Source organism: Nostoc sp. FACHB-152 (assembly GCF_014697475.1).
Taxonomy (GTDB): Bacteria; Cyanobacteriota; Cyanobacteriia; order Cyanobacteriales; family Nostocaceae; genus Nostoc_B.
The window spans coordinates 173015-225111 of the sequence record NZ_JACJRV010000006.1; the positions used below are offsets into that span (position 1 = coordinate 173015).

The 52097-nt window shown below is 40.7% G+C and carries 42 protein-coding genes and 1 pseudogene (1 of these 43 cut by a window edge); 25 read left to right on the forward strand and 18 right to left on the reverse strand.

Annotated elements, in window-relative coordinates:
- A protein-coding gene (gene glgX, locus H6G76_RS08245) for a glycogen debranching protein GlgX (protein WP_190698222.1) crosses the window boundary here: on the reverse strand, nt 1-1555 show its 5' portion. Its footprint begins 572 nt before the window's first position; 1555 of the gene's 2127 nt are visible here — the first part of the coding sequence; the start codon lies at nt 1553-1555; its stop codon lies beyond the left edge, outside the window.
- A gap of 866 nt (nt 1556-2421) precedes the next feature.
- Between glgX and H6G76_RS36915 the strand changes: the two are divergent.
- The 5 genes and pseudogenes from H6G76_RS36915 to H6G76_RS08275 form a co-directional block, all read left to right on the forward strand.
- Nucleotides 2422-2802: pseudogene (locus H6G76_RS36915) on the forward strand (alpha/beta fold hydrolase); the annotation flags it as partial.
- 11 nt (nt 2803-2813) lie between these two features.
- Nucleotides 2814-3425, forward strand: a complete 612-nt coding sequence (locus tag H6G76_RS08260) for a hypothetical protein (RefSeq protein ID WP_242056347.1) — start codon at nt 2814-2816, stop codon at nt 3423-3425.
- Nucleotides 3426-3451: 26 nt separating this feature from the next.
- The gene (locus tag H6G76_RS08265) at nt 3452-4006 is read left to right on the forward strand and encodes a general stress protein (RefSeq protein ID WP_190698225.1); all 555 of its coding nucleotides are present in this window, start codon (nt 3452-3454) and stop codon (nt 4004-4006) included.
- A 422-nt stretch (nt 4007-4428) separates the two neighbouring features.
- Complete coding sequence (locus H6G76_RS08270; RefSeq protein WP_190698228.1) at nt 4429-5439, forward strand: SDR family oxidoreductase; 1011 nt, start codon at nt 4429-4431, stop codon at nt 5437-5439.
- 104 nt (nt 5440-5543) lie between these two features.
- On the forward strand, nt 5544-6023 hold the full coding sequence (locus H6G76_RS08275) for a DUF4383 domain-containing protein (protein WP_190698231.1): 480 nt from the start codon (nt 5544-5546) through the stop codon (nt 6021-6023).
- Nucleotides 6024-6286: 263 nt separating this feature from the next.
- On the opposite strand, the gene H6G76_RS08280 is transcribed toward H6G76_RS08275, so the two are convergent.
- On the reverse strand, nt 6287-7237 hold the full coding sequence (locus H6G76_RS08280) for a stage II sporulation protein M (protein ID WP_190698233.1): 951 nt from the start codon (nt 7235-7237) through the stop codon (nt 6287-6289).
- Between the two features lie 174 nt (nt 7238-7411).
- Here H6G76_RS08280 and H6G76_RS08285 point away from each other — a divergent pair, with 174 nt between their 5' ends.
- The gene (locus H6G76_RS08285) at nt 7412-8260 is read left to right on the forward strand and encodes a hypothetical protein (protein WP_190698236.1); all 849 of its coding nucleotides are present in this window, start codon (nt 7412-7414) and stop codon (nt 8258-8260) included.
- A 20-nt stretch (nt 8261-8280) separates the two neighbouring features.
- Entirely contained in the window at nt 8281-9063 is a 783-nt protein-coding gene (locus H6G76_RS08290) for an RDD family protein (protein ID WP_190698239.1), read from the forward strand.
- A gap of 87 nt (nt 9064-9150) precedes the next feature.
- Here H6G76_RS08290 and H6G76_RS08295 read toward each other — a convergent pair whose 3' ends face one another.
- From H6G76_RS08295 to H6G76_RS08305, 3 genes are read right to left on the reverse strand one after another with little or no spacing between them, the layout of a single operon-like run.
- Nucleotides 9151-10326, reverse strand: a complete 1176-nt coding sequence (locus H6G76_RS08295; RefSeq protein WP_190698242.1) for an IscS subfamily cysteine desulfurase — start codon at nt 10324-10326, stop codon at nt 9151-9153.
- A 3-nt stretch (nt 10327-10329) separates the two neighbouring features.
- Complete coding sequence (locus tag H6G76_RS08300) at nt 10330-10956, reverse strand: type I restriction endonuclease (RefSeq protein WP_190698245.1); 627 nt, start codon at nt 10954-10956, stop codon at nt 10330-10332.
- Between the two features lie 45 nt (nt 10957-11001).
- On the reverse strand, nt 11002-11721 hold the full coding sequence (locus tag H6G76_RS08305) for a Uma2 family endonuclease (RefSeq protein WP_190698248.1): 720 nt from the start codon (nt 11719-11721) through the stop codon (nt 11002-11004).
- 517 nt (nt 11722-12238) lie between these two features.
- On the opposite strand from H6G76_RS08305, the gene serA reads away from it, so the two are divergent.
- Together serA and prmA are read left to right on the forward strand one after the other, a co-directional pair.
- Nucleotides 12239-13819: a phosphoglycerate dehydrogenase gene (gene serA, locus H6G76_RS08310; protein ID WP_190698251.1), complete on the forward strand. Its 1581-nt coding sequence runs from the start codon at nt 12239-12241 to the stop codon at nt 13817-13819.
- A 341-nt stretch (nt 13820-14160) separates the two neighbouring features.
- Complete coding sequence (prmA, locus tag H6G76_RS08315) at nt 14161-15078, forward strand: 50S ribosomal protein L11 methyltransferase (RefSeq protein WP_190698347.1); 918 nt, start codon at nt 14161-14163, stop codon at nt 15076-15078.
- Between the two features lie 807 nt (nt 15079-15885).
- Here prmA and H6G76_RS08320 read toward each other — a convergent pair.
- Together H6G76_RS08320 and holA are read right to left on the reverse strand one after the other, a co-directional pair.
- Nucleotides 15886-16359, reverse strand: coding sequence for a DUF4168 domain-containing protein (locus tag H6G76_RS08320; RefSeq protein ID WP_190698254.1), 474 nt, complete (start codon nt 16357-16359; stop codon nt 15886-15888).
- 110 nt (nt 16360-16469) lie between these two features.
- Nucleotides 16470-17459, reverse strand: coding sequence for a DNA polymerase III subunit delta (gene holA / locus H6G76_RS08325; RefSeq protein WP_190698257.1), 990 nt, complete (start codon nt 17457-17459; stop codon nt 16470-16472).
- Between the two features lie 147 nt (nt 17460-17606).
- On the opposite strand from holA, the gene H6G76_RS08330 reads away from it, so the two are divergent.
- Nucleotides 17607-18395 (forward strand): DUF1868 domain-containing protein, encoded by a 789-nt coding sequence (locus H6G76_RS08330; protein ID WP_242056348.1) that lies wholly within the window; start codon nt 17607-17609, stop codon nt 18393-18395.
- 136 nt (nt 18396-18531) lie between these two features.
- Here H6G76_RS08330 and H6G76_RS08335 read toward each other — a convergent pair whose 3' ends face one another.
- The 3 genes from H6G76_RS08335 to lepA form a co-directional block, all read right to left on the reverse strand.
- Entirely contained in the window at nt 18532-19557 is a 1026-nt protein-coding gene (locus tag H6G76_RS08335; RefSeq protein ID WP_190698260.1) for a cyanophycinase, read from the reverse strand.
- Between the two features lie 164 nt (nt 19558-19721).
- Complete coding sequence (locus H6G76_RS08340; RefSeq protein WP_190698263.1) at nt 19722-20909, reverse strand: glycosyltransferase family 4 protein; 1188 nt, start codon at nt 20907-20909, stop codon at nt 19722-19724.
- Nucleotides 20910-21280: 371 nt separating this feature from the next.
- Complete coding sequence (gene lepA / locus H6G76_RS08345) at nt 21281-23092, reverse strand: translation elongation factor 4 (protein ID WP_190698266.1); 1812 nt, start codon at nt 23090-23092, stop codon at nt 21281-21283.
- Between the two features lie 547 nt (nt 23093-23639).
- Between lepA and H6G76_RS08350 the strand changes: the two genes are divergently transcribed.
- The 6 genes from H6G76_RS08350 to H6G76_RS08375 all read left to right on the forward strand — a co-directional run bounded on the left by H6G76_RS08350 (nt 23640) and on the right by H6G76_RS08375 (nt 32800).
- Nucleotides 23640-23876: a hypothetical protein gene (locus tag H6G76_RS08350; RefSeq protein ID WP_190698269.1), complete on the forward strand. Its 237-nt coding sequence runs from the start codon at nt 23640-23642 to the stop codon at nt 23874-23876.
- Between the two features lie 159 nt (nt 23877-24035).
- The gene (locus H6G76_RS08355) at nt 24036-25796 is read left to right on the forward strand and encodes an ATP-binding protein (protein ID WP_190698272.1); all 1761 of its coding nucleotides are present in this window, start codon (nt 24036-24038) and stop codon (nt 25794-25796) included.
- A gap of 255 nt (nt 25797-26051) precedes the next feature.
- Nucleotides 26052-26282, forward strand: coding sequence for a NifU family protein (locus H6G76_RS08360; protein WP_062293460.1), 231 nt, complete (start codon nt 26052-26054; stop codon nt 26280-26282).
- A gap of 312 nt (nt 26283-26594) precedes the next feature.
- Nucleotides 26595-28829: a glycoside hydrolase gene (locus tag H6G76_RS08365; protein ID WP_190698273.1), complete on the forward strand. Its 2235-nt coding sequence runs from the start codon at nt 26595-26597 to the stop codon at nt 28827-28829.
- A gap of 259 nt (nt 28830-29088) precedes the next feature.
- Complete coding sequence (locus H6G76_RS08370; protein ID WP_190698276.1) at nt 29089-30174, forward strand: serine/threonine-protein kinase; 1086 nt, start codon at nt 29089-29091, stop codon at nt 30172-30174.
- A 583-nt stretch (nt 30175-30757) separates the two neighbouring features.
- Entirely contained in the window at nt 30758-32800 is a 2043-nt protein-coding gene (locus H6G76_RS08375; protein ID WP_190698353.1) for a serine/threonine-protein kinase, read from the forward strand.
- An 83-nt stretch (nt 32801-32883) separates the two neighbouring features.
- Here the strand turns inward: H6G76_RS08375 and H6G76_RS08380 are convergent, their stop codons facing one another.
- On the reverse strand, nt 32884-35475 hold the full coding sequence (locus H6G76_RS08380) for a CHAT domain-containing protein (RefSeq protein ID WP_190698279.1): 2592 nt from the start codon (nt 35473-35475) through the stop codon (nt 32884-32886).
- Between the two features lie 140 nt (nt 35476-35615).
- Between H6G76_RS08380 and H6G76_RS08385 the strand changes: the two genes are divergently transcribed.
- The 3 genes from H6G76_RS08385 to H6G76_RS08395 all read left to right on the forward strand — a co-directional run bounded on the left by H6G76_RS08385 (nt 35616) and on the right by H6G76_RS08395 (nt 37348).
- Nucleotides 35616-36044: a DUF3110 domain-containing protein gene (locus H6G76_RS08385; RefSeq protein WP_190698282.1), complete on the forward strand. Its 429-nt coding sequence runs from the start codon at nt 35616-35618 to the stop codon at nt 36042-36044.
- Nucleotides 36045-36120: 76 nt separating this feature from the next.
- Nucleotides 36121-37044, forward strand: a complete 924-nt coding sequence (gene murQ / locus H6G76_RS08390) for an N-acetylmuramic acid 6-phosphate etherase (RefSeq protein ID WP_190698285.1) — start codon at nt 36121-36123, stop codon at nt 37042-37044.
- 139 nt (nt 37045-37183) lie between these two features.
- On the forward strand, nt 37184-37348 hold the full coding sequence (locus H6G76_RS08395; protein WP_190698288.1) for a hypothetical protein: 165 nt from the start codon (nt 37184-37186) through the stop codon (nt 37346-37348).
- Nucleotides 37349-37376: 28 nt separating this feature from the next.
- Here H6G76_RS08395 and H6G76_RS08400 read toward each other — a convergent pair whose 3' ends face one another.
- From H6G76_RS08400 to H6G76_RS08415, 4 genes are all read right to left on the reverse strand, one after another.
- A complete protein-coding gene (locus tag H6G76_RS08400) occupies nt 37377-37694 on the reverse strand; it encodes a PEP-CTERM sorting domain-containing protein (protein ID WP_190698290.1) in 318 nt (105 codons plus the stop codon).
- Nucleotides 37695-37890: 196 nt separating this feature from the next.
- Entirely contained in the window at nt 37891-38676 is a 786-nt protein-coding gene (locus H6G76_RS08405; RefSeq protein WP_190698293.1) for an ADP-ribosylglycohydrolase family protein, read from the reverse strand.
- A gap of 5 nt (nt 38677-38681) precedes the next feature.
- On the reverse strand, nt 38682-40907 hold the full coding sequence (locus H6G76_RS08410; protein ID WP_190698296.1) for an FdhF/YdeP family oxidoreductase: 2226 nt from the start codon (nt 40905-40907) through the stop codon (nt 38682-38684).
- A 162-nt stretch (nt 40908-41069) separates the two neighbouring features.
- A complete protein-coding gene (locus H6G76_RS08415; RefSeq protein WP_190698299.1) occupies nt 41070-42698 on the reverse strand; it encodes a DUF655 domain-containing protein in 1629 nt (542 codons plus the stop codon).
- A 204-nt stretch (nt 42699-42902) separates the two neighbouring features.
- Here H6G76_RS08415 and H6G76_RS08420 point away from each other — a divergent pair, with 204 nt between their 5' ends.
- Nucleotides 42903-44120, forward strand: coding sequence for a cysteine desulfurase family protein (locus H6G76_RS08420; RefSeq protein ID WP_190698301.1), 1218 nt, complete (start codon nt 42903-42905; stop codon nt 44118-44120).
- A 51-nt stretch (nt 44121-44171) separates the two neighbouring features.
- Complete coding sequence (locus H6G76_RS08425) at nt 44172-44966, forward strand: peroxiredoxin-like family protein (RefSeq protein ID WP_190698305.1); 795 nt, start codon at nt 44172-44174, stop codon at nt 44964-44966.
- A gap of 51 nt (nt 44967-45017) precedes the next feature.
- On the opposite strand, the gene H6G76_RS08430 is transcribed toward H6G76_RS08425, so the two are convergent.
- The 3 genes from H6G76_RS08430 to H6G76_RS08440 all read right to left on the reverse strand — a co-directional run bounded on the left by H6G76_RS08430 (nt 45018) and on the right by H6G76_RS08440 (nt 48152).
- On the reverse strand, nt 45018-45428 hold the full coding sequence (locus H6G76_RS08430; RefSeq protein ID WP_190698308.1) for a hypothetical protein: 411 nt from the start codon (nt 45426-45428) through the stop codon (nt 45018-45020).
- 55 nt (nt 45429-45483) lie between these two features.
- Nucleotides 45484-46602, reverse strand: a complete 1119-nt coding sequence (locus tag H6G76_RS08435) for a hypothetical protein (RefSeq protein WP_190698311.1) — start codon at nt 46600-46602, stop codon at nt 45484-45486.
- A 323-nt stretch (nt 46603-46925) separates the two neighbouring features.
- Nucleotides 46926-48152: an MFS transporter gene (locus H6G76_RS08440; protein WP_190698314.1), complete on the reverse strand. Its 1227-nt coding sequence runs from the start codon at nt 48150-48152 to the stop codon at nt 46926-46928.
- A gap of 133 nt (nt 48153-48285) precedes the next feature.
- Between H6G76_RS08440 and H6G76_RS08445 the strand changes: the two genes are divergently transcribed.
- The 4 genes from H6G76_RS08445 to H6G76_RS08460 all read left to right on the forward strand — a co-directional run bounded on the left by H6G76_RS08445 (nt 48286) and on the right by H6G76_RS08460 (nt 51834).
- Entirely contained in the window at nt 48286-48642 is a 357-nt protein-coding gene (locus H6G76_RS08445) for an aspartyl/asparaginyl beta-hydroxylase domain-containing protein (protein ID WP_190698317.1), read from the forward strand.
- A gap of 125 nt (nt 48643-48767) precedes the next feature.
- Nucleotides 48768-50102 (forward strand): phenylacetate--CoA ligase family protein, encoded by a 1335-nt coding sequence (locus tag H6G76_RS08450; protein WP_190698319.1) that lies wholly within the window; start codon nt 48768-48770, stop codon nt 50100-50102.
- A 498-nt stretch (nt 50103-50600) separates the two neighbouring features.
- Nucleotides 50601-51200 (forward strand): hypothetical protein, encoded by a 600-nt coding sequence (locus H6G76_RS08455; protein ID WP_190698321.1) that lies wholly within the window; start codon nt 50601-50603, stop codon nt 51198-51200.
- 142 nt (nt 51201-51342) lie between these two features.
- Complete coding sequence (locus tag H6G76_RS08460) at nt 51343-51834, forward strand: TerB family tellurite resistance protein (RefSeq protein ID WP_190698324.1); 492 nt, start codon at nt 51343-51345, stop codon at nt 51832-51834.
- Nucleotides 51835-52097 lie beyond the last annotated feature (263 nt).

Sequence of the window (52097 nt, forward strand, 5' to 3'; positions counted from 1 at the left end):
GCAGCAGAGTGGTTAAAAAGTTTCGCCGTTGACGTTCCCGTAAGCGCAACACGCCGGGATCATCAGTTTCCCCTTCTGCGCCACAATTCCAGGATCGATTATGGCTTTCGCCATCTCGGTTATCTTCGCCATTCGCCTCGTTGTGCTTATCGTTATAGCTGACTAAATCGTTTAGAGTAAAGCCATCGTGGGCGGTAACAAAGTTAATACTTGCATTAGGGCTGCGACCGTTTTGTTGATATAAGTCCGGGCTACCAGTAAAACAGTAAGCAAACTGTCCCAGACTATTATCTGCACCTCGCCAAAAGTCCCGCACTGTATCTCGATATCGGCCATTCCACTCTGTCCAAAGTACAGGGAAATTTCCTACTTGATAACCACCTTCGCCCAAGTCCCAAGGTTCAGCAATTAATTTGACATCTGCCAAAACAGGGTCTTGATGAATAATGTCAAAGAAAGCTGCGAGGCTATCTACTTCGTATAACTCCCGCGCTAATGCCGAAGCCAAATCAAACCGGAAGCCATCTACGTGCATTTCTAATACCCAGTAGCGCAGGCTATCCATAATTAACTTCAAGACTTGGGCATGGCGCACATTTAAAGAGTTACCGCAACCCGTAAAGTCCATATAATAACGAGGGTCATCCTTGACTAAGCGGTAATACACACTATTGTCAATTCCCCTTAGTGATAGCGTTGGCCCTAAATGGTTGCCTTCGCCAGTGTGGTTGTAGACAACATCCAAAATCACCTCAATGCCTGCAAAATGCAAAGCCTTGACCATCTCTTTGAATTCGGTGACTTGTTGCCCTAAGCAACCACTCGCACTATATCCACAATAGGGAGCAAAATAATTAATCGAATCGTAGCCCCAATAATTGGTGAGTCCTTTATCTACTAAATGTCCAGGACGGGATAAAAAATGATGCACAGGCATCAATTCAACAGCTGTAATTCCTAGCTGTTGCAAATATTGAATTGCTGCTGGATGTGCTAAACCAGCATAAGTACCGCGCAATTCTTCAGGAATATCTGGATGCAGTTGAGTGAAGCCTTTGACATGAGTTTCATAAATGATTGTTGTATGCCAAGGAGTCCGCAGTAATTTGTCATCGCCCCAATCAAAAGATTGATCGACAACTACAGACTTAGGCATGATATGAGCATTATCTAAATCAGAAAAAGCTAAGTCTTTTTCCGGCGCATCCCAAGAGTAGCCAAAAACAGACTCATCGTGTTTAAACTCACCATCAATTGCCTTAGCATATGGATCAATCAGTAGTTTGTTGGGGTTAAAGCGATGACCCATTTCTGGAGACCAAGGGCCATGCACTCGATATCCATACTTTTGTCCTGGCCCAATTCCTGGTAAATAACCATGCCAAACAAAATTGTTCTTTTCAGTTAATGGGATGCGAACTTCTTCATTATTTTCATCGAATAAACAAAGTTCTACCCCTGTGGCATTCTCTGAATATAAAGCGAAATTTGTCCCTTTACCATCCCAAGTTGCACCTAAGGGATATACACTCCCCGGCCATAATGCTACATACATAGGTGAAATTCCAAGAATTGATATTGGGTGGAAAACATAAATAGTTTTTATTTTATTGCTTTAAAATTCTTTAAAGAAATTTTAAAGAAATTGAATTTAAAATGAATTTATAGTGAAAACCTTTTGCTTTCTTCCATCAATAGAGTGAGAAATTTTTAAATCGCAAGATAGATGAAAATATCTGAGATATTTAGATGTTTTGTAACTACGGCCAAGAAATTTAATTAACGGATGAATTTTACAAGATTAGCGATCGCCGCGTTCTATAAAATTTATCTATATATATGTAGCTCAGTCTTTAAGAATAAATATAACTTAGCTTCTTCGCTAGAAATTCTAAGCATTATTTGTGATTAAAGAGCAATATATAATTTAACTGCTTTTCAAGCGACATTACCCGAAATAAGGCTTTAAAATTCCATATTTAGCAGTACAGATAGGAGATTCAAACAAATCTATTGCCTATTGCCTGCCCACATAAGCAGTTTGTAAATCAAAGAGAATTGCTATATATAGTAATTTACCCAAATAGTTTAGATTCTGAGCAAATTCTATCTAAAGAGAGTCAGAAAATATTCTTTTGTATGCGAACTTAAAATCAGGACTTAAGCACTCAGATTCCCCAACTAGTTTTTAATCTGGTTAGGGGAATCATCAAAATTTAAAAGCACAAGCTAGGCTGACTTTATGTTGTGAGCTTTAATGCGTAAGTTTAAAATAATCAGTCATAGCTAATTATAAAAGATAAGATTATTTGTTTTTAGCAAAAAAATAGCAAATTATAAAAATACTCTGACAAACCAGGAATTACATAAACAATATAGAGTTTGCCATAAATAAACGCGATCGCTCAAGGAGGAAGACCTATGCCTCGACCAATACACAGTTCCGTCATCGTTATCACAGGCGCATCTAGCGGAATTAGCCGTGCTACAGCCCTAGAGTTTGCTAAACAACGAGCCACATTATTCTTAGCAGCGCGGCGTGAAATGGATGCAGTCGGAATTGAAAAAGCAACTATGCTGGGTAATTCCTTTGGTTGTCAGATTATATCTGAGTTTGCCTTCCGTTATGGCGATCGCCTCGAACGAGCCATCCTCCAAGTCCCAACTGTTGACCGACACGCCCGTACTTTACCGCAGCAGTTATGGCGTTTCTTTCTCAACGCTCCCATAGAAGATCCTTCAGAAACTCTAGTACAGCTTTATGACTACTGGCAAGCTGGTTTAACGCGTATAGTCCGGACTGGGATGCATCCTTGCCAGATGGAGAAACACCGGAAGCCGAATGGGGGTTTGAGGAATCTTTGCGGGAAGATGTAGAAAATTTTGCACGCGATCGCGGTTATCAAGTCCAACGAATCATCTTTAAACAACCAGATGATCTCAGCCCTTTTGTAGCAGGTTTATATCGCTGGTGGTATACACAACGAGGAATTCCTGCTAATCGCTTACTCGTAGAATCGTTTATCTTGCTAGAACCAATGTGGGCTTTGCTTACAGGTTCAGTACCCTTTTGGATGACATTTAATATGGAGCCTTCTCTACAGCGAATTAAAAATTATCTAGAAGAAATTAATCCATATGATGAAATTTATCTGATGCTTTTCTCCCACGGTGTAGAGGCAGTGGGTCTACCAACTATTGAACAATGGAGTCAAGTGTTTAAATACGCACGTCAGCGAGGTAAATTTGTCGGAACTCAAGAAGATTTTCCGAGAAATTTTCCAGCCTTAATTCAATACAACACCGAACTTCAAAGGCTGATATCTGCACGTTATCCTGTCCCTGGGGCATTAGGTTTAGAGCAGCTAGATAAGTTTATTAGCCAAGAAGGCGATCGCTTTCCGGTGCAATGGGAAAAAGCATAAAAGCTAAAGAATATTGGAGGGTGGATATGGTAACTAAAAATACGCAATTAGCATTAGGTGCATTTGCGACAGCTAAAGAATTAGAACAAGCAATTAGTGAATTGAAAGCCGCAAACTTCCCGCTAGATAGAGTTTCAGTAATTGGTAAAAATGTAGAAAAAGGCGATCACATTGATGAAGTTCAAATGAGCGATCGCATCGGTAATCAAAACACCAATACAACATCAGCTATCGGAGACGCACTCTCCGCCACTGGTTGGGGTAGCCTATTAGTTGGTTTGGGTAGTCTGGCAATTCCTAGCAATTTAGGGGCTGTGTTGGCAGTTGGTACTATTGGTGTCGCCATAGCTAGTAGCCTCGGCGGTGTAGCTATCAGTGCAGCATCTACCGAAAATTTGGTGAAAGCAATTACTAAGTTAGGCATTCCCGAAGAACACGCCAGAGTGTATAGCGATCGCCTCCAGCAAAGTTACTATTTGCTCATCCTAGATAGTACAGATGAAGATATTCATCGCGCTGAAGCAATACTGCAAAAACAGGATATTCAAAATTGGGGTGTTTATAACAGGAATGAAGTCTGAAGTCTAAAATAAATGATTTAGTAAACTCTTAAATTGTAGGGTGCGTTATAGCAACGCTTAACGCACCGATAATCGTGATGTGAATGCCTCATACTTGATAGGCTGTTAATTTCAGACTTTATACTTCAAACTTCAAAAACAATTGAGATTAAAGTAAGCCCTATCTTGCGAAAGATGTTGCAAGTAGTTAACGCAGATAAATTTTAGTTAAATACTGTTTCACACTCAACAAGCTCCTCAAGAAAATTCTTAGGAGCTTTATTCCAGCCGATAGATAGTGTGACAAAAATATTTAACTAAATTTGTTAGTTATTTTGCTCAAGATTGAAATTCAGCTAAAAAATTAGTTGATGCTTCATTTTTCTTCTTAATTGAAGACTCATAAATCCAGAAAACCGCAGAATTCAGCATCAAATCGAAATATGCAACTAAAACCAATAAATCAACAAGTAGTTACAGTTGTTGGCGCGTCTAGCGGCATCGGAAGAGAAACTGCACTGCGGTTTGCCAAACGTAGGGCAAAGGTAGTTGTGGCTTCTCGTAGTGAGACAAAACTAAAGTCGTTGGTAGAAGAGATTAAAGGCTTTGGTGGTGATGCAACTTATGTTGTAGCTGATGTGCAAGTATTTGACCAAGTAAAAGCGATCGCCGACAAAACAGTAGAGGTCTATGGCAGGCTTGATACTTGGGTTCATGTGCCAGCTATTGGTCTATTTGCCACTTTCGACAACACTACACCAGAAGAGTTTAAGCACGTCATCGATGTCAATTTGATGGGACAAGTATATGGGGCGATGGCGGCGTTACCTCATCTCAAACGTACAGGAAAAGGCTCGTTAATTCACATCTCTTCAATGGAAGGTAGGCGCTCGCTACCATATCAAAGTGCTTACTCTTGTTCAAAACACGGCGTTGAGGGCTTTATTGAAGGGATGCGCGTTGAGTTGATCCATGAGAAATGGCCTATCAATGTGACGAGTGTTAAGCCAGCAGTCATCAATACCCCCTTCTGGAACAATGGACTGACAAAGCTAGGGGTAAAACCAGCCGGAATTCCACCTTACTACGACCCCAGAATTGTTGCTGATGCAGTTCTCTATGCAGCCGAACATCCAACGCGTGACATTTTAGTTGGAGATGTGGCTAAGTTATTAGATTTAGTGCAAAAAATCTCGCCCTCTTTAGTCGATTCCATATTATTGCTAATTGGCTTTAACTTACAACATTCTTCAGAACCAAAATCTCAAGAAGCACCCAACAATTTCTACACTTCTGTTCCAGAAGACGACAGAGTTGACGGCGATTACTCCAAGTTAGTTATTCCAAGTATTACTGATGCATTAGGTAAAATTCCTATCTTTCAGTGGGGCGCGATCGCCTCTGGAGCGGTATTAACTTTGCTAGCAATGCAAGCCTTTAAACAGCAAGGATGAATAAAAAGTCTGAAGTGAAGCCTGAAATAAGACTTATATTCACTTTTTGAATATGTTCCCTACTCCCTACTCCCCATTCCCCATATATCAGGAGTCAAAATAGTATGGACAATGTTAATACCGGAAAAATGCTAGAGCGTTACTGTGCTTTAGCCATTGGAGTTACCTATTTACTCTTAGGTTTAGCAGGATTTACACCTGCCTTAGTATCTTTACCAGGAAGTAGTGAGTCTTTTGTTTCTCTGGATGCATCTCATAATGCCTATACTGCGGGTTTTGGCTACATTTTTGGTCTATTTCCTACTAACTTCTTACATAACTTTGTACGTTGTGCTGTAGGTTTGTTAGGTATTAGTTCTTTTACAAGTGCTAGCAGCGCGCGTATATTCAATCGTGGCTTTGCTATTGCTTATATCGTATTAGCAATTATGGGATTGTTACCTTTAGCCAAAACATCTTTTGGACTAATGCCCCTATTTGGTAACAATGTTTGGATTAATGCTCTAGCTGCATTCGCGGCCGGGTACTATGGACTAATTATTCCCGCGAAAGTAATGGATAAGAATGTTGCACAAAATCTCTAACCATTCCCAAGTATGAGAAGATAAACTATCAATAAATTAGTTTGAGCAACTAATTTAGCGATCGCACTTGGTAATTATACAAGGCGATCGCTTTCCTAATCATGAAAAAGAGATTAGAGGTTAGACACTAGTAAAATGTATGGTGTGTTATGCCATAGGCTAACGCACACACCTTAAACAATAAAAAATAGTGCGTTGTCGTGTAACGCAACTCACCCTACTGGACTTACTAGTCTCTAGCCTCTAGCCTCTAACCCCTCTTTTTAACGCTTACGACTGCAATAAAGCACTAGAAGTACAAATAACCCTAACCCAGCGATATATTTTATGGGATCTGGCACATCGGGATTCGGAGAAAAAAAGCCTTCAATAGTACCAGCAATAATCAACATTGGTACAATCCCAAAAACTAATTGTGAGGCTTGAGAACCGTAGAATTTTAACGCATCACTGCGGCGATATTTACCAGGAAATAAAATTGCTCTGGCTAATAATAAACCTGCACCACCAGCAAAAAAGATAGCTGGTAATTCTAAAGCACCGTGGGGAAAGACAAAAGCCCAAAAAGGATAAGCCAAATTATTTTGTCCAACTAAAGTACCAACAGCACCAATTAATAAACCGTTGAATACCATTAAATAAGTTGTGTATCCTCCCGCAGTGATTCCGCCAGCAACTGCGCCAAACGATACAGAGATATTATTAATCATAATGCTGCTTGATGCTAAAGGTTCAACCCCAACAATCGAACCCATCCATAATTTATGTTCATCTCGTACCTGAGAAATTAATCGCTGTGGTACTATCAGCGACATAAATGTTGGGTCTTGCCATGCGTACCACCAAGCAACAACAGCCCCCAACAAAAATAAACCCGTAGCTATAGCAATGTAAAGGAATGTTTGCTGTACTACAGAGGGTAATCCCCATTTGTAAAATTCCATAACTCCCCGCCATTCTTGTCGGCGTGAACCTTGATAAATCTGCGTATAAGCCCGCGTTGTTAAAATTTGTAGACTTTGTATCAAAGTATTACCGACTTTTTGGGTACGGGCGCGTGCTAAATCTGCCGCTACTGAACGGTACAAACTAGCTAATTCTCTAATCTCGTTTGCGCGTACCGATTTTAAACCTTTTTTTTCGATTTGTTTTAATAAAACATCCAAACGCTGCCAATTTGGTTCGCGTCGTGCAATCCAACGTTGAAGATTCATAAATTGTGGGAATATTAGCAAATAATCTCAATTCTCTAGAAAGTCAGTGCAGTGACAACCTCAATAACTTATACATTTATTAATTACGAATTACGAATTACGAATTACGAATTGCTATAACCTACCTTAAGATAGCCACAAATTCACACTGTACTTTCAAGGAATTTTGGCATCATGTCTGGAAATATTGGTTCTCCCAGCCCCATGCAACCACTCAGAGTGGGGAATGTGGTTAGTGCTGCGGTGCTACTGTATCGTTCTCATCTAAAAACTTATTTTAAACAAGCGGTAATTGCTCACTTGTGGGTGTTAATTCCTATTTATGGTTGGGCGAAATATGCTGCTATTTCTGGACTTATATCTCGCTTGGCTTTTGGAGAACTAATTTACCAACCCGAAAGTGTCGCAGATGCTAGCAGACATATTAATCCTCGGTTATGGTCATTTTTCAGAGTAGCTTTTCAGGTGGGGCTATCTATATTGGGTGTTTATATACTACTAGCGATCGCAGGTGGTTTTATATCATTCCTTGTAGGGCTGATATTCGTCTTTGCCCTAGGTACTAACGCTGCGGTTGTCGCACCTGTGGTAATAGCACTCATCATGGGGAGTCTTCTGCTGTTAGGGCTGACTTGGTTTTATGCTCGTTGGGTAATTGCCGAAGTACCTTTAGCAGTTGAAGAAAATATCAATGGTGGCGAAAGTGTCGCTAGAAGTTGGGAGTTAACAAAAGCTTCGGCTTGGCGAATTCAAGGTGTAGTTTTAGTTGCTTTCCTGGTCACAATACCAATTGTTGGACTTTTGAACTATGTACCTAGCTTTTATCTTGCCAGCCTAGAACCTGGTTCTGCTATCTACTGGACTGTTTATTTTATATCTATAATCACCAGCTTAATCGGGGGAGTATTAGTGATGCCATTCTGGCAAGCACTCAAAGCTGTTTTATATTTGGACTTGCGTAGTCGGCGCGAGGGTATGGGCTTGCAGTTACGTGAACCTCCTCAAGATTTTCGCTCTTACTAAACCTGAAAATAAAATTTAATATGAGCTTTTTTAACCGCATTCGACTGCAAACTCCAGAAAGTGTAGAAATAGAGTTTACATTAGCAGGCATTGGCAATCGAGCTTTGGCCTTACTTATCGACTACTTTGTATTGGGTCTGACTTTACTTTTATTTGTTATTGTTTGGGCTATTTTTTCAGTTCAGTTGTTTGACTTTCTCAATGACTGGACAAAAAACGCTCAAAATTTTGGACTTTGGTTATTAGCCATTTTTTTTCTCATAGCCTTCATAGTTTACGCGGGTTATTTTGTATTTTTTGAAACCTTATGGCAAGGACAAACCCCAGGCAAACGCTTTGCTAAAATTCGCGTGATTCGAGATGATGGTAGACCTGTTGGGTTAGCACAGGCAACTTTACGTAGTTTACTAAGACCTTTAGACGAATTCTTATATATTGGTGCTATTTTTATTATGTTTAGCCAGCGTGAAAAGCGGCTTGGTGATTGGGCTGCTGGTACAATCGTGATTGATTCTCAAATACCTGCTGCATCGGCAACTTTTACAATTTCAGAACAAGCGAGGTCGCTTTATACAGAATTGCTAGACATTGCCGATTTATCACAATTATTACCCGATGATTTTGCTGTAATTCGAGAATATTTGCAGCGACGTGATGCAATGGAATTTAAGCCAAGAATTGCCTTGGCTGCTAAGTTAACGCAACAGGTTACAGCTATTATTAATTTAGATAAATTGCCAGCAGCTGCGCCTGATGTGTTTTTAGAAGCTGTTTACCTAGCTTATCAGCACAAAGAATTTTAGATATCATAATGGTGCGTTGCGGGGGTTCCCCCCGTTGAAGCAAGTGGCTCCCCTACATTTTATGTTTTTTAGGTTGAGCTACTTACTTCAACGTTTGTGTACTAGGGTTCTCTGCTTGCGTAAACTTTGAATTGTAGCGATCGCAGATTTTGCTACTATATCAATTTCCTCGGCTGTGTTAAACCTTCCAATGCCAAACCTAATCGAGGCGTAAGCTAGTTGCTCGGAATGTCCCAAAGCTGTAAGAACATAAGAAGGTGCGGTAACTGCCGATGAACAAGCAGAACCGGAGGATACCGCCATTACTGGTTGCAGTCCTAGAGACAGTGCAGCACCATCGACTCCCTCAACGCTGATACTCAAGTTTCCTGCTAGTCTTTGGGTGGGATGTCCGTTGAGGTGAATTCCTTCTAGCTGCGATAGTTGTGTCCACAAACTTTGCCTGAGTTGGGTAAGGCGTTCAGTCTCGGTTGCTTGTTCTGCTAAAGCAATTTCTACAGCTTTGCCAAAACCAACTATTTGCGGTGTGTACAAAGTTCCCGAACGCATTCCTCTTTCGTGTCCACCGCCATGCTGCTGGGGTGCAAGTTGAACTCTAGGGTTGCGTCTACGGACATATAATGCACCAATACCCTTGGGGCCGTAAACTTTATGAGCAGTCAGGGACATAATATCGATGTTCATTGCCTGCACATCTAAGGGTATTTTACCAATAGCTTGGGCGGCATCTGTATGGAAAATGATATTGCGATCGCGGCACATTTCCCCAATTTCGGCTATCGGCTGCAACACGCCAATTTCGTTATTAGCCGCCATCACTGATACTAAAATCGTATCGGGACGAAAAGCTTGTTCTAATTGAGTTAAATCAATCAGTCCATCTTGTTTAACTGGCAGAATTGTAATTTCAAAACCCAAAGTTTTCAAATATTTACAAGGGTCTAAAATTGCTTTGTGTTCAGTAGCCACTGTAATAATATGCTGACCTTGTGGAAAATAAGCTTCAGCTATACCTTTAATGGCTAAATTATTTGCTTCAGTCGCACCACTTGTAAAGATAATTTCTTCGGGTGTAGCATTAATTGCTGCTGCTAATATTTCTCGCGTTTGTTTGACAGCCGCTTCTGCTTCCCAACCATAAACATGATTAATACTCGCTGGGTTGCCAAATTTTTCTATGAAATAGGGCAACATTGCTGCTAATACTCTTTCATCTACAGGTGTAGTAGCATGGCAATCAAGATAGATAGGACGATTAGACATAAATTAAGTTAAAACTTGACTTAGTTTTTTTAATATTTGCAGAACTTTGTATAGTTCATTTTCTCGTCTTGATAAAGTAAATTTATCAGACAAAGCATATTTAGGCTTATCTTGCTTTATTAGCTTGATGAATTGAAAATCTTCGCCGTTAGTGACAAATCCAAACACAGGCTTATCTACATTGGGACTACCCAGCATATAAACTAAAGCCTGGGGAATAGCTTCTAAAAGAGATAAGCTGGCTCTTTTAGATTCGATTACCAGCAGCCACAATTGCTTTTGAATAACCAAAACATCGATTCTGCCTCTGATAATTTCTGCTGCATCTTCGACTGTAATTTCTACAGATTCTTCAGTTGCGATCGCAAACGGCTCATGATAAAATCCCGCCAAGTCTAATAGGGGTGATAGCACCACCATTTTGACAGCATTTTCTAAAATTGGTGGACGTTTAACCAAACTTAAGAAATTAGATTTTACCCTATCCAAATATTGTTTATCTAAATTTGTTGCTACCGGTACATCCTCTAACCATTCTGAGAAAAAATTTTCATCTTGTGATATTTCTAAACCAAACTTTTTCTCTAAATCGGCAAATCCAATATTTTGAGCTTGGATAATTTGAACCATATTAATTAACTATGAGCGTAGATTAATTATTCTGCCATCTAATTCTTAATTAAGAGTATCTGGATCTATGCCTAAAGCTCTTAATTGTTCCGCCAATTGTTGAGCGCGTCTTGCTTCTTGTTGCGCTTGTTGTTCTGCCAATTCAGCACGTTTTTGTGCTGCTTTAATTTGTTCTTCTGGGGTGGGATATCTTTTTCCTTCTTCGTCATACCAATAAAGCCATTCTCTGGTTAAGCCGCAGTAATTTCCGCGTTCACAGCCAATTCCTAAGCCGATTTCTGCTAACCAAACAGGATTACCTGATTGTAATTGATATTTACCATTAACCAGCTCATGTACTTCTAAATGGGGTTTGCGGCGACGACGAGAAGAATAAATCACATAGTAAAGTACACCCATAGCCGCGTAGTCATCCAATTTATCGCTGTATTCTTTGCGATAATTTTGAGAAACTACTTCTAACACCAAAATTGGTAGAACATTTTCATCCCACAGCACATAACTAGGACGTAGTTCTTCATCATAGAAGCGTTCTACGCCCAAACTCAAAAACCCATTTGGGACAATTGGTGGTTTATCTGGGTGATAATAAATACCCATATTCACACCAAAGAACCAGTCCATGCGTTCTGACCAAAGTAGCAACAGAATGGCCTTGAGTAACCCTGGTATTAATTCTTGCAGTTCATTATCTACAGGAGTTTCATCAGAGTCTGGTAGTTCTTCCGCAGAAGGTAAGTACCTGGGCAAGTTGTACTCTAACATGGTTGGTTTCCCTATTACGGACGCTTGGCTTTAATCTACGAACCTACCCACGCCAATATCCTCACCAGAATTATAGCGATTTCGGATTAACAGAGAGTAGAGAACAGGCAATAGGCAGCAGGAGAAAAGTTTTATACTTTCCCTATTCCCCATTCCCTACTCCCTATTCCCTTGCATTCACAAGTCGTAAGGATTAATAAATATCTTAGTTTTTTGGCTCTGTTATTGTTTATATTTACCAAAGGGTGTATTAACAGCCACTCGTTTTCAGTGACCAGGAGGCAGCATCAGACAATTTTAGATTTTAGATTGCCCCGTAGATAAATATAGGGTCTTATATCACTAAGGAATTATTGGTTATAACTATCCCATGCTTTAACTGACACTCTAATATCAACACCACAAGGTGGGAAAGCGAAGTTGATATTAAAACGAATATTTTTGCTGAATTGTAGCTGATAAGGACTAAACTAAAAAGTCTTGTGCAGCAAAACCTATAGTTTTAAATGAAGTAATCATGTCCAAGGTTCTCGTATCCGATCCTATTGACCAAGCTGGAATTGACATTCTTTCCCAAGTTGCTACTGTTGATGTCAAAACTGGTTTAAAACCCTCCGAATTAATCGAAATTATTGGTGATTACGATGCCTTAATGATTCGTTCTGGCACAAGAGTGACAGAAGAAATTATTGAGGCTGGCACACATTTAAAAATCATTGGACGTGCTGGTGTCGGGGTAGATAATGTTGATGTGCCGGCTGCTACACGCCGAGGAATTGTTGTAGTTAATTCCCCTGAAGGAAACACGATCGCAGCAGCAGAACACGCACTAGCGATGATGTTGTCTTTGTCTCGTCACATCCCTGACGCTAACGCTTCTGTCAAAAGTGGTGAGTGGGATCGCAAAACTTTTGTAGGTGCAGAAGTTTACAAAAAGACTCTCGGTGTTATTGGTTTAGGGAAAATAGGCACCCATGTTGCCACAGTAGCTAAGGCAATGGGGATGAAATTACTGGCTTATGATCCTTTCATCTCCACTGAAAGAGCCGAACAAATTGGCTGTCAGTTGGTGGATTTAGATTTGCTGATGCAGCAATCTGACTACATTACACTCCACATCCCTAAAACCTCAGAAACTACCCATTTAATTAACGCCACAACTCTGGCAAAAATGAAGCCCACAGCGCGGATTATTAACTGCGCTCGTGGTGGAATTATTGATGAAGCAGCTTTAGCCGCAGCTATTAAAGAAGGTAAAATTGCTGGTGCAGCGTTGGATGTATTTGAGTCGGAACCGTTGGGTGAATCGGAATTGCGATCGCTCGGTAAAGACATCATCCTTACTCCTCACTTGGGAGCCTCCACTACAGAAGCTCAGGTGAATGTCGCAATTGATGTGGCTGAACAAATCCGCGATGTACTTTTGGGACTACCAGCACGTTCCGCAGTTAACATTCCTGGACTCGGCCCCGATATTTTAGAAGAACTCAAACCCTATATGCAACTGGCGGAAACCTTGGGTAACTTGGTAGGTCAGTTAGCTGGCGGTAGAGTCGAAACCCTGACAGTCAGATTACAAGGTGAACTGGCAACCAACAAGAGTCAGCCATTGGTAATCGCAGCCTTAAAAGGTTTACTTTACCAAGCTCTGCGAGAACGAGTAAATTACGTCAACGCCAGTATCGAAGCCAAAGAACGGGGAATTCGCGTCATCGAAACACGAGATGCTTCTGAGCGCGATTATGCTGGTTCCCTGCGTCTAGAAGCCACCGGTAGTTTAGGTACTCACTCAGTGACAGGTGCTTTGTTAGGTGAAAAAGAAATTCACTTAACTGACGTTGATGGCTTCCCCATTAACGTTCCCCCCAGCAAACATATGGTGTTTACCTTACACCGCGATATGCCAGGGATTATCGGTAAACTCGGTTCTCTGCTCGGAAGTTTTAACGTCAACATTGCTAGTATGCAGGTAGGCCGCAAAATCGTCCGTGGTGATGCAGTAATGGCTTTAAGTATTGATGATCCCTTACCCGATGGCATTTTGGCAGAAATTACCAAAGTACCAGGCATTCGGGACGCTTATACAGTCACACTTTAAAAAAGGATGAAGGATGAAGCATATCTTGCACTAACGATTAAAGTCGCAGCTACACAGACAAAGCCTGCGGAGGCAGGCTCAACTTGATTTTGGATTAGTCCGCTTTCGCGGACTTAGTTTGTTTAGCCAAGCCAGTGCGTTCGGTCACCGGACTCCCTCACTGGCGTGCGAATTCCTTCCGTTGGGGCTTGGTGCTTCAGACTTCATCCTAGCCTGCGGCAAGCCCTTTGGGTGACGCTCCTGCGTCGCTAACGCTGCGCTAACAGCAGTTGCTTCAAGTCGGGGAACCCGCCCAACGCACTGCTTCACCGCTTCGCGTCTACATCCTTCACACTTCAGATATGGCAAACACTTGGTGGGAACTACAGATTTTATGTGAACCAGAGCTAGAAGAGTCTATCTTTTGGCGGCTGGAAGATTTTGGTAGCCGGGGGACAGCAAGTGAACGCAAAGGGAATTCTTCTTTAGTTAAGGCTTACTTACCGCAATTTCAAGCACAGTTACTAGACTTGGCTGCATTGGCGTTGCGGTTGCGTCAAGATGCTTTGTGTGTAGGAATGTCTACGCCTAGCTTGCATTGGCAATTAATCGATGAAGAAGATTGGGCAACCAGTTGGAAACAATATTGGCAACCCCAGGAAATAGGCGATCGCTTTTTGATTAACCCTGCATGGCTACCAATGCCAGAAAATACTGAACGTTTAGTAATTCGCCTTGATCCTGGAGTGGCTTTTGGTACAGGAAACCATGCCACAACTCAACTGTGTTTAGAAGCATTAGAAATGCGCTTGAGCGAGGTACCGAAATCGTTTATCGGTAACGAAGAAAGAACGCCAGTAATAATCGCAGATATCGGTTGCGGTTCTGGTATTTTATCCATCGGTGCAGTCTTACTAGGAGCCGAAAAAGTTTATGCTGTGGATAATGATCCCTTAGCAGTGCAATCAACTTTCAGCAATCGCACCCTCAACAACGTGAGCCAGGAACGCTTGATTCCAGCCGAAGGTAGCGTAGATGTTTTGAGCAAAATCATTGAAAAACCAGTAGATGGTATCGTCTGTAATATCTTGGCTGACGTAATTATTCAACTGGTTCCAGAAATAACTGCAATCACTCAACCTAGCACTTGGGCAATCTTTAGCGGTATTTTAATAGAACAATCCAAATCAGTCGCAGATGCGTTAGAAAAACATGGTTGGGTTGTCGCGGCTCTCTGGAAGAAAAAAGAATGGTGCTGTTTAAATGTGCGTCGTTCTTGAATTAAAACAGGTAACAGGTAATAGTGGACAGAGAACAGGCTTGAAAGTCTTTTGTTACATGGCTTTTTGGCGAAAACTTGAACCTCATTCACCTACAATCTGCTGTCATTAAAAACTAGAAGTTGAAAACAATCTAGGAAGATATTCTAAATAGCTTAAATACTAGAGGTGCAAAGAATTGCGCCTCTATCTTTTGGCAGGTTTTTTAATAAGATTATTGTCCCGAACTAGCAATTTTCATGAGTTATATCAATTCGCAATTCGCAATTAAGAAATCTATCTCCAGTAAGACTTTCCTAATTTCCATCTGTTGCCTCATTTTAGAGAATTGGTATTATTTCAAAATGCTGCGATCGCTGAAGTGAAAAAATCCGACATCACACCACGAAAAGCTTAAATCTAGCTTTTTGAGCGTAGTAAATATAGCTATAAAAAATTACAGTTCAACTTTACATTATTATGAACACAGCTAAAATATTCATCTTAGAAAATATGTTTTGCATGGCAGAAACTGAGTAAATCACTAGGTATTATTTAGAAATTCATCCAAAAGAAAGATGATATATTTGCAGTTTAAATTTATAATACACTAGTGATTAGAAAAAGCATTTAAAAACTTTAATTAGCATATTCAGACAGCAGGGAGCAAAAAGAGAAATTAGTGTTTTCCCTAAGCTAATCATATGCAAGTTAAATATGGAATTGCTAACAAGCAAAACCCACATACATGAGGTTTAAACCCTTAATTTTTGTTTGATTCTGTGCAGATTGGTATTTTGATACTCAAATTTTAAACTAGAGCGGAAATTAAGGAGAGTCAGGGGTTTTTTGCAGGCGAATCAATGTATTATAAACTTGCCTTTTTAAGTTATTGTCATTTTGAAGTTCTATAGTAATTGTATTGAATCGGTCAATAGTTAGACCATTTTGTTCAACTTTTTTCTGAGATTCATTACAATAATTTACGGCAATTTCTTTCGGTTTCCGGGGCAGGTTATTAATACTTTTCGGGTCGTTACAAACAATCTGGGGTATTTCTCCTCCCATCAATTTTTTGATTTCATCAAAAGCTTGCTGACGCGATGGTTCCATTGCTAACACCGCTCTAGCATAGTTAACGATTTCATTATTGTTGACTGGTAAATTTTGAGCAGAGGCTTTGGAAGCAAATGTCATACTACCTGATACTAAAGTTGCAGTAGCAATAAATCCGCAAAAGAAAGTTTTAGGCAGTAAATTTACTAAGCGATCTCGGAAAAATAAATCAGCGATTTTTTTCATAATCTCAGTGACACAGGGCTTAATTGTAGGGGTGTGTTATTGGCTTTGAATTATTTTGAGAGTGAGAAGTTCCAGCAAAATTTCCGTGTACTGAAGTTTTATCTGTATTTTCAGTTGCGTCCACATATTTGACAAAGTTCGATTACTTTTGTCTGGAGTACTGATACTTCAGAAACTCCTTGCTTGAGACTAACTTCTAACTCTAGTAGTAGTGGTAGAACCGAAATTAGCTGCTGTACAGACAAAAATTTGACTTCTTGTTGTAAAAAGTAGATACGTTTAGGGTTACTAACCTCAGCCGCTTGAGCGATCGCTTGTGGGTTTCGCTCACCGTTTTCTGTTATGATTTTTACCCATAGCCAAGTACGAAATTGACCAATCAACGTCGCTACTATTCGCAATCCCGGTTCTGCTGCATTGATCAGATCATTCAAAACAGTTAAAGCTTTCACTGTATCTCCTGTTCTAATTGCTGCTGCTAATTGTAAACTATTTTGCGTAGTATTCCTGACTAGTTGAGTTACCGTATCTAAATGTAAAGGTGTTTGGGTATCTATATTATAAAGCCGCAACTTCTCTAACTCATTGTAAAGAAGCCTTGTATCATTACCTACTGATTCTGCTAAAAATTCAGCAGTTCTAGTCGTGAGTTTAACGCCCACAGCTTGGGCTGCTTGATGCACAGCTTGCACAATTAATTCGGTTTTCCAAGGTGGGATGAGAGCAAATTCCCGGAACTCGGTAGCAAATTGCTTCAGTAATTTTGTAGATTTTAAGCGTTCGTCTAATTTATTCCGACTGGTAAGCAATAAATGTGAATTTTCGGGAATTACGGCCAAAGTTCGGGTTAATTCTGCCAAAACATTTTCCGGACATTGTTGGCCTAGGTTGGTATTCATCAGCCAAACCAAACGCCCACCAGCACCAAAAGCTGGAGTCATAGCTTGATTTAAAGCTGAAATCGCCGCATCAGGTTGATCAGGCGCAAAACAAGAATAGTTAAAATCTGTCCAGAGAGGATCCAAAATGCGATCGCGTAACTGAGTGACCGCTTTTTCCATCGCAAAATCATCTTCACCCCAATACACATAGATTGGCATATATAGCAATCCTAAATGAATTACAAACAAATCTAATCCCCACTCCCTATTCCCCTTCCCAAATGCTAAATACTTTTTAAGTCAGTCAGACAAAACCGAGCAATTTTCCCTAAAATCTATCAAGTGAGAACGCGAGGCTATTGAAGATTGGACGACAACTATCAAACTTACCTAAACCGGGTAGCAAGAATGACGCTACCAGAAGCATACAAATCTCAAGTTCAGCATATCCAGGAGTCTTATAAATTCCAGCCCCAAGATGGAACTAGAAAAGCAGCCCCCTTTCCTGGGTATACGCTAATTACCCCTACCGCCGCCGAAGCATCGGACAATTCTGCTTTTTATGAAAAATTAACAACATATCAACAGCAACTTTTGCAGTTGCCTATCAACCATGATTTGATTGTTCCTGTACCACCTGCTAGTTTCCATTTAACTTTGGCAGACTTGATTTGGGATCATGCTTATCTTGATGCTTGCGAAAAAAATCCCAACTTTGACCAAGAATTACGGTCTTGTGTTGCGGAAATCTTTCAGCAATATCAACAATCCATAACACCAGGAACTAACCCAACTTCTTGGCAAATCCTGGGATTGATTGTTATGCCAAGAGCTTTAGGCGTTTGTTTAGTGCCTAAACATCAAGCCTGCTACGAACAGATTATTCAATTTCGCCGCACAATTTATCAAAATCCCAAGCTAATGGCTTTGGGTATTGAACAGCACTATCACTTAACAGCCCACATTACATTAGGCTACTTCGGTGAGATTCCACCTGATTTAGACCGTAATCAACTCAGTGATATGCTTTCGGAATTCAATCAGCAGTGGCTAGAAGATAATTCTGAATTTCTGGCTAATCGTGTCGAATTACGAAAGTTTGATGATATGACGCGCTATTATCGTGAACCAGACTGGCCGAGTTTAGATTTTTAAATTTGCGCCTAGTGGTTCGCTAAGGAAACTTGGCGGGGTAAAGGGCAAGGGGAAAGGGAAAAGATGTTTACTCCTTTAACCTTTAACCTTTCCCCTTTTCCCAGCCCTCACCTAACAATTTTGGGTTGGCAGACTACTAATAAGGATCTGAATTAAACCTCCCCCGCTTCACACTCCTAAAGTAATAACCTCGGCTGGGTGGGTTCTTCAAATCGAAAGTATCGCCACTAGGAACGCGCCAAATTTTATAGTCATGATAAGTTAGCGGCGTTCGGGGTTTGCATACCTCTGGTGGGTGGTCTCCAAGGACAAAATAAGCGGCGTTCCTACCTATCACCTTGGCTACACCGTATTTATCAATAACTACCGATGTCTCCTCACTAATTGCTATGCCTAAAACACGTTTAGCTTTGCCATCTTGAATTTGCCGCGCAATAAAAGCCATAATTCGACCCATACGTTTGCGACTATCGAAGTGGGTATCAATGATAGTCCCGCGCAAATGACCCCATTGAAAAAAGTCGTATGTAAAGGTGATATTTCGATAAGGGTCTTCGAGTATTTCTCTAGTTTCTATGCTGTCTTCACAAGCGCAAGAATCGTAGATATACTCACTATGAATCATGGCACCTGCACTCGTACCCCCAATTCCGCCGCCTCTGGTGTAGACTTCGCGCACTGCATTCTCTAGTTTAGTGTTTTTCCAACTGCGGATGTATTGGCATTGGTCGCCACCAGCAAAGAAAACTACCCCAGCTTTTCTCACCTTTTCGACAACATCATTTCTATTGGCATCATTGCGGTTGCTAACTATCAGAGTCCTGACAGAGTTCACGCCTCTCATACCACAGATAAGGTGATTGTAGTCATCACTACCATAGGTGCGGATTACAACTACATCAACTTTATTAGGGCTGTTACTCCCGCCCCTAACTTGGTCAATCATCCATTGAATAGCCTTCTCAACATCAGGCCCTCCCCCTCCCAAGTTCAACACTGGGCCAGCTAATCGGGGAAGCGGCAGAACAACATCAACAGTGTTGTCAAGGAAGTAGCGTTTCAGGTATGCTGAAAGACGGGTTATTAAACTGGCACCCATCCTGAACAACACAGTTCCCAAATTCTTCCAGAACTTTGCTATATCTGGGAATGCCTTCGTCATACTAACTTTTGTGAGCAAACTGCATTTACTGTTTACTCTCGCATCAGAAGGCTGGAAATTCCCAGCGTACAGGGCTTGTAATGTTTTTTAACGCAAATTAACCCAGAGTAATAGTTTATTCTCTGCGTTTCTCGGCACTATCCTCAGTTTTGCGCTGTATTTAATTACCAATCAACCCGCGATCGCTCCTGTACAACTCGCTGGTAAACTGATTGGGTTTGCTGGGCTAATTTCTTCCAGCAAAAGCGGCGTTGCAAATCCGCATAAGCATTATCTATCAGCCATTGGCGATAACCTGGGTTTTTCAAAACCTCCAAAATTCCCCACGCTAAAGACTCAGGGTTATTTGCCCTGGTAACGATACCTGTTTTGGTATTCTGCACAACTTCCGGAAAACCACCTGTATCAGATACTACTACCGGAACGCGGGAAGCAAAACTTTCTAAAGCCACAATCCCAAAGGGTTCGTAAACGCTAGGAAATACTGCACAGTCAGCGATTGTTTGAAATTTATCTAAGTATTCATCAGATAGAAAACCAGTGAAATAACATTTATGCCAAATACCTAAATCTGCCGCTTGCCGTTTAAGATGATCGGTATTACCACCACCAATAATCACAAATTTAACGTCACCACCCATTTGTTCCAGCACTTTGGGTGCAGCATTCAATAATACTGATACACCTTTTTCGTAAGTCATCCGGCCTACATAGTAAACAATTTTTTCTTGATCATCGGCAAACTGACGACGAAAATCTTGAGAATGAAAATCTTGATGATGCTGTTTCTTTTCGGGGCGGATACCGTTATAAATCACATCGATTTTATCCCAAGGACTGTTGAGGGCGCGTTCTACTTCCCGGCGCATATAGTCGGTACAAACGATAATTCGCCAAGCGTCAAAAGCTAGTGAGTTTTCTTTACCGTGAATGTAGCGTTGGATATCGTTATGAATTCCGTTGTAGCGTCCGTATTCTGTAGCGTGGATTGTTGCAATTAGGGGCAGTTTAAAATTATGCTTGAGAGCGATCGCCGCATCCGCAACTAACCAATCATGGGCATGAATTAAATCAAACGGGCCTTCCTCTACAATTAATTTGCCACCGTGATGTCCCATACTTTGGTTCATATTCACCACCCAGTGGAAAAAGTCATTACCATAAGCTACTGGTACACGATGGACATTTATGCCTTCAACTACTTCATACATCGGTGCTTGACCAAACTCCACGGTAATTAAGTGGATTTCATGTCCCAACTTGGCTAGTTCTGGGTACAACTCTCCCACGTGTCGGGCAATCCCGCCTACTATCCTTGGTGGAAACTCCCAACTTAATACCAATATTTTCATTTACTAAACTCTCCAAAGTTTGATAAATTTCTCAAATCTCGATTTATCTAAAAAATACAAGGGTGAGAAATCAGTTTATTCACGGTGTTTACTAAAGTTTTCTAATTATTTAACAATTTTATTGATTACAGGGTAGCAAGGTTAGTTAGATTCACAAATACCTCATGAAACTTTCTAGATTAATCTATAAAACGCCAAAGGAGAGGAAGTATTTCACCCCCCTTTGGCGTAAACCAACCTTCCTTGAATGTTTTCAGCCTGACGTAAAAATATTCAGGACATAAATAAAGGAATGTAAAGAGAAATTCATCTGTGTGAATCTTCCCTTATACATTCCTTGGTAGATGGTATGCGGTTAGTAACAGTCTATTTTAGTTTTGGTCTAAACGTAAAACAGCCATAAAAGCTTCTTGAGGTACATCTACCGTACCTACAGCCTTCATCCGTTTTTTACCTTTCGCTTGCTTCTGCAACAGTTTCTTCTTCCGGCTAATGTCACCACCGTAACACTTAGCTAATACGTCTTTGCGTAAAGCGGGAATGTGTTCACTGGCGATGACTTTGCTACCAATTGAGGCTTGAATTGGCACTTTAAATTGATGGCGAGGAATCAATTCTTTGAGTTTTTCAGCCATTGACCGCCCGACGTTGTAAGCTTTATCACGGTGGACAATCATTGCCAAGGAATCAACGGGGTCGCCGTTAATCATGATATCCAACTTCACCAGGGGATTTTCGCGGTAGCCGATGAGATGATATTCCATGCTGGCATAACCGCGCGATCGCGATTTCATCTGGTCAAAAAAGTCGGTGACAACTTCTGCCAAGGGTAACTCATAAGTTAAGGTGGTGCGCCCTTGGGTGAGATATTTCATATCCTTGAAGACACCGCGCCGATTTTGAGACAACTCCATTAACGTGCCGACGTATCCCTCTGGGGTAATCATTTCTACTTGCACGTATGGTTCTTCGATTTTTTCGCGATCGTTGGGTGCTGGTAAATGGCTGGGATTGTCAATATATATTTCTTCACCCTTGACAGTAGTTACACGGTAAACAACCGAAGGAGCAGTAATAATTAAATCCAAATCATACTCACGCTCCAACCGTTCTTGAACGATTTCCATGTGTAGCAAGCCTAAGAACCCGCAACGGAAACCAAAACCCATCGCGCTAGAAGTTTCTGGTTCATAATGCAGTGCGGCATCATTCAGTCTGAGCTTTTCTAAAGCTTCCCGCAAGTCTTCAAATTGGTCAGCATCAATAGGGAACATCCCACAAAAAACCATTGGGTTGGCTTCGGTATAACCTGGCAAGGCTTCGTCTGCTTTGGCATTAGACAGGGTAATCGTATCGCCTACCCGCGCATCGGCTACCGCTTTAATAGCGGCTGCCAAATAACCCACTTCTCCGGCGTGGAGTTCATCGACTTGCTTTTGAGTCGGAGAAAGTACACCCAACTCGTCGATTTCGTATTCTTTGCCGGATGCCATTAGATAAACGCGATCGCCTTTTTTCACCCGACCATCCATTACCCGGAAGTATACAATTACGCCTCGGTAAGGGTCATAATAGCTATCAAAAATTAACGCCCGTAAACGTTGGTCTACTGTATCGGGTGCTGGCGGAATGCGTTCAACAATCGCCTCTAAAATCTCGTCAATCCCAATCCCTTCTTTGGCCGAGGCTAAAATTGCCCCACTGCAATCAAGACCGATAATTTCTTCAATTTCACTAATTACTCGGTCTGGTTCTGCCCCAGGGAGGTCAATTTTATTTAAAACTGGAATAATTTCCAGGTTATGCTCTAATGCCAAGTAGACATTCGCCAGCGTTTGCGCTTCCACGCCTTGTGACGCGTCTACAACCAATAATGCCCCTTCACAAGCCGCTAAACTGCGAGAAACTTCATAGGAAAAATCTACGTGTCCGGGCGTGTCAATTAAATTTAATACATACTGCTGACCATCTTTAGCAGTGTAATCCATCCGGGCAGCTTGCAGCTTAATTGTAATGCCGCGCTCCCGTTCTAAATCCATATTGTCGAGAAACTGCTCCTTCATCTGCCGCACGTCAACAGTACCAGTGGCTTGCAGCAGGCGATCGGCGAGGGTTGATTTCCCGTGATCAATGTGAGCAATAATACAGAAATTGCGAATGCGAACTGCGGGAACGTCAGTCATATACTATCTTTGCTGAAGCAGCAACCAAGGTTAAAAGAGCGATTTACTTAATGTATTTTAATGCTTTCTTTGCCAAGACGCTGCTATTTAGCAGGGGGAGTGGGGAATTGGGAGTAGAGAGTAGGGGCGCAGAGGGGGCGGAAGGGCAGAGGAGCAGGGGAGAATAAATAATACAAATGACCAATGACTATTGACTCTTAGGTAGTTTGTGAATCTAAATAAAGTCTCTATAATTAAGTCTATTTTTCGTGGCAAGTATTGATCAATCAGCAGCGTACAATGAATATATATATAAGTACATAGAGTAGGTATCGTGGGCAGTTACACTATGTAAATGCTCAAATCTACTGATTTACTGACAAAACTTCTAAAGCATTGTCTGGTAACTTCTATGAAAACTGCCACTTAAAACATCATGATGTTACTTTTGGTACGATTTCGGGGAACTATGTAACCATACCTTGAAGATTTGTCAGTAAACTAACCCGAAGGTGAGTAGAAGTACTTTACAGAGCTTTAGACAAAACAATTTCACAGTATAAAACCTATGAATATGAAAGAGAAAGCTACCGACGCGGAGCAAAGACAACCCGATAAGGTAGAAATCGCTGTCCGTTTAGATTCAGAGTTACTAGAGCAAATTCAACATCTTACCAATGATCCTAGCAAGGTGATTGAAGTAGCAATCCGTCAATGGTTGCGGGGTGAATTTTCTAGAGATGACGAACTGACACGGACTCCTTATCGCACGCCTGTTCCGCCTAGGGGTGAATGGAATGATTGACATCCACGCACAAGCTTCTCTTAAGACAAGAAAACAAATTTCCAGTTTGTCAATCACCGTTTTCATCACAGCCAGAACACTTAATGTAAGTATGCAAAAGCTACTAGCAGCTTGAGCAAAACTGTATTGAGTTGCCACTTGTCTACCCAACTCGATTAAATGACTATTACTGCCAACTCTCAATTGCCACCAAACTTATTTTCGCAAAATCAGGAAGACACGGCTAATCAGACTCATGGCTCATTACCAACTCTAAGCGCGGAGTTGGTATACACGCAAGATGGGACAGGACGCTATCTGACATTTTATTGGCAGCATAGCGAACTCCTGGGGTTACACCCTGAGCAAATAGTGAATGGGAACCATGAAGAAGAAACTTTTGTTCCAGTGGACAAAGTAGCCTATTTAGAACGGTTACACCGAATTTTAGCAAGTTTGGTACCAGAAAGGTTTCAATGCTGGTTTCGGTATCAGCAAGAGTTGTGCGAGTTGGAATTAGTCATTAGTCCAATCATGCCGCCATTGGGAACTGCTGCTAACACAGTTTTGGTGATGGGGCGGTTATTGCAAGCAACAGTGCAACAAGGGGCAGCGTGTGCAGCATCTAAAACACCTACACCAATCGAGTTGGCTTTACGATCGCAACAAACCCAAAAATTGGTAAATAAAATTACCAGAAATATTCGGCGAACATTAGATTTAGACATTATCTGGCAACAAACAGTAGATAGCTTAGGAAAAGCATTAAGCGTAGAACGTTGTATTATCTGCCCTTATCAACCCTGTAGCTCAAAAGTTCGAGTAATAGCAGAGTATCATCAGCCAGATCGCTCTTCGATGCTAGGCTTAGAAATAGATGTAGCGTCTGAGCCAGCCTTTGCTCAAGCCTTAGCAACCCTGGAACCAGTAGCAATGGAAGTTCCGGGATATACTTTGTGTCCAGAACAAAAAATTTTGGTAGTCGCAACCTGCTATCAAGACCAAGCAAATGGGTTAATAGCGTTAAGTCTGCGAGATGAATGTTACCCTTTAACAAATGCAGAATTAGAATTAGCAACAGAAGTAGCAGATCAACTAGGAACCGCGATCGCTCATGCTACTTTGTATAAAGAATTAGAAGCAGCGCGTCAAAAAGCCGAAGAAGCCTCCCGCCTCAAAAGCGAGTTTTTAGCTAACGTTTCCCACGAAATTCGCACCCCCCTCAACGGCATGATAGGCTTTTTGAAGCTGATTCTAGAGGGGATGGCAGATGATCCTGAAGAACAACATCAATTTCTCTTAGAAGCTCACCAATCATCCATCCACCTGCTTAACATCATTAATGATATTTTGGACATCGCCAAAATTGAAGCCGGCAAAATGGAGTTAGATTGCGCTCCAGTTAACTTAGATGAGCTATTTTGTGGTGTAGAAAGTTTCATGCGTCCCCAAGCAGAGATGAAAAATCTTAGCTTCCGGATGCAAATGCCCACAACCAGCGATGAAATTGTCGTCCAAGGTAATTATCAACGGCTACTCCAAGTGATGCTCAACTTGGTAAACAACGCTATCAAGTTTACCCATGAAGGCGGCATTACCATCACCGCCGATATAGTTCAGAAAAAACTTAAATTCCACGAACAGCAATTCCCTGGGATGGTCAGAGTCAGAGTAGCCGACACAGGAATTGGTGTTTCGCTAGACAAACAAGACAAACTATTTCAACTATTTTCTCAAGTAGATGGCTCCCGCACTCGCCAATACGGTGGTACTGGCTTGGGGTTGGCAATATCTCAAAAGTTAATTGAGGCAATGGGTGGTGAAGTGCATTTTTACAGCCTGGGCGAAGGACTTGGCTCCACTGTTACCTTTACAGTGCCTTTGTATCAACAACCAGTGATTGTATCGTCTTCTGATACCGATTTGGATTGTGCTTGTTGATTATTAGGGAGTGGGCAGTAGGGGTTAGGTTTATAAAACTTATAACTTACACCCCACACCCAATCTCAACAACTAAACTTTGTGTGTAAGTCTTGGCAAAGAAACAAAGACGACAGACAATCTAGTGGCAATTAGATCTAGGATTGATGTAACAAAGCTAAAAAACAAAATTATGGGTGTGGAGTTGACAGTAGTGCGAAAAACCTACGTCAAACTTATGCCTAATTACCATCACTACTTCACAGGTCTAAAACAATGGAATTGACAATTGACAACGTAGAAACCGTTTTAGATGAAATGCGCCCTTACCTAATGTCGGATGGCGGTAACGTGGAACTTGTGGAACTTGATGGCCCTGTAGTCAGATTACGGTTACAAGGTGCTTGTGGTTCTTGCCCTAGCTCCACAATGACCCTGAGAATGGGTCTTGAACGCCGTCTTAAGGAAATGATTCCCGAAATTGCCGAAGTTGAGCAAGTTATTTAGGGACTAGAGGCTAGGGAGTAAAGGCTAGGGACTTAGTAGTTCACCACGCAAATATTGACAGGTGTAGGTTGGGGAAAGGGTAAGGGGAAAAGGGGAAGATTTAAACCCTTGCCCTTTCCTCTTTCCCCTTTCCCCGGTCTGTCAAAAATACTTTGGCAGACTACTAGAGGCTAGGGATTTGGGACTGGGCAATAAGTACTAGTAAAAAGCTACACTCTTTTGGTGAGTTACTAATCCTTAATCCCTAATCCTCAATACCTAATCCTCAATACCTAATCTCAATCTCCAATACCTAATCCCCAATCACTGCTTATGTCCCATCCACTTTACGTTGCCTTTATCTGGCATCAACATCAGCCGCTGTACAAGTCTCCTGGCAGCGGCGTTTCAGTTTCATCCAGTCAGCATTACCGCTTACCTTGGGTGCGCTTACATGGCACTAAAGATTATTTAGATTTAATATTAATTCTTGAAAAGTATCCAAAATTACACCAAACGGTGAATTTGGTACCATCTTTGATATTGCAACTAGAAGATTACATTGCTGGTACTGCTTTTGACCCTTATTTAACAGCTAGCTTGACTCCAGTTGAGCAATTAACGCCGCAACAGCGAGAATTTATTGTCCAGCACTTTTTTGATGCTAATCACCACACCCTGATTGATCCTCACCCCCGCTATGGTCAGTTGTATCAGCAACGCCAAGAAAAAGGGCAAGCTTGGTGTTTAACAAATTGGGATTTACAAGATTACAGTGATTTGCTGGCTTGGCATAACTTAGCCTGGATTGACCCTATATTTTGGGATGACCCAGAAATTGCCGCTTGGTTAAAGCAAGGGCGAAATTTTACTTTAAGCGATCGCCAGCGTATTTACTCCAAACAGCGAGAAATCTTAAGCCGCATCATTCCCCAACACCGGAAAATGCAGCAAACAGGGCAATTAGAAGTGACTACCACGCCCTACACTCACCCAATTATGCCTTTGCTGGCTGATACCAACTCCGGTCGGGTGGCTGTGCCAAATATGACTTTGCCCAAGCATCGGTTTCAGTGGGCAGAAGATATTCCCCGCCACTTACGAAAAGCTTGGGATTTATATAAAGACCGCTTTGAGCAAGACCCACGGGGTTTATGGCCTTCCGAACAATCCGTAAGTCCGGCAACTTTACCATACATTGTTAAACAAGGTTTTCAGTGGATTTGCTCAGACGAGGCTGTATTAGGGTGGACATTAAAACACTTCTTCCACCGAGATGGGGCAGGGAACGTCCAGCAGCCAGAATTGCTGTATCGACCTTATCGCTTGACAACCCCAGCCGGCGATTTGTCAATTGTCTTCCGTGACCACCGATTGTCAGATTTAATTGGTTTTACCTACGGGTCAATGCCTGCTAAACAAGCCGCAGCTGACTTGGTGGGACACCTACAAGCGATCGCCAAAATGCAAAGAGAACGCCCCAGCGAACAACCTTGGTTAGTCACCATCGCCTTAGATGGCGAAAATTGCTGGGAATTTTATCCCCAAGACGGCAAACTCTTCCTCGAAGCTTTATATCAAAGTTTAAGTAACGAACCACACCTCAAACTGGTCACTGTCTCGGAGTTTCTCGAACAATTCCCGGCTACAGCCACGATTCCTGGCGAACAGCTGCATAGCGGTTCTTGGGTAGATGGCAGCTTTACCACGTGGATAGGCGACCCCGCCAAAAATCGCGCTTGGGACTATCTCACCCAAGCCAGGGAAATGCTAGCTAGTCATCCTGAAGCCACAGAAGAGAACAACCCAGAAGCCTGGGAAGCTTTGTATGCTGCCGAAGGTTCCGACTGGTTTTGGTGGTTTGGTGAAGGACATTCTTCTAATCAAGATGCGATCTTCGACCAATTATTTAGGGAACATTTGTATGGCATTTATAAAGCCTTAAATGAACCCATCCCGCCTTACCTCAAACAACCAGTAGAGGCGCATGAAGTCCGGGGAAGTCATGTGCCGCAAAGTTTTATTCATCCAATTATTGATGGCAGAGGTGATGAACAAGACTGGGATAAAGCTGGGCGGATAGAAGTCGGTGGTGCTAGAGGCACAATGCACAACAGTAGTATTGTGCAAAGAGTTTGGTACGGAGTAGATCACCTAAATTTTTATTTACGGATGGACTTTAAAAGTGGTACTGTGCCAGGACGCGATTTACCACCAGAATTAAATTTGCTGTGGTTCTATCCTGACAAGACAATGCACAATAGCCCAATTCCCTTGGCGGATGTGCCAGATCAAGCACCAGTCAATTATTTGTACCATCACCAACTAGAAATTAATTTGCTGACGCAATCGGTGCAGTTTCGGGAAGCCGCAGATCATTATCAATGGCATCCCCGATTTAGCCGCGCCAAAGTCGCTTTAGACAATTGTTTAGAGTTATCCGTACCTTGGGCAGACTTGCAAGTTCCGCCTGATTATCCCTTACGCTTGGTTTTGGTGTTAGCTGATGAAGGTCGATTCTGTAATTATTTACCAGAAAATGCCTTGATTCCGATTGAAGTACCTTAGGAAGGTATGAAGTCTAAAGTGTGAAGTGTGAAGTGTAAGGTATGAAGTTTTTCAACTTTAGCTTTCATACTTCATACTTTTTTAGCAGCAATCTAGGTAATCCAGATAAATCAATGACAAAAACAATAAATTTTTGATTTTAATTTAAGCATAAGTTTTTGAAATAGATTAGGATTTCGCAAAGTTCCCGTAATGCTACTGGCAAAAAAATATTTTTACAGTTAAATTGGAGACGACAAAAAGTAGCTGTCTTTGAACCATGAATCGCTTTCCTGAAAAAACTACCGATTTTCAAAACGATTATAGTTTACAGCAGAATCAACTGAGTCAGTTGTGCGGTTCTCGGCAGCTATTTCGCGATCGCTATCTCATCCTGCGAATTTTAGGGAGAGGTGGTTTTGGCATTACCTTTTTAGCCAGAAATGCCTTATTACCCGGACATCCTTTGTGTGTTATTAAACAGCTTTGTCCAAAAACAACTAGTAGCAAAAGTTGGCAAAAAGCTTGTCAGCGTTTTGAACAAGAAGCAAAAATGCTGGCGCAACTCGGTAGCCATTCCCAAGTTCCCATGCTTTTAGACTATTTTGAAAGGAACGGGGAATTTTATTTAGTGCAAGAATATGTGCGCGGCTATACCTTGGCACAGGATGTGAAAAAAAACGGCACTAAAACCGAAGCGGAAGTTAAACAGTTTTTGCGAGAAATTCTACCAATATTACAATACATACATCAAAATCACGTCATACATCGAGATATAAAACCGCAAAATTTGTTGCGCTGTGAAGATGATCAGCGATTGGTAATGATAGATTTTGGTGCAGTTAAAGAGAAATTAGCTGATATTGCAGAAGAGGGTCATAAAACTGCAACTACTCATTTTGTTGGAACAATGGGGTTTGCACCTCCAGAACAGTTTGCCCTGCGTCCAGTTTACGCCAGTGATATTTATGCAGTGGGGATGACTTGTCTTTATCTGTTAACTGGTAAGGGGCCTTTAGATTTTGGACAAGACAGTGCAGGTGACGTATGTTGGCAAAAAGAAGTTAATGTTAGTGATAGCTTTGCCAAAGTCTTAGGAAATATGGTGAAGTTTTCTTTAGGCGATCGCTTCAAAACAACGGATGATGTGATTAAAGCTTTGGGTAGAGAACATAATTTACCAAATTTAACTAACTGTTTAACCACTAAACCGCTAAGAAGCAGCCAACAACCACCAAAAGAAGAACCTCCAGAATATATATCACCCACAGCCAGAACTGCGATCGCGATTCGAGAATGGAAAGCTAAACTCAACAACAAGCAGTCAAACCGTCATAGTGGTTACTTAACTTCACTATCAAATTAAGTAGCTCAACCTGGAAACCTGCAAAATGGAGGGTGTGTTATGCCGTAGGCTAACGCACCTTATAACCTATAACAAGATTATGCGGTGCGTTGCGCTACACGACAATGCACCCTACTAACTAATTGAAATTCTATTGCTTAAAAGTATGAATTTTGACAATGTATAACTTAAAGTTTTTTGCAGGAATATATCAGGAAATCTACTAAAATCTGAGGTTTTAAAATATTTTTACTGAGATTCATATATAATCGAGAAAATTAAAATAAGGACTCTCGTAGTTTTCCTGAGCTTTGGAAAACTCATTAGCATTTACCTAATACTGTTCGGTTAAGCATTTTTAACTTGTAATATGGTTTTGGGAAAAGGTTAAAGGGTAAGGGTTAAAGGTTTTCTTCTACTTTTTCCCCTTCCCCTTTCCCCCTTAACCGAAAGGTATTGAGCATTTACCACAATTAACTAGATAAATAATTCCCCAGTCCCAACACCAGCGTTATCTACCATATATCCGCGAGAGCCAATTTTATTACGGGAAATTTCGGGGTTCGCTTCATATAAATATTTACGCAGTCGCGCCTGTCAGATGATGATCTGCTGCTTAAATCCCGATTGCCCAAATCCCCTAAATCCCAAAGGAAAGAAGTCTTGCCAAACTTGTGGTACTCCTTTAGTTCCACTGTTAAGAAATCGCTTCCGTGTGATTCGGGTGCTTTCCGATGAGGGGGGATTCGGCAGAACCTATTTATCAGAGGATACAGATAAACTCAATGAACTTTGTGTAATCAAACAATTAGCACCAAAATTCCAAGGAACTTGGTCACAAAAAAAGGCAATGGAATTATTTGCTGAAGAGGCGAAGCGATTACAAGAGTTGGGCGAACATCCCCAAATTCCGACACTCATCGCTTACTTTGAGCAAGATAACTGTTTATATTTGGTGCAACAATTTATTAATGGACAAAATTTATTAAAGGAGTTACAGCAGCGCAAAGCCTATAAACCTAACGAAATTCAAGCTATTTTACTGGATTTATTGCCTGTTCTTAAATTTATTCACGATCGCGGTGTCATTCACCGAGACATTAAACCAGAAAACTTGATTCGCTGTCGTTATGATGGACGATTAAGCTTAATCGATTTTGGTTCTTCTAAGCAATTAACCGAAAAAGTTAAAAATAAAAGTGGCACATCTATTGGTTCTCATGGTTACTCACCACTAGAACAAATCAGAGACGGTAAGGCTTTCCCCGCTAGCGATTTGTTCAGTTTGGGTGCTACCTGTTTCCATCTCCTCACAGGAACGTCTCCTTTTCAATTGTGGATGGAATATGGCTACGGCTGGGCGAATAATTGGCGACAATATTTGCGTAGTCCTTTAAGTCCAGAATTTGATTGCGTGATGCATAAGCTTTTGCAAAAAGACTTAAGTCAACGCTATCAATCAGCCGATGAAGTTATCAAAGACTTGCTTCCTAAACAGCAACTCGCCTTACCACCTGCTGGCAAAACTTCGGGAAAGTTACCTGTAACGCCAACAAAAACTTTGCCATTTGGCTATGTCTTGGTGAAAGGTTTAATCTTAACTTCTGCTTTGATTTTATTATTTGGATTTAGCGATTCTTGGTATCAACAATATCATCGGATTCAAACTAGTTTGTTATCGAGGTTGAAGCAGCCAAATCATAATTCTGATCAAGGTGAAGCGGTTTTTAGTCAGCAACTTAATCAGCCAGTAGGAGATATTTCTTTAGTTGACAACCTCAAAGTTCATACAAAATCGGTTGTATCTGTTGTGATTAGTCCTGATGGTCAGACAATTGCTAGTAGCGGCGAAGGTGAGCGGATTATTAAAGTTTGGAATCTGATCACCCGAAAAGAAATATTCACTCTTAATGGACATTCTCAAAAAGTAAATGCTATAGCTATCAGTCCCAATGGCAAAATCTTAGTCAGTGGTAGTGATGATAAAACTATTAAGGTCTGGAATCTGACAACAGGTAAAATTATTCGCAAATTAGAGGGACATAGTGATTCTGTTCAAGCACTAGCTATTAGTCCGAATGGCAAAATTTTGGTGAGTGGTAGCGATGACAACACTATCAAAGTCTGGAATTTAGCAACAGGGAAATTAATACGGACGCTGATTGGACATAAATTTTGGGTGCGATCGCTTGCTATCAGTTCCGATGGGCGTAACTTAGCAAGTGGCAGTTTTGACAAGACGATCAAACTTTGGAATCTCAACCAAAACGCCCCAGCCCGAACCCTCACCGGAAATAGAAATACAATTACATCAGTAGCTTTTAGTCCAGATAATACAACCTTAGCTAGTACTAGCCGCGATCGCTCGATCAAACTTTGGGATGTCGCTTCCGGAGAAGTCATCCGCACTTTAACCGGACATACTAACACCGTTACTTGTGTCGCTTTTAGCCCAGATGGTATGACTCTAGTTAGTGCCAGCCGCGATCGTACCATCAAACTTTGGAATTTAGCTACTGGTGAAGTCATCCACACATTAGAGGGACATCAAAATACGGTGACATCTGTTGCCTTCACTCCTGATGGTAAAACTATTGTTAGTGGTAGCGAAGACAATACTATTAAGGTTTGGCGAGTGTCTCAGTAACAAGTGCTGAGTTAATAGTCATTTGTTATTAGTTCTCTCCTCTACACCCTTAAGCCTCTAATCTCTAGCCCCTAGACCCTTTTCTACAACCAATTGCCAATCAACACATAAGCAGCCCAAAAGCTGGGTGCTTTGAAATTAGGATGTTTTAGCATGGCGAGTTGAGCATGACGAAGAGCTTGTGCTTTACTAATGTTGCCCTTTTTCAGTTGTTGATAAAAGTCACCAACAAACAAAGCTGTTGATTCGTCATCAATTTGCCACAAAGAAGCCAACGTACTCCTAGCACCAGCGCGAATTGCTGTACCAGCAAGTCCCAAAGCAGCGCGGTTATCCCCCATTGCTGTTTGACAGGCACTTAAAACTAAAAGTTCAACTGCTTGTTGTTGTTTTGCATCTCGACTTCGTAGTAGGCTATCAAATTGCTTGACATGAATTGGCCCATCGGCAGCCAAAATAAAAGTTTGATCAGCATTAGAACTAAACTGGCCGTGAGTAGCTAAATGCAATACATTGAAAGGAACAGTGTTTACCTCTGCTTCTAATGCTTGGCGGGTGAATTGTTGATCTAGGAGATTGGTTGTGGAGACTCCAGCCTGGGCAATGTAGTTAACTTCAGATTTAATTGCCGGTAAAGGAGCGAAGTTAGAAAATCCTAGCGGTGGCTCAGATAATCCCGCAATTAAACCTTTAAGCTGCTGTTTGACTAAAGGTTGAGGATTTTGTAATTGTAAACTGACACTTAAGGCGATCGCATATTTTTCTATTAAGTATTTTTCCCCATCATAAAGCGATGCCATTGGTATATTACGTAATACTCCATCTAGTACAAATACTAAGGTATCAACTTTACTAGCTGATAACTGAGACTCAATAGGTTTGAGTAGCCAATTGTAAATTGTTTGAGATTGGGTTCGGATAGCTTTAGTAGCACTTGGACTCACCAAAGCTGTACGGAGATTGGCAACAACTTTTTCCACTTCTCCTTGGGCAATATTAGTGCTGTAATTCTGTAGTTTTTGATGGGGTAGTTTGACGATTACCTGGAGTTGTTGCGGGAGAATAATCGGATAAAATACCGCCGTATTGGGATTTTCCTGATCTACAATTTGATCGAGGGCTACACTCTGACCTTGCAAACAAGCTTCTTGAAAGAAGTTATCTAATTCTGCTAATTGCAAAGCTTCGATTCGCTGACGTACCTTATCTAAAATTTTGTCATTTGTTTGAGATTGCAGCAGTAATTGAACTGATTCCCGATAGACAGGTTCAACACTATCTCGAAAGTTAAATTGTACGTCTTGATTAATTGCCGCTAAGTCACTACGGAGATACTTTAGAGTATCTACAGCCGCATCATAAGCTGCGATCGCACCTGGAAGTTGTTTTTGCTGCCAAAGTAATCTGCCTAATTGCCACTGTAAGCGATAAGCAAGATCTGGTGTATTGCTAGCTTGTCCTAAAGTTAAGCCTTTTTGCGTTAGTCTTTGTGCGTCTGACCATTGTTTAGTTTGTTCGTACAAATGACCTAAGCTTAAAAGCGCATAAGCTTCGGCACGCTGATCACCTAATTTGCGAGATTGGTTAACAGCATTAGCTAGGAGTTGAGCAATTTGAGGATTGGTGATGGAAGATTGAGAGTTAATCCCTATTTGGATTAAGCTTTGGGCAAAATTAATCTGAGCATAAATAGCAGCGCGACTAACAGGAAGTTGATTAAGTTGGGATTGAATCGCAGGTAATAAATTTTGGACTTGTGCTAATTGTTTAACTTCAACTAGGAGGCTGAGGTAATTAAGTTGTGCTTGGACTTTGGCTAAAGGTGAGGGCGATAGTTGAATTGCTTGTTGATAATATGCGATCGCTTGTTGTGTTTGCTGTTGTTTACGCGCATTATTCGCTAAACTCAAAACACTGGCTGCCATCTCAGCCGGGGATTTTAGATTTTCAGCAATCTGCCGACTCTGTTGAAGAACATTCTGAGATTGACGTAAATTGCCTGATATTAACAGTGCATCACCCAGCGATCGCAATCCTACGGCTTTTTCTAGAGAATCTGGTTGCGATTGTAACTGCTGCTGTACTGCTTCTAACATTTGGACTGCACGGCGATAAAAGCCTTGAGTTCGCCACGCCTGGGCTTGATTAATTTGCGATCGCACCACACCACTGGGATTTTTGGCTTGCTGATAAATCGCTGCTGCTTGCTGCCATGTTGTCAAAGCTGCCTCAGGCTTACCCATTGCTAGTTGCAGACGACCTTTAATTAAAAGCGATTGTGCGAATACTGGCTCCTTTTGGTTGCTTTTAAGTAATTTTAAGCTCTCATCAATTGCTTGCTGCGCCTCTGCCCATGCGCCTAATTGCTGGTAAGCAAGTGATAAATTGCTGAGAGTGGTAGCTAATTTTAGTTCATCTTTCTGTTGCCGATATTCCTGGGCTGCTTGTTGCAGGACTTTTACAGCTTCAGCAAAACGCCCGCCATCATAAAGCATTTTGCCTTGTTGCAGGGGCGAAGTAATAGTTGAGGATAAAGTCGGGTGAGGCAATAAAGCCAACACAGGCGAACCTAGTACACACAACAGCCCAATCAGGAAAGACAAAAATAAGCGTAAAATCCTGCTAATTTTAAGATGATTTGACCCAAAATCTCTAGTTGAGGTCTTAAATGGCATGGCAAGAGGTAGATGATAGATGCAATAAATAAAATAATTTCACCAGTGGCTTCGACAATTTTATATGGTTTGTTGCAGTGACTTTCCCAGAGTTACAGCCTAGAACTTTAATAAGAATAGAAATTTAAGTAAAAGGATAGATGATTACTCCAATGCGTATATTTGTATTAATTTTTAATGCTCATACAGAGAACGAAGGCATTCATACGGTTAAGGTGGGCGATCGCAATAAAATTCTCATGTTCGAGTCAGAAGATGATGCCTTGCGCTTTGCCCTGATGTTGGAAGCTCAAGACTTCCCTACACCTACAGTAGAAGAGATCGATGCGGAGGAAATCAAGACATTTTGCGAAAGTGCCAATTACGAATGGGAAATTATTCCCGAAAACAGTGATTTAGTTATTCCCCCAGAAATTAACCTAGAAGAAACCGACTGGCAAATTGATGCCGAAAATGAAGATACTGATGAAGATGCGTTTGACTCTGAACAAGTCCCACGTGCAGAAGAAACAGAGTTATCTGACTCTGAACTCGAAAATATTCGCCGTAAGCTAGAAGGATTGCTGTAAAAGAGGCAGGGGAGCAGAGGGGCAGGGGGGAATAACAATTGACTAATAACTATTGACTATTGACACAGGATAAAAAATGGTAAATTTGCATGAACGTGGGCATCTTTTAACTGAGCAGGTCAATCCTGATAGTTTGAACTTAGACCAACTCAGTGCCTTAGAATTAGTAGATTTATTTAATAGCGAAGACCAAAAAGCAGTGGCGGCGGTAGCGGCGGCTAAAACTGAGTTAGCAGAGGCAATTGAACAGACAGCCGAGCGATTGCACCAAGGAGGACGTTTATTTTATATAGGTGCAGGAACCAGTGGTAGGTTAGGGGTACTAGATGCGGCTGAGTGTCCGCCAACTTTTTGTACACCACCAGAATTGGTACAGGGAATTATTGCTGGCGGTGCGGGAGCGCTGGTTCGCAGTTCTGAAGATTTAGAAGACTGCACCCAAGATGGAGAATCTGCGATGGCTCAACGACACATTACGCAGTTAGATGTTGTGGTGGGGATTACGGCTGGCGGGACAACACCTTATGTTCACGGGGCTTTGAGTGCTGCCCGTCAACGGGGCGCGCTAACTATATTTATTGCCTGTGTTCCCCAAGAACAAGTTAATATCGATGTCGATATTGATATTCGCCTGTTGACTGGGCCAGAGGTGCTGGCTGGTTCCACTCGCTTAAAAGCTGGTACAGCTACTAAGTTGACTTTAAATATTCTTTCCACCGGGGTGATGGTGAAACTGGGCAAGGTTTACGGCAATCGCATGGTGGATGTCGCCGTGACAAATCAAAAATTGCGCGATCGCGCTTTACGAATTTTGCAAGACCTCACAGGCTTAAGCCGGGAAACTGCTAATGTTCTTCTAGAACGTAGTGGTAAATGGGTAAAGTTAGCTTTATTGATGCATTGGACTGGTTTAGAAAAAGAAGCAGGCGATCGGCTTTTATCAGAACACCAGGGTAATCTTAGAGCAGCTGTAGCTAGCTACAAAAATCAACAATCTTGAGTATTTGTGAAAATCCCAGTCACTCAACTCTCTTTTGAAGATATAGCTGGCGAATAGAGATTTGCCTCTATTTGCCAGCAGTAGGAGAAAGTAGACCTAATCTCAACAACTAATATTTGTGCGTAAATTTTAGAATCTTATGGCTGAACAAATCCAGACCGAAAACGACAAATTACAGACAAACACTAGTATTGAGATAAATCAAGAAACAGAACAAGAAAAAGTTCTATGTCCTCATTGTCAGCGCACTGCTACGAACGGTATTAAATGTAAAGGTATTTGTGTTGCTGACAGCGACTATTAAAAATAGGAAGTGAATTAATACTGTCAAACTACTTTTTAATAGACAGCCTTTTTTTCTTATTTAATGTTGCTGCACCAATGGTACTCAGAGCAATTAACCCTAAGACTGAACTAGGCTCAGAGATTTTAGTAAAATTAGTGATTTGTGGTTGTGGTAGAACATTTATTTGTGTAGGATGTTGTAATGGAGATCTATCAATAATCGCACCTCCACCGCCTCGATATTCTAAATTACTCTCTGGTGATGACGTAGTTTGAGAAACCCCTGTAGTAGCTAATAATGCTATTGTTCCAGATACCAAAATAATTTGAGTTATCAAAGTTTTAGCAAAATTTAGAGAATTCATTCTTTCAGGCTTCTCCAAACTAGTACAATTATATTATACCTTATTTATTTAGAGAAAAGATATTATTTAGGCTAAAAAAATAAACTTTAAATAGGACTCATATTTGATAAAAAAATCAGTACATTTCTATCAGCATTCTTTCCTATTGCCTATTGTCCATTGCCTTCTTCAAAAAGTAGATTCCTCTATGACTACTTTAAGCACAATACTGCAACATAAATTTTTCGGTAATGCCAGATAAATGTTCATTTAAATAAGATAGGGTTTGATTAGCGATCGCTGGTGGTACACCACCATAATATGCTTGAGCAATACCGCCTGTAATACAAGCAATAGTGTCACTATCACCACCAAGAGAAATTGCATTGCGAATTGCATCTTCATAATCTTGAGATTCTAAAAAAGCGATAATTGCTTGTGGTACAGAACCCTGACAAGAAACATCAAATTTATAGTTAGGTCTAATCTCATCTAAAGTTGGTTCTAAATCATAACCAAAAGTTGTTTGAATGTAAGATTTAATCGCGGATTTTTCATTGCCTGTACGTGCTAAAAATATGGCTGCGGCTGTAGCTTGTGCGCCTTTAATACCTTCAGGGTGATTGTGAGTTATTTCGGCACTAAGTTTGGCTTCTTTTATAACAGTATCTAAGTCATTAAATGCAAATCCTATCGGGCTAACGCGCATAGCCGAACCATTACCCCAACTGTTGTAGGGTTCACTGTTGTTAGAGTTTGCCCAATTTCTAAAAGTGCCACCATAACCAGCAAAAGGATAGCGGCGAAAGTATGATTTAAATTGCTCAATGTATTGACCATGTAGCAACTCACGCCCATCAAGAATGACCTCTGCCACGGCTACTGTTAGCACAGTGTCATCGGTAAAGCTACATTGCCTATCGAATAGAGGAAAATCTTTGGTTTTGATATTTTTGCGTTCATATATCGAACCAATGATATCACCAGCGATCGCACCTAGCATATTTTTTAGCTATATTTTTCCAGTCTTACGACAGCATTGTAATCTGGGACTCCTTCAAGCGATCGCTTACTTTTATCAAGCAAGACATTTCCCTCAGGCCAATGGACTTGTAAATTTCCCTGCTGAATGGGTGCAAGATAAACTCTCCCCACCAACTCGCCCAACTGGTTTTTTAAAATTACCTGATCTCCATCTTTTAAACTCAACTTTGCTGCATCAGCCCCATTCATTAAAACTGCCTCACGCAAAGCCCCAGTAATCGCATCCTTGCGTTCTTGCACCATACTATTAAATTGCTTGCCCCGACGTGTAGCCACCCAAAAACAACCTAGGGGTAATTCTTTTTGCGGTGGCGACAAAGGTGTAAAGTGCGCCTTGCCATCAGGGGTAGCGAAATTCCAACCAAAACACAAATGTGAACCACCGTATTGAAACTGATCTCCCGCTTGCTGTAAGTGTTGAATACCAGCATATAACGGCACAACTTGAGCAATTTCTTGACGGATAGCGGCGGTATTCTCAAAACCCAGCTTATTTGCTAACTCTGGACGTACTCGCTTTGCTAATTCGATAAATACTTCCCACTCTGGACGCGCTTCGCCAATACGTGGCCCAGGAATTTCGGGACTGAAAATTATTCGCCGTTCTGTAGAAGTTTCCGTTACTCCTCCCGGTACTTCATAGCGAGTGGTTGCAGGTAACAGCACTACAGTATCAGCAGGTTCGACTAACATTTGGCTAGAAAGCACAATATCCATATGCACTCGCAATGGGATCTTTTGCAATGCACCTTCTACATAATCTGGTTCTGGCAAGACTTCTAAGAAATTTCCGCCTACAGAAAACAACATATCTAGTTGCCCGTGATCTGCTGCATCAATCATTTCTGGGGCAATTAAACCTCTAGTAGTCGGTACTTCAAAGCCCCACTGTTGACTTAACTTTGCGGCATTTTCTGAGTTGATAGGCTTCCCACCAGGAAACACCGTCGCATAACATCCCATCTCTGCCCCGCCTTGTACGCCAGAGTGACCACGAATAGGCATTAAACCGCAGCCTTCCCGCCCGACAAAACCTTTCGTGAGTGCCAGGTTGATGATACTGCGGACATTATCTTCACCGCACTCATGCTGAGTAATACCCATACTCCAAACAAACACAGCTTTGTTTGCTGCTGCAACCATTTTTGCGAAGGCGTACATATCATCGCGGGATGCGCCTGAAATTTGTTCTAACTCTTCCCAAGATTGTTGTTCTAATGATGCTTCCAGTTCTGCAAAGCCTGTGGTGTAGTTGTTGATGAATGACTCGTCTACCCATCCTTGGGCAATCATGTGCTTAATTGTCCCATTCAGAAACGCCATATCACCGCCGAGGTTTACCAAAAAGAAATCTTCGGCAAACTTTGTACCAAATAAAGCACTTTCCACAATTGAAGGCACCCAATAGCGTTCCATTCCTGGTTCGCGGTAAGTGTTAATTACCACAATCTTTGTGCCAGCTTTTTTGGCATAGTGCAGATATTTCACTGTGACTGGCTGGTTATTGGCGACATTAGAACCAATAAAAACTAATAAATCAGTACCTATCCAGTCTTTATAAGAACAAGTGGTAGCCCCCGCGCCAACGGTAGTTTTCAACCCCGCCGTACTCGGAGAATGGCAAATACGGGCGGCATTATCAATATTATTACTGCCCATAGCCCGCACAGCTTTTTGGGTAGTGTAATAAGTTTCGTTGACAGTACCGCGACTAGTCACGTAAAAGCTGAGTTTGTCTGGTGTGGTAGCGCGAATACGACTTGCAATCACATTTAGTGCTTCATCCCAACTAACTCGATGAAAACCTTTGTCTCCACGTTGGCGCATCATGGGGTAAGGTAGTCGCCCCAACTCACGTAATTGAGAACTTTTTTGAGTTTGTAATTGGGCGATATCTTTGAGTAGATGCGGGTCGAAAGCTGACATGGTGTTCATCTGCAACAAACGCAACCGCACATTGCACAGATGAACACCATCTAACGTCCAATCTTTCATCCCGGTTGTTCCTAAAGCACAACCATCACAGACACCTTTATTCAGGATGTTCCATGTATAAGGTAGTTTATCGCGCGATCGCCAAATTGCCCGAAATACTTCCCAATAGTTATTCGGGTACTGTTCGCCAAGACCAAAGGGCTTCCAACTCGCCCAGTGCTGAGGTGTCCAATATCGCTTGGGTTTAGGCAACATAATGAGTGCGGGAGTGAATCAAACTACCACCTTTAGGCTACCGTTTTGAGTAGAAAATGAGTAGTAAGGGGACAGGTGATAGATGACAGGTGACAGAATTTTGACAACTCCCCTTCCCTATTGCCTATTGCCTATTGCCTTGTTTCTTAAAAGTAAATATTGCTACAAAGTTACATACCCTTCCCATTTTTCCAACATTCTTAGGCTTACCCCTGAAACTCTTGCCAAGTCTTGCAATGATGTAAATTTTTGCTGCTGACGGGCAATAATTATTCGCTGTGCTAATTTCTTACCTACACCGGGGAGACTAGCTAATTCTTCTAGACTAGCTGTATTGAGATTTACAAGTTTAGTGGGTAAATTTTTCTTATTTGTGCGAGTTGTGATTGTAGGACATTTTTTAGCTTCTGCGGCAATTTTTGATTGAATGTTTGGCGACAAACCGAGTTGGGCTTTGGTATAAAGTCGGGCAAATTCACGGACATAATGGGCTGCAATTGTCGGATTTTCTATTACTATTAATGTTTCATCGTTACTGTTATTAGCTGCATCCGACCAATTATGTGAACCTGTGATGACTATTTTGTTATCAATCACGGAGAATTTGTGGTGAAGTAAATCGCCTTTATTTAAGGTGGGTACACCTACGCTAGTAATTGGATTTTGCCAAGGTTTATTACCAATTTCATACTGACATTTATTAGCCAGTGCTACCCCCATCAGATCCAACGATTCGCTATAGGGACGATAAGCAAATTGTGAGTCAATTAAAGCACGAATTGCTACATTGTTTTGATGGCGATTTTCGAGAATATTTGCTAGTTTCTGTTCTGAAAATACAAACAATGCCATATCAACAGATGTCGTGGCTGAATTTAAAGTTTCGCCAATTAAACCATTGCTAGTTTTACTCCAAGGTTGAGTAGGAGAAGCAGGAGAAAACTGAACTGTAATTTTATTTAGACCTAAAATGATTGTAGTTGGCGATCGCAATGGTTTATTCAGTCCAAATTTGCTATCTGGCTTACCACCTGGCCCATCACCCCACATCAAATTAAACTCTTGGGTAAATATATGGGCGAGTTCTGGACTATCAATTTGCAATAAATTATTGGCATTTCCTAAACTACTGAGATTGCTAAAATCGCCTGATGTATCGCTGAGGGTGAAGTTAGCCGAAGTGACAATCACGATGCGATTATCAACGATTAAAAATTTATGATGCATCAAACTACTGCCCGCCGAACCATCAGCTTGATCATCTATTACAGGGATTTTAGCATTTTGTAAAATTACTAATGCATCTCTTTGATTAATTTCTTCTCGGCTAAGTTTATTATCGTTGTTAATGTCAACAAATTTATAAACTTCATTGTATCTTTCTCTTTCTCTTGGAACTAACTTTTTTAGTTCATCTGGTGTAAAGCTACTCCAAGGACGGCTATAAGTATTTTCTAAAATCACCCTGACTTGTACACCAGATTTTTGTTTTTCTAGCAGGGCTTGAGCAACTTTAGGTAAACGCAATTCTTGCACGGCAACATCTACTGTCGATTTAGCCTGAGAAATTGCATCTACAATTAAATTTTCTAAGTCATCCCCCTGCCGACTTTGCTGACGATAAGTTTCTTTGTATTCCGAAGATTCAGAATGATTAAAATAAATCTTAACTAATGGGTCTTGTGGTAAAGGCGATAAACGGTTGTAAGATGATTTTGCTTGTTGACAAGCAGTGATGACAAATATTAGCAAAAATATCCAAAGATACCTTTGTTTACGAAAAATATGCACGGGAATCTGCTACAAGTAAATTGGTAGTGAACATAGTTATAGTTCCCAAAATGATTGAAAGAGAGTAACAGCTTGATCAGCAGTAAAAAATCAATCTATTGATGCAGAGTAATTCAGCTTTTATTAAGATTTACCTACTAAACTATCTATGCTGAAACAGTAGTAATGCCTATTTTCCTTGCCTTTCCGCCCAAGTTTTGTGATATGCAAATATATTTAGATTACAGTGCTACAACGCCAACTCGTCCAGAAGCGATCGCAGCAATGCAAGCAGTCCTGACTCAACAGTGGGGTAACCCTTCTAGCTTGCATGAGTGGGGACAACGGGCTGCAACAGTTATAGAACAAGCCAGAGTGCAAGTTGCGGAATTAATTAACGCGCCTAATCCCGCATCAATTGTTTTTACTGCTGGTGGAACCGAGGCAGACAATCTGGCAATTATGGGTGTCGCCCGATTATTTACTGTGCCACAACACATCATTATTTCTTGTGTAGAACATTCAGCAATTTCTGAAACAGTCCGGTTGTTAGAAATGTGGGGTTGGGAAGTCACACGCTTGGGAGTGGATGCCAAGGGCAGAGTTAGCCCTGGAGATTTGCAAGCCGCATTGCGAGATCACACCGTTTTGGTATCGATAATTTATGGACAAAGTGAAGTTGGTACAATCCAGCCTATAGCAGAATTAGGCAAGATTGCGCGATCGCACGGTGCCATATTTCACTCTGATGCAGTGCAGGTTGCTGGACGTTTGCCAATTGATGTGCAAGCATTACCAGTAGATTTACTCAGCATTTCTAGCCATAAAATCTACGGGCCACAAGGCGCAGGGGCATTGTATATCCACCCAGATGTGGAATTGATGCCTTTGTTAACTGGCGGTGGGCAAGAAATGGGGATGCGTTCTGGGACGCAATCTGTACCAGCAATTGCTGGTTTTGGTGTAGCCGCCCAATTAGCCGCCCAAGAACTACCGACAGAAACACCCAGGTTAATTGCATTACGCGATCGCTTATTTTCGCAGTTAGCTGATGTTTCTGGTTTAATTCCCACAGGCGATTTAATTCATCGTCTACCCCATCATGTCAGCTTGTGCCTAGAATACGCCGACGGTGAAAAACTCAGTGGTAAAACTTTGGTACGAAAGTTAAACTTAGCTGGCATTGGTATTAGTGCTGGTGCTGCCTGTCATAGCGGTAAACTCAGCCCTAGCCCGATACTTTTAGCAATGGGCTATTCTGAAAAAGCCGCCTTGGGGGGGATTCGGATGACACTAGGGCGTGATACTACCGAAGCCGATATTGATTGGACAGCGATGGTTTTGAAACAGGTTTTGCAGAGGCTGACACCAAACTATACTATTCACGAAAATCTCCACTCCTACAGCCTAAGCAGCATTAACCCAACTTCAAAAATGAACTGATGAACATTCAAGTTCAACTAGCACGATGGAAATTAAAGTTTGATAGTCTTTATGAATACTCAAATAAGCTTTAACTCCCCAGATATTTATTCAATTTTGAGTCAAACTCAACGCTTGCGGGTTAGTGATGGAGAGATTAAACCTATTTTAGATGGTTGCACCCATGCTTCAAAGTTGCTCGTACTCATTTGGTCGCAGTTGGGAGATTTTGATAATTTAGAATACGCTTGGTGGCTGCAAAGAGAAAAAGCACAGATCCAAGCCAGAGGAATTACAATTCGCGCTATCGGAATTGGCGATCGCAATTCTGGGATCAAGTTTTGCGAGTATACGGGTTTCCCTCAAGAATTCTTGTTTGTAGATCCAAAAGCCCAAATCCACGAACTTTTAGGACTTTATCGCGGTTTATCTCTACAATTTCCCCTGTTATCAACCTCACAAAAAGCTTGGCTAAATTTAATGCTCATGTGTGCCGGAATTGGTAGCCCAGGAACGCTAAAGGAAGTTTTTCGGGGTTATAAAGGTGATAAAAAAGCTCCGCAGTTAATTGCTGATGAAGAAGTTGTGAGGGGTACACCATTACCACCAATCAAAGGTGCGTTTTTCAAAGCTGCTGGAGGAAAAGGCTTTCAGCGACCATTTGAACTAGCAACCTTGCGCCTGCGAAACATGACTGAAGTTTTGAGCAACTGGAAGATGTACGTACCAGATTCATCTTATTTGACACAACGTGGGGCAACTTTCTTATTTGATTCCCAAGGACAATTAATTTACGCTCATCGAGATCGCGGCATTTTGGGTTTTGCTGAAAATATGAGCAATCCTTTATCTTTTCTGTATGAGTAATTCATTCTGGTGCTTAAACTTGTTGAGAGTTTCTCAGTCCTTGCTTTGATTTCAATTGAGATCGTAACGATCAGGTGCTGGCAATTGAAATACCTCAGAAAAACGTGAATACTTAACCGCATTGGTAGGAGGATAATCTGCTGACACGGCAATTAATCCAACTTTTATATCCTCGAAATAAATCACACCCCCAATACGTCGTTCAACTTGGAAAGGCCCATGAAAAAAACCATACTCCGCAATGTAGATTAGCAAAAAGTCAGTAATCTTTACTGTCCTGCCAAACATTTGCTCACAAGTTTTTTGGATGACACTATCTAGATATTCATTGTTAGCAGGCTCTCCCAAGTCGGTAAATTCTGCATGATCCGCAAAATGATCCATGTAAAATAGCCAGATATTGGACAAGTCTGCGTCTAAGGTTAGTTTTTGCTTAAGTTCTTGGAATCGGTCGATGTTCATAGCCTAGATATTGATGAGATGGGACGAGCAGACAGCAATGTTAAAAATTTACCATTTAAGAATATCCCCTAGAAATAAACCCTGTTTCTTCCAGCATCTGTTGTAGTTTTGCGTGAGGAAATTTTATATTCTTATGGTTATTCGTACACATATCAGTAAAGAAGTTTTGCATCAGTGCAATAATGCTACGGTATTTGACAACATTAGTAACATAAAACTTATCCAACTTCATGACTTCATCAGCATATAACTGCTCGATGTTGCTCAATAATATAGCTCCTATTTCATAAGGTTTTAAATCTTCTTTTATGCCATATTTATCCATGATTCTGCGTTGCTCAATCTCAGAACATAAATCATAGGATGAGCGAATAAGATGGCCAAGATTACGTAAGATTTCCCCGTAGTCGTACAATTGGTTCTGCTGAAAAAAAGACTCTTCATCTTTGGTTAAGGAAAAGCTTTTATCAAGTACCAAACCAAAATCTGTTAAATATATCTGCTGTCCGTCTGTGAGGATATTATAAAAATGTGCGTCAAAGTGAATAATTTCCTTTGTCCTCAAAAAGGTAATTGTTTTATGTAATTCATCCAAGTATTTCTGGATGTGGTTGGGGTTGTCTTGCAGCCATGTTGCTAGAACATGAGGTATGTACTCTAGAAACAGAATCAATTCATAGTTGGCGTTGGCTCTATCTAATACATAATTTCTAATAGTGGCACTATTACCCCAATACTCCACAAAGCTTTGATAATTTTCCAGATCGATATCTTCACGTACTCCAGAGAATGGGATAATTCGATAATGATACATTAGAGGAAATGAGGCGATCGCTCCTTCTAATACCCAGTTAGTGGTCTTGATGTGTGTCACCAGTTCACGGAATACATTTAAACCAATAGACCCTACACCATAATTAAAGTAAGTTGGTAAATTATACAAATTTTTAGTAGAATAGGAATTCTCATATTCAATTTTTGTAACGGGAATACGTTTGACAAAGATTTTAGATTGTCCAAGAACGATGGTATAGTTTCGCCCCGAATTTAAACTTGATGTACCCGAATCACCATCATCAAACAAAGAATGCAATTGGGAATTATCTAAACTAGCAAGTTGTGAACTAAGTTGGCAGTACCTATTGGTTCTGAGTTCTAGATCGTTACTAGGCATTTTCTTGGGTTTAGATATAGTCTCAAAAACACTAACACCAATTGTAAATATTTTAACTTTTGACCAAGCCCATTTGGGGCGGGTGTGGGGTGTAAGGAAAGAGAATTCACCTTTACAAGTTCGGTCAATCTCTCTTAGCCCTGTTCTGTCACTCTGAGAAAAGAAAAATCAAAGCCAAATTTTAAACTGTAGAGATAACGGGCATTTGAGCGTTTATTTTCTAATAGAATGGCTGGAATCAAGCTTTTTTGGCAAAAGTATTATGCTGTAAGCATCCTAGATTATTCTCCAGTAAAAGTGACAGAAGAGGGTTAGTCTGTAGTTCAATTATTTTTATAGGTGTTGAAACGTGATAACTGAAAAAAGAACCAAACAGCGACAAGAAAGCATAACAATCCAGCAGTGAAAATAGTTTGAGATATTCCGATGTGAGTTGATAATACTCCCATTAAAAGGCTGCCAATAATTCCTGTTCCCGTATATGTCATGATATATAGACTAGAAACTCTTCCACGCTTCTCTTCGTGAACTACTATTTGAACTAAGGCATTCCCAGCGATCTGCTGTAATAAAAATCCCAATCCTCCAACGAACATTGCTATTAGACTTATCCATAGTGTCTGCGATATTGCCACGATCGCTAAAGCGCAACCAGATAAGATAGACCCTAACCATAGCAACTGACTCAGCCTTTTAACATATATTTGTGTACTTACGTACACCGTAGCTAGCAATGCTCCCAAAGCGGCAGCACTAGTTAAAAAGCCTAAAGTGACTGCATTTCCATGCAGGATGTCTTTGGCAATCACTGGTAATAAAGTTGTAGTACCAGTGACTAACATACTCATAAGAGCAATCAGCACCAGCACCACTCTAATTGGATGAGAACTGATTACATAATGAATTCCTTCTTGTAATCCTTGTCGAAGGGGCTGGGGTTTCGTAATCGGATATTTTTGTGGTAAGTGCATGAATAACAGCCCAGCTAAAACTGCCAAAAAACTGAAACCATCAATTAAAAAGCAGATTCCTGTACCTGCACTGGCAATCACTACCCCTGCAATGCTAGGAGCAATCATACTTGCAATACCGTAGATAGAAGAATTAAGTGCTAGGACGTTACTTATATCTTGGGAGTCGTCTACGAATTGGACAATTAAGGATTGACGAGTAGGAATATCAAAAGCATTGATACAGCCACTACAAAACATGAGCATGAATAGTTGCCAAACTTGAATGCTATTACTCAGTACTAGTACTGCTGTTAACAAAGAGACAAACATTAAAAGAGTTTGAGTAACAACGAGGGTATAGTAACGATTCCATCTATCTACTAATACCCCAGCCACTGGTAACAAAACAAAGGTAGAAAATTGATTAGCGAAATAGACTGCACCAAGCCATGTAGAAGAATTAGTTATGGAATATACTAGCCAAATTAGTCCTGTCTGAGCCATAAAATTGCCCAAAACAGAGATGCTTTGCCCAACAAAATAGACCCGAAAGTTTCTTGATTGGAACGCTCGCCAAGGGTAGCGTAAGTGATGCATTTGGTATTTAAAATATGTATAACTTACTATATTTTAATACTTAAGTAATTAATAAAAAGAATAATTTTTCATCTAATAAATTAATTTGCTATGTCGTTAAATTTTTGTTTTCAAAGTAGAAAAAAGCTGTCAAATGTGTCCTAAAACTTGGAAGCTCTGGCAACAAATTCCAGGACTAAAGGTAGCATTTTTCTTTATTTTATCTCCTAGAAAGCATATCCCCAAACATCGAGGTCAGCATCAAGGGCTGATTCGATATCATTTGGAATTGATTATACCAGAACTAGAATCTGCCTGTCGGATTCGGATTGGTAATGAAATTGCCTGCTGGAAAGAAGGCAAAATGACACGGCGATCGCGTAGTGTTATTCCTAGACATTGTGAGAGGGGAAGCAAGCTACGCGTAGCGTCTCGCAGAGAAGACATTGGCGCAGCCATCGCCTATTTATTTCTGATTTTTAACTACATTATTTGTTTAATTTGTCAATAGTTAAGTTCTAATTTAAAAAAACTGTGAAATATTTCCTTAACTATCTTAACTGTCTTAACTGTCCTTGTTTTTTCCTTACGAAAATGATATGCAAAGTTTCACTGTTAAAACATTTTCTCAGGACAATGAATAAATTAGCTCTTGAATCATACATCTGGAATCGCAAGTATGAGTCCATGCCACGCAAAGAATTATGTGAGGTAAAGAAAAACCGACTAATAAGATGTGTAGAAAGAGCTTATGAACGCATACCCTTTTACAAACAAAAGCTTGATGCTGTTGGCATACATCCTAGCCATATTCGGTCTGTAGAAAATATTTCCCTGCTTCCTTTTACCACCAAAGCTGACTTACGCAACCAGTACCCATTTGGAATGTTTGCAGTCCAAATGGATTCAATTATTCGACTTCATGCCTCTTCTGGTACTACTGGCAAACCGACAGTTGTTGGTTATACTCATAACGATTTAAACTTATGGTCAGAACTAACGGCACGAGCATTAGCAACTAGTGGGGCAAAACCAGGGATTATCGTCCAGAACACTTACGGTTACAGTCTTGCCACTGGTGGGCTTGGCTTTCATTACGGTATTGAACGCATTGGTGCTACAGTAGTTCCAGCTTCTGGCTCTTCACCTCAACGGAATTTAACACTTTTACAAGATTTTAACAGTGGCATTATATTGAGTACCCCTAGCTACATATACACTATTAGTGAAGTAGCAGAAAACGAAGGTATTGATTTAGGTTCATTGTCTATTGCCGCCGGGATTTTTGGTGCTGAATCATGGAGTGAAGCTTTACGAGATGACATCGAAAAACGTTGGAATATAGTAGCCTATAATACTTATGGATTAAGCGAAGTGATTGGCCCTGGGGTAGCTCATGAGTGTCCTCATCGAGTTGGTCTGCATATTTATGAAGATCACTTTATTCCGGAAATTATTAACCCAGAAACAGGGGAACAACTGAAAGAGGGAATATATGGAGAACTTGTATTAACAACCATTACTAAAGAGGCTGTTCCCCTAATTCGCTACCGAACTGGTGATATTACACGCCTATTTTATGAACCTTGTGCTTGTGGTCGAACTCTGATTCGGATGGATCGTGTTAAGGGTCGTATTAATGACCTAATTAGAATAAGAAATCAAACTTTCTTTCCTGCGGAAATTGAAGATGTCCTATTGAGATTGCCTGGGATCATACCTCAGTTCCAAATTGTGATTGACGATAATGTCAATTTAGTTGATGACATTGAAATTTGGGTTGAAGCTTCTGATGCAATTTGGCAAAAACCAACTTTACTTGTTGAGTTAAAGCAGCAATTAATATTTAACATTGAAAATCGCTTAGGGATAACTACTAAAGTCAAGTTGATGCCACCACAAAGCTTACCTCGTAGTGAAGGAAAAGCAAAACGTTTAGTTAAGAGAAGTCAAGTTAATACAGGATTTTGAACCAGAGCTTGAGCATTTAAACCATAACTTGTTATTAGCTGTGTAGCTTAAATTAAGCTAGCTATCACCCAATTTATGGTTTAAGACTTTTAGCGAATTATCAGTTAAAATACAGCTAGTTGAATGTTTTTTAAATGTTATCTGCTAGACTTATCGAACTAAGCTATCTTCTCTAAAATCATTTATTTTTATAAGCATAATTTATCTAAAAATAAAATTGATTGATTTACTTTTATCTTTAATCAAAAATACCTTAAGTGTCTTAACTGTCCTTGCATCCTTATTAAAATTTTGACATATTACAAAATATCAAGTGTAAAGTTATAGATTCTAAATAATTTAGAGTAACAAACACGAAAAAAATAGCGTAGTTGCTATCTACAAGCAGTAGCAAATACAGAAGGAATTAATCAAGTATTTGTTATTTAGCTTGGCTATAAATAGATAGAAAACCTTTTGTATTACAGAAATTACAAGTATTAGTAAAAAACTGAAATCATGAAACCAATCTTAGTTAATTTACCAAAAAAAACTACAAGTGACATCCTTCAAAGTATTCGGCATATCGACCATATTACTTATGTTGCGCCATTTGAAGATGAACACAGGTTTCTCTCAAAATGGAGTTTGCTTGGTTTCAATGAACACATGAGGCTTAAGACTGTGCGTTTTCCCGCTACTCACATCGCATTAGTCAGTGGTATCAGTGCTGATTATCCGTGGGCAACTATGACAGGGTTATCGGTAAGTGAAGATCCTAATTCACCAATTAATAAGTTTATAGATCTCTATGGTGAAGGTATGCAGCATACTGCTTATAACATTGATCCAGAAGCTGATATGGAGGAACTACATCACCATATGAAAGAATTGGGATGGAAGTTTATGACACCAGTACTATCATATAGTGATGAATCTGGTGCGTTACTCAAGCAGATGTTTGTTGCTCCTAGTACTCCCTACGGTTCTTTTATCGAGTTTGTTCAACGATTACATGGTGCTGATGGTAAAGCTTTCAACAGTTTTGACATCAATAATATAGATGACCTCTACGAACATTATGCCGATTATAGTAATTGGCTTGCTGAAAAAATTTAAAGGCGCACATATCAATATCTATCAAGGAATTAGCGCGGAATTTCATCAGCTAAAATTAATTATCAAACTGAAAAGCAATTCCTTCATTGATAGATAGCATCTGCCAAATAGTAAATTTTCCAAACAACTAAAGAGGTAACTTATGAGCAATTTACAACAATTAATCCCAGCTTCAGATTACATGAAAAAGAACTTGGGAATTTTTGCAGCCCCCCTTGAAGCATACTTAAATTATGGGTATGCACTATTGGTTATTGCTGGAGCAGATGAAGAGGTTTCAGAAGCCGAATTTAACTGGGTATTAAATCATATGCACATGGTTGGTACTCCTCAAGAAGTAATGGAGAAATACAAAACATTTGACTACAAAAATGCTGATCTAGAAAACATCCTGAGCAAGATTACAGTTGAAGGTTCTAATTGGTCTCAATCAAGGACGTTATTATATCACTCAATTCAAGTATCTCGCGCCGATGGAAATTATTCACCCGAAGAGCAAAAAGCTGTAAAGAAACTAGCTAAACTGCTGAAGGTTGAAGATGACATTGCGTTTGCTCTTAATAGATTAGTAGAAACAGAAGAAGCCGTAACTGCACTACGTAAGGCACTACTACAAACTGAGATTTTAGCTTAATTGAGCAATCTTTCAAAATCCCAATTAGGCTGATTCAGCGATAAATAGCACGCTTGTAAATCCTAAATCGTTGGTATTTCTAAATGAACGGGTGTGAGGTGTAGAGTCTGGGGAATGAAAGAAAATTTGATTTTCTTTGACTTACTAAAAGTTAATAGTTATGGCTCTCCCAGAGTAACTATGGTAAAATAATATAAGAAAATTAAATAAAACTTAGATAATTTAGATTGGTTAATAGAGAAAACCCAAGCTATAAACCGAAT

Bases quoted from the DNA above. Each gene is read 5' to 3' on its own strand.
- H6G76_RS08405 (WP_190698293.1), bottom strand. From the start codon at position 38,676: ATGCTAGGTGCGATCGCTGGTGATATCATTGGTTCGATATATGAACGC.
- H6G76_RS08370 (WP_190698276.1), top strand. From the start codon at position 29,089: ATGAATCGCTTTCCTGAAAAAACTACCGATTTTCAAAACGATTATAGT.
- H6G76_RS08385 (WP_190698282.1), top strand. From the start codon at position 35,616: ATGATTACTCCAATGCGTATATTTGTATTAATTTTTAATGCTCATACA.
- lepA (WP_190698266.1), bottom strand. From the start codon at position 23,092: ATGACTGACGTTCCCGCAGTTCGCATTCGCAATTTCTGTATTATTGCT.
- H6G76_RS08375 (WP_190698353.1), top strand. From the start codon at position 30,758: ATGATCTGCTGCTTAAATCCCGATTGCCCAAATCCCCTAAATCCCAAA.
- H6G76_RS08300 (WP_190698245.1), bottom strand. From the start codon at position 10,956: ATGGTTCAAATTATCCAAGCTCAAAATATTGGATTTGCCGATTTAGAG.
- H6G76_RS08320 (WP_190698254.1), bottom strand. From the start codon at position 16,359: ATGAAAAAAATCGCTGATTTATTTTTCCGAGATCGCTTAGTAAATTTA.
- H6G76_RS08350 (WP_190698269.1), top strand. From the start codon at position 23,640: ATGAATATGAAAGAGAAAGCTACCGACGCGGAGCAAAGACAACCCGAT.
- H6G76_RS08380 (WP_190698279.1), bottom strand. From the start codon at position 35,475: ATGCCATTTAAGACCTCAACTAGAGATTTTGGGTCAAATCATCTTAAA.
- H6G76_RS08430 (WP_190698308.1), bottom strand. From the start codon at position 45,428: ATGAACATCGACCGATTCCAAGAACTTAAGCAAAAACTAACCTTAGAC.
- H6G76_RS08360 (WP_062293460.1), top strand. From the start codon at position 26,052: ATGGAATTGACAATTGACAACGTAGAAACCGTTTTAGATGAAATGCGC.
- H6G76_RS08455 (WP_190698321.1), top strand. From the start codon at position 50,601: ATGAAACCAATCTTAGTTAATTTACCAAAAAAAACTACAAGTGACATC.
- H6G76_RS08435 (WP_190698311.1), bottom strand. From the start codon at position 46,602: ATGCCTAGTAACGATCTAGAACTCAGAACCAATAGGTACTGCCAACTT.
- holA (WP_190698257.1), bottom strand. From the start codon at position 17,459: ATGCCAATCTATGTGTATTGGGGTGAAGATGATTTTGCGATGGAAAAA.
- H6G76_RS08295 (WP_190698242.1), bottom strand. From the start codon at position 10,326: ATGTCTAATCGTCCTATCTATCTTGATTGCCATGCTACTACACCTGTA.
- H6G76_RS08285 (WP_190698236.1), top strand. From the start codon at position 7,412: ATGTCTGGAAATATTGGTTCTCCCAGCCCCATGCAACCACTCAGAGTG.
- H6G76_RS08280 (WP_190698233.1), bottom strand. From the start codon at position 7,237: ATGAATCTTCAACGTTGGATTGCACGACGCGAACCAAATTGGCAGCGT.
- H6G76_RS08265 (WP_190698225.1), top strand. From the start codon at position 3,452: ATGGTAACTAAAAATACGCAATTAGCATTAGGTGCATTTGCGACAGCT.
- H6G76_RS08270 (WP_190698228.1), top strand. From the start codon at position 4,429: ATGCAACTAAAACCAATAAATCAACAAGTAGTTACAGTTGTTGGCGCG.
- H6G76_RS08395 (WP_190698288.1), top strand. From the start codon at position 37,184: ATGGCTGAACAAATCCAGACCGAAAACGACAAATTACAGACAAACACT.
- H6G76_RS08445 (WP_190698317.1), top strand. From the start codon at position 48,286: ATGTGTCCTAAAACTTGGAAGCTCTGGCAACAAATTCCAGGACTAAAG.
- murQ (WP_190698285.1), top strand. From the start codon at position 36,121: ATGGTAAATTTGCATGAACGTGGGCATCTTTTAACTGAGCAGGTCAAT.
- H6G76_RS08410 (WP_190698296.1), bottom strand. From the start codon at position 40,907: ATGTTGCCTAAACCCAAGCGATATTGGACACCTCAGCACTGGGCGAGT.
- H6G76_RS08335 (WP_190698260.1), bottom strand. From the start codon at position 19,557: ATGACGAAGGCATTCCCAGATATAGCAAAGTTCTGGAAGAATTTGGGA.
- prmA (WP_190698347.1), top strand. From the start codon at position 14,161: ATGGCAAACACTTGGTGGGAACTACAGATTTTATGTGAACCAGAGCTA.
- H6G76_RS08420 (WP_190698301.1), top strand. From the start codon at position 42,903: ATGCAAATATATTTAGATTACAGTGCTACAACGCCAACTCGTCCAGAA.
- H6G76_RS08355 (WP_190698272.1), top strand. From the start codon at position 24,036: ATGACTATTACTGCCAACTCTCAATTGCCACCAAACTTATTTTCGCAA.
- H6G76_RS08305 (WP_190698248.1), bottom strand. From the start codon at position 11,721: ATGTTAGAGTACAACTTGCCCAGGTACTTACCTTCTGCGGAAGAACTA.
- H6G76_RS08275 (WP_190698231.1), top strand. From the start codon at position 5,544: ATGGACAATGTTAATACCGGAAAAATGCTAGAGCGTTACTGTGCTTTA.
- H6G76_RS08425 (WP_190698305.1), top strand. From the start codon at position 44,172: ATGAATACTCAAATAAGCTTTAACTCCCCAGATATTTATTCAATTTTG.
- H6G76_RS08400 (WP_190698290.1), bottom strand. From the start codon at position 37,694: ATGAATTCTCTAAATTTTGCTAAAACTTTGATAACTCAAATTATTTTG.
- H6G76_RS08460 (WP_190698324.1), top strand. From the start codon at position 51,343: ATGAGCAATTTACAACAATTAATCCCAGCTTCAGATTACATGAAAAAG.
- H6G76_RS08440 (WP_190698314.1), bottom strand. From the start codon at position 48,152: ATGCATCACTTACGCTACCCTTGGCGAGCGTTCCAATCAAGAAACTTT.
- H6G76_RS08365 (WP_190698273.1), top strand. From the start codon at position 26,595: ATGTCCCATCCACTTTACGTTGCCTTTATCTGGCATCAACATCAGCCG.
- serA (WP_190698251.1), top strand. From the start codon at position 12,239: ATGTCCAAGGTTCTCGTATCCGATCCTATTGACCAAGCTGGAATTGAC.
- H6G76_RS08290 (WP_190698239.1), top strand. From the start codon at position 8,281: ATGAGCTTTTTTAACCGCATTCGACTGCAAACTCCAGAAAGTGTAGAA.
- H6G76_RS08340 (WP_190698263.1), bottom strand. From the start codon at position 20,909: ATGAAAATATTGGTATTAAGTTGGGAGTTTCCACCAAGGATAGTAGGC.
- H6G76_RS08450 (WP_190698319.1), top strand. From the start codon at position 48,768: ATGAATAAATTAGCTCTTGAATCATACATCTGGAATCGCAAGTATGAG.